The 57,231-nt window shown below is 71.8% G+C and carries 50 protein-coding genes and 1 other RNA gene (2 of these 51 only partly in view); 23 read left to right on the top strand and 28 right to left on the bottom strand.

The features are described 5' to 3' along the window. Positions 1-718: the 5' portion of an isocitrate lyase/PEP mutase family protein gene (locus BM339_RS10895; protein ID WP_021593025.1), read on the bottom strand. The gene continues 95 nt to the left of window position 1, outside the view; only the first 718 of its 813 coding nucleotides appear in the window; its start codon is at positions 716-718; the stop codon falls past the left edge of the window. 77 nt (positions 719-795) lie between these two features. Here BM339_RS10895 and BM339_RS10890 point away from each other — a divergent pair, with 77 nt between their 5' ends. Then, on the top strand, positions 796-1,698 hold the full coding sequence (locus tag BM339_RS10890; RefSeq protein ID WP_021593026.1) for a LysR family transcriptional regulator: 903 nt from the start codon (positions 796-798) through the stop codon (positions 1,696-1,698). A gap of 67 nt (positions 1,699-1,765) precedes the next feature. Here BM339_RS10890 and BM339_RS10885 read toward each other — a convergent pair whose 3' ends face one another. Continuing rightward, the gene (locus BM339_RS10885; RefSeq protein WP_075020762.1) at positions 1,766-2,371 is read right to left on the bottom strand and encodes a VOC family protein; all 606 of its coding nucleotides are present in this window, start codon (positions 2,369-2,371) and stop codon (positions 1,766-1,768) included. Positions 2,372-2,487: 116 nt separating this feature from the next. Between BM339_RS10885 and BM339_RS10880 the strand changes: the two genes are divergently transcribed. From BM339_RS10880 to BM339_RS10860, 5 genes are all read left to right on the top strand, one after another. Beyond that, positions 2,488-3,330: a helix-turn-helix domain-containing protein gene (locus BM339_RS10880; protein ID WP_075020761.1), complete on the top strand. Its 843-nt coding sequence runs from the start codon at positions 2,488-2,490 to the stop codon at positions 3,328-3,330. Positions 3,331-3,420: 90 nt separating this feature from the next. Continuing rightward, on the top strand, positions 3,421-4,017 hold the full coding sequence (locus BM339_RS10875; RefSeq protein WP_256255323.1) for a dihydrofolate reductase family protein: 597 nt from the start codon (positions 3,421-3,423) through the stop codon (positions 4,015-4,017). 99 nt (positions 4,018-4,116) lie between these two features. Continuing rightward, positions 4,117-4,998 carry a DUF4231 domain-containing protein gene (locus BM339_RS10870; protein ID WP_021593030.1) on the top strand — a complete coding sequence of 294 codons (882 nt, stop codon included), beginning with the start codon at positions 4,117-4,119 and terminating at the stop codon, positions 4,996-4,998. Between the two features lie 58 nt (positions 4,999-5,056). Next, positions 5,057-5,563 carry a hypothetical protein gene (locus BM339_RS10865; protein WP_075020759.1) on the top strand — a complete coding sequence of 169 codons (507 nt, stop codon included), beginning with the start codon at positions 5,057-5,059 and terminating at the stop codon, positions 5,561-5,563. A 138-nt stretch (positions 5,564-5,701) separates the two neighbouring features. Beyond that, the gene (locus BM339_RS10860) at positions 5,702-7,645 is read left to right on the top strand and encodes a methyltransferase domain-containing protein (RefSeq protein ID WP_143118354.1); all 1,944 of its coding nucleotides are present in this window, start codon (positions 5,702-5,704) and stop codon (positions 7,643-7,645) included. Here BM339_RS10860 and BM339_RS10855 read toward each other — a convergent pair. The 8 genes from BM339_RS10855 to ftsE form a co-directional block, all read right to left on the bottom strand. After that, a complete protein-coding gene (locus BM339_RS10855; protein ID WP_075020757.1) occupies positions 7,609-8,814 on the bottom strand; it encodes a M20 metallopeptidase family protein in 1,206 nt (401 codons plus the stop codon). The two genes, BM339_RS10860 and BM339_RS10855, sit on opposite strands and share 37 nt — an antisense overlap. 236 nt (positions 8,815-9,050) lie before the next feature. Further along, on the bottom strand, positions 9,051-11,210 hold the full coding sequence (locus BM339_RS10850; protein WP_143118353.1) for a WD40 repeat domain-containing serine/threonine protein kinase: 2,160 nt from the start codon (positions 11,208-11,210) through the stop codon (positions 9,051-9,053). A gap of 326 nt (positions 11,211-11,536) precedes the next feature. Further along, positions 11,537-11,909, bottom strand: a transfer-messenger RNA (tmRNA) gene (gene ssrA, locus BM339_RS10845). Between the two features lie 307 nt (positions 11,910-12,216). Further along, positions 12,217-14,100, bottom strand: a complete 1,884-nt coding sequence (locus tag BM339_RS10840; protein ID WP_024934345.1) for a penicillin-binding transpeptidase domain-containing protein — start codon at positions 14,098-14,100, stop codon at positions 12,217-12,219. A 54-nt stretch (positions 14,101-14,154) separates the two neighbouring features. Then, positions 14,155-14,646 carry an SsrA-binding protein SmpB gene (gene smpB / locus BM339_RS10835; protein ID WP_021593035.1) on the bottom strand — a complete coding sequence of 164 codons (492 nt, stop codon included), beginning with the start codon at positions 14,644-14,646 and terminating at the stop codon, positions 14,155-14,157. 31 nt (positions 14,647-14,677) lie between these two features. Beyond that, positions 14,678-15,892 (bottom strand): S41 family peptidase, encoded by a 1,215-nt coding sequence (locus BM339_RS10830; protein ID WP_024934344.1) that lies wholly within the window; start codon positions 15,890-15,892, stop codon positions 14,678-14,680. Between the two features lie 56 nt (positions 15,893-15,948). Then, the gene (gene ftsX / locus BM339_RS10825; protein ID WP_021597770.1) at positions 15,949-16,854 is read right to left on the bottom strand and encodes a permease-like cell division protein FtsX; all 906 of its coding nucleotides are present in this window, start codon (positions 16,852-16,854) and stop codon (positions 15,949-15,951) included. A gap of 135 nt (positions 16,855-16,989) precedes the next feature. Beyond that, the gene (ftsE, locus tag BM339_RS10820) at positions 16,990-17,679 is read right to left on the bottom strand and encodes a cell division ATP-binding protein FtsE (protein ID WP_021597771.1); all 690 of its coding nucleotides are present in this window, start codon (positions 17,677-17,679) and stop codon (positions 16,990-16,992) included. A 409-nt stretch (positions 17,680-18,088) separates the two neighbouring features. On the opposite strand from ftsE, the gene BM339_RS10815 reads away from it, so the two are divergent. Beyond that, complete coding sequence (locus tag BM339_RS10815) at positions 18,089-18,274, top strand: hypothetical protein (RefSeq protein WP_024934343.1); 186 nt, start codon at positions 18,089-18,091, stop codon at positions 18,272-18,274. A gap of 45 nt (positions 18,275-18,319) precedes the next feature. Here BM339_RS10815 and BM339_RS10810 read toward each other — a convergent pair whose 3' ends face one another. Beyond that, a complete protein-coding gene (locus BM339_RS10810; RefSeq protein ID WP_075020755.1) occupies positions 18,320-19,384 on the bottom strand; it encodes a DUF8094 domain-containing protein in 1,065 nt (354 codons plus the stop codon). A gap of 148 nt (positions 19,385-19,532) precedes the next feature. Between BM339_RS10810 and prfB the strand changes: the two genes are divergently transcribed. The 3 genes from prfB (at position 19,533) to BM339_RS10795 (ending at position 22,297) form a co-directional block, all read left to right on the top strand. Then, entirely contained in the window at positions 19,533-20,642 is a 1,110-nt protein-coding gene (gene prfB, locus BM339_RS10805) for a peptide chain release factor 2 (RefSeq protein ID WP_075020754.1), read from the top strand. Between the two features lie 126 nt (positions 20,643-20,768). Further along, positions 20,769-21,749, top strand: coding sequence for a DUF8094 domain-containing protein (locus BM339_RS10800; RefSeq protein ID WP_075020753.1), 981 nt, complete (start codon positions 20,769-20,771; stop codon positions 21,747-21,749). Positions 21,750-21,865: 116 nt separating this feature from the next. Beyond that, the gene (locus BM339_RS10795; protein ID WP_256255293.1) at positions 21,866-22,297 is read left to right on the top strand and encodes a hypothetical protein; all 432 of its coding nucleotides are present in this window, start codon (positions 21,866-21,868) and stop codon (positions 22,295-22,297) included. Positions 22,298-22,317: 20 nt separating this feature from the next. Here the strand turns inward: BM339_RS10795 and BM339_RS10790 are convergent, their stop codons facing one another. Both BM339_RS10790 and BM339_RS10785 read right to left on the bottom strand, forming a co-directional pair. Then, positions 22,318-27,159 (bottom strand): NAD-glutamate dehydrogenase, encoded by a 4,842-nt coding sequence (locus tag BM339_RS10790; protein WP_075020751.1) that lies wholly within the window; start codon positions 27,157-27,159, stop codon positions 22,318-22,320. 137 nt (positions 27,160-27,296) lie between these two features. Next, entirely contained in the window at positions 27,297-28,877 is a 1,581-nt protein-coding gene (locus BM339_RS10785; RefSeq protein WP_075020750.1) for a serine/threonine-protein kinase, read from the bottom strand. A gap of 328 nt (positions 28,878-29,205) precedes the next feature. Here BM339_RS10785 and BM339_RS10780 point away from each other — a divergent pair, with 328 nt between their 5' ends. After that, on the top strand, positions 29,206-29,862 hold the full coding sequence (locus BM339_RS10780) for a Uma2 family endonuclease (protein ID WP_075020749.1): 657 nt from the start codon (positions 29,206-29,208) through the stop codon (positions 29,860-29,862). Between the two features lie 7 nt (positions 29,863-29,869). Here the strand turns inward: BM339_RS10780 and BM339_RS10775 are convergent, their stop codons facing one another. The 3 genes from BM339_RS10775 to pruA form a co-directional block, all read right to left on the bottom strand. Further along, complete coding sequence (locus BM339_RS10775) at positions 29,870-31,825, bottom strand: acetoacetate--CoA ligase (protein ID WP_075020748.1); 1,956 nt, start codon at positions 31,823-31,825, stop codon at positions 29,870-29,872. Positions 31,826-32,111: 286 nt separating this feature from the next. Then, positions 32,112-32,822, bottom strand: coding sequence for an HAD family hydrolase (locus BM339_RS10770; protein WP_075020747.1), 711 nt, complete (start codon positions 32,820-32,822; stop codon positions 32,112-32,114). A gap of 129 nt (positions 32,823-32,951) precedes the next feature. Further along, the gene (gene pruA, locus BM339_RS10765) at positions 32,952-34,583 is read right to left on the bottom strand and encodes an L-glutamate gamma-semialdehyde dehydrogenase (protein WP_075020746.1); all 1,632 of its coding nucleotides are present in this window, start codon (positions 34,581-34,583) and stop codon (positions 32,952-32,954) included. Positions 34,584-34,806: 223 nt separating this feature from the next. Here pruA and BM339_RS10760 point away from each other — a divergent pair, with 223 nt between their 5' ends. From BM339_RS10760 to BM339_RS10740, 5 genes are read left to right on the top strand one after another with little or no spacing between them, the layout of a single operon-like run. Then, positions 34,807-35,364, top strand: coding sequence for an RNA polymerase sigma factor (locus BM339_RS10760; protein WP_021597006.1), 558 nt, complete (start codon positions 34,807-34,809; stop codon positions 35,362-35,364). Further along, positions 35,361-36,287 carry a zf-HC2 domain-containing protein gene (locus tag BM339_RS10755; RefSeq protein ID WP_075020745.1) on the top strand — a complete coding sequence of 309 codons (927 nt, stop codon included), beginning with the start codon at positions 35,361-35,363 and terminating at the stop codon, positions 36,285-36,287. Before BM339_RS10760 ends, BM339_RS10755 begins: the two co-directional genes overlap by 4 nt. Continuing rightward, positions 36,284-36,979, top strand: a complete 696-nt coding sequence (locus BM339_RS10750; RefSeq protein ID WP_143118352.1) for a hypothetical protein — start codon at positions 36,284-36,286, stop codon at positions 36,977-36,979. The genes BM339_RS10755 and BM339_RS10750 overlap by 4 nt, the downstream gene beginning before the upstream one ends. Continuing rightward, positions 36,976-37,803: an ABC transporter permease gene (locus BM339_RS10745; protein ID WP_075020744.1), complete on the top strand. Its 828-nt coding sequence runs from the start codon at positions 36,976-36,978 to the stop codon at positions 37,801-37,803. The genes BM339_RS10750 and BM339_RS10745 overlap by 4 nt, the downstream gene beginning before the upstream one ends. A 25-nt stretch (positions 37,804-37,828) precedes the next feature. Further along, positions 37,829-38,689 (top strand): ABC transporter ATP-binding protein, encoded by an 861-nt coding sequence (locus BM339_RS10740; protein ID WP_075020743.1) that lies wholly within the window; start codon positions 37,829-37,831, stop codon positions 38,687-38,689. 74 nt (positions 38,690-38,763) lie between these two features. On the opposite strand, the gene BM339_RS10735 is transcribed toward BM339_RS10740, so the two are convergent. From BM339_RS10735 to BM339_RS10720, 4 genes are all read right to left on the bottom strand, one after another. After that, complete coding sequence (locus BM339_RS10735) at positions 38,764-39,273, bottom strand: DUF6912 family protein (protein WP_024934338.1); 510 nt, start codon at positions 39,271-39,273, stop codon at positions 38,764-38,766. 25 nt (positions 39,274-39,298) lie between these two features. Further along, positions 39,299-39,946 carry an HAD family hydrolase gene (locus BM339_RS10730; RefSeq protein ID WP_033330254.1) on the bottom strand — a complete coding sequence of 216 codons (648 nt, stop codon included), beginning with the start codon at positions 39,944-39,946 and terminating at the stop codon, positions 39,299-39,301. A 215-nt stretch (positions 39,947-40,161) separates the two neighbouring features. Beyond that, positions 40,162-41,058: an N-acetylmuramic acid 6-phosphate etherase gene (locus BM339_RS10725; protein ID WP_075020742.1), complete on the bottom strand. Its 897-nt coding sequence runs from the start codon at positions 41,056-41,058 to the stop codon at positions 40,162-40,164. Further along, positions 41,055-42,041 (bottom strand): MurR/RpiR family transcriptional regulator, encoded by a 987-nt coding sequence (locus BM339_RS10720; protein WP_021596998.1) that lies wholly within the window; start codon positions 42,039-42,041, stop codon positions 41,055-41,057. The genes BM339_RS10725 and BM339_RS10720 overlap by 4 nt, the downstream gene beginning before the upstream one ends. 61 nt (positions 42,042-42,102) lie before the next feature. Between BM339_RS10720 and BM339_RS10715 the strand changes: the two genes are divergently transcribed. From BM339_RS10715 to BM339_RS10700, 4 genes are all read left to right on the top strand, one after another. Further along, complete coding sequence (locus BM339_RS10715) at positions 42,103-43,311, top strand: N-acetylglucosamine kinase (protein ID WP_256255292.1); 1,209 nt, start codon at positions 42,103-42,105, stop codon at positions 43,309-43,311. A gap of 377 nt (positions 43,312-43,688) precedes the next feature. Continuing rightward, a complete protein-coding gene (locus tag BM339_RS10710) occupies positions 43,689-45,857 on the top strand; it encodes a transglycosylase domain-containing protein (RefSeq protein WP_075020740.1) in 2,169 nt (722 codons plus the stop codon). Between the two features lie 140 nt (positions 45,858-45,997). Then, a complete protein-coding gene (locus tag BM339_RS10705; protein WP_244938438.1) occupies positions 45,998-47,608 on the top strand; it encodes a glycoside hydrolase family 3 protein in 1,611 nt (536 codons plus the stop codon). Positions 47,609-47,682: 74 nt separating this feature from the next. Continuing rightward, complete coding sequence (locus BM339_RS10700) at positions 47,683-48,174, top strand: hypothetical protein (protein WP_021597048.1); 492 nt, start codon at positions 47,683-47,685, stop codon at positions 48,172-48,174. Positions 48,175-48,205: 31 nt separating this feature from the next. On the opposite strand, the gene ptsP is transcribed toward BM339_RS10700, so the two are convergent. The 7 genes from ptsP to nagA are packed head-to-tail and all read right to left on the bottom strand — an operon-like array spanning position 48,206 to position 53,781. Beyond that, positions 48,206-49,888, bottom strand: coding sequence for a phosphoenolpyruvate--protein phosphotransferase (gene ptsP, locus BM339_RS10695; protein WP_075020738.1), 1,683 nt, complete (start codon positions 49,886-49,888; stop codon positions 48,206-48,208). 1 nt (position 49,889) lies between these two features. After that, complete coding sequence (locus BM339_RS10690) at positions 49,890-50,162, bottom strand: HPr family phosphocarrier protein (RefSeq protein ID WP_021597046.1); 273 nt, start codon at positions 50,160-50,162, stop codon at positions 49,890-49,892. A gap of 16 nt (positions 50,163-50,178) precedes the next feature. Further along, on the bottom strand, positions 50,179-50,859 hold the full coding sequence (locus BM339_RS10685; RefSeq protein WP_021597045.1) for an HAD family hydrolase: 681 nt from the start codon (positions 50,857-50,859) through the stop codon (positions 50,179-50,181). A 4-nt stretch (positions 50,860-50,863) separates the two neighbouring features. Then, the gene (locus tag BM339_RS10680) at positions 50,864-51,313 is read right to left on the bottom strand and encodes a PTS sugar transporter subunit IIA (protein ID WP_021597044.1); all 450 of its coding nucleotides are present in this window, start codon (positions 51,311-51,313) and stop codon (positions 50,864-50,866) included. A gap of 18 nt (positions 51,314-51,331) precedes the next feature. Beyond that, positions 51,332-51,565: a PTS sugar transporter subunit IIB gene (locus BM339_RS10675; RefSeq protein WP_021597043.1), complete on the bottom strand. Its 234-nt coding sequence runs from the start codon at positions 51,563-51,565 to the stop codon at positions 51,332-51,334. Positions 51,566-51,583: 18 nt separating this feature from the next. Then, complete coding sequence (locus BM339_RS10670) at positions 51,584-52,624, bottom strand: SIS domain-containing protein (protein ID WP_083597538.1); 1,041 nt, start codon at positions 52,622-52,624, stop codon at positions 51,584-51,586. Next, positions 52,621-53,781, bottom strand: a complete 1,161-nt coding sequence (gene nagA, locus BM339_RS10665) for an N-acetylglucosamine-6-phosphate deacetylase (protein WP_075020736.1) — start codon at positions 53,779-53,781, stop codon at positions 52,621-52,623. The genes BM339_RS10670 and nagA overlap by 4 nt, the downstream gene beginning before the upstream one ends. Positions 53,782-54,235: 454 nt before the next feature. Here nagA and BM339_RS10660 point away from each other — a divergent pair, with 454 nt between their 5' ends. The 3 genes from BM339_RS10660 (at position 54,236) to BM339_RS10650 (ending at position 57,118) form a co-directional block, all read left to right on the top strand. Then, on the top strand, positions 54,236-54,970 hold the full coding sequence (locus BM339_RS10660) for a GntR family transcriptional regulator (RefSeq protein WP_024934331.1): 735 nt from the start codon (positions 54,236-54,238) through the stop codon (positions 54,968-54,970). 21 nt (positions 54,971-54,991) lie between these two features. Then, positions 54,992-56,362, top strand: a complete 1,371-nt coding sequence (locus BM339_RS10655) for a PTS transporter subunit EIIC (RefSeq protein WP_024934330.1) — start codon at positions 54,992-54,994, stop codon at positions 56,360-56,362. A 282-nt stretch (positions 56,363-56,644) separates the two neighbouring features. Further along, entirely contained in the window at positions 56,645-57,118 is a 474-nt protein-coding gene (locus BM339_RS10650; RefSeq protein WP_075020735.1) for an Rv3235 family protein, read from the top strand. Between the two features lie 45 nt (positions 57,119-57,163). Here the strand turns inward: BM339_RS10650 and secA are convergent, their stop codons facing one another. Then, a protein-coding gene (secA, locus tag BM339_RS10645; RefSeq protein ID WP_075020734.1) for a preprotein translocase subunit SecA crosses the window boundary here: on the bottom strand, positions 57,164-57,231 show its 3' end. Its footprint extends 2,812 nt past the window's final position; only the last 68 of its 2,880 coding nucleotides appear in the window; its start codon lies beyond the right edge, outside the window — the gene reads right to left on this strand; it ends in the stop codon at positions 57,164-57,166.

The raw sequence follows: 57,231 nt of genomic DNA, 5'->3' as shown, positions 1-57,231 counted from the left end.
ACGAGCGCATGGCCAATCTGGAGAGCGCGCCGCCGATGCTCACCCGCCGCACGCCGATCTCGGCCAGTTGGTCCAGGGTGATCGAGGGGTCGGCGAAGCCCATCACGACGTTGACGGGCTTGCCGACGGACGCGACCACCGTGCGCATCTGGTCCAGGGTGCGCAGGCCGGGCGCGTACAGGACGTCGGCACCGGCCTCCTCGAAGGCCTGGAGGCGCCGGATGGTGTCGTCGAGATCGTCGATCCCGTAGAGCAGGTTCTCGGCTCGGGCCGTCAGCACGAGCGGGACGGGCAGGGTCCGGGCGGCCTCCACGGCCGCGCGCACCCGCTCGACGGCCAGGCCGAAGTCGTAGATCGGGCTGCGCCGGTTCCCCGTCGTGTCCTCGATGGACGCCCCGACGGCGCCGTGCGCGCAGGCCTCCGCGATCATCTTCGCCGCCTCGGCGGGGTCGTCGGCGAAGCCGTTCTCCAGGTCGGCGTTGACGGGCAGCGGGGTCGCCTCGTCGATGGTGCGGCAGTTGTCCAGGATCTCCTGGCGGCCCGCACGGCGCCGGCCGTGCAGGTTGGCGACACCGAGGCTGGTGGTGGCGAGTGCCTCGAAACCGAGGTGCGCCAGCAGCCGCGCCGTCCCGGCGTCCCACGGGTTCGGAAGCAGCAGCGGTTCGGGGCGCTGATGCAGGGCCTGGAAAGCGGTCGCTTTGGCGGCTTGATCGGTCATGTTCCCAGCCTCGCCCGCGAATCGGCCATCAGTCAAATGCATGTTCCCGATGCGATTCATCAGTAATACTGATGGGGATGACCATCGACGAGATCGAGACGTTCGTGTGCATCGCCGAGGTGGGCGGGTTCACCGAGGCGTCCACGCGGCTCGGACGGTCCCAGCCGGCGATCAGCCGGCGCATCCGCGAGCTGGAACGCTCGCTTGGCGCGCCGCTGTTCGACCGCACCGGCCGCCGCGTCGCCCTCACCGAGGCCGGGAAGGCGCTCCTCCCGCACGCCCAGGCGGCGCTGGCCGCCGTCCGCGACGGCGAGCAGGCCGTCCGGGACGTGGCGGGCGAGGCGCAGGCCCTGAGCGTCGCCATCGTCGGAACGCTCGCCGACTCGCACATCGTCGACGCGCTGCGCGCGTTCGAGGCGCGTTTCCCGGATGCCCCCGTCGACCTGCGGACGGCCACGAGCCGCGAGGTGAGCGTCCTGGTCCGCACCGGTGAGGCCGCGCTGGGGTTGCGCTACTTCCCCGATCCCGATCCCGCGCTGGAGTCCGTCCCGCTCGGCGCGGAGCGGCTCCTGGTCGTGGTGCCCGCCTCGCACGAGATCGCCGAGCGGCGGATACCGGATCTGGGGCCCCTCCGGGACGAGCGCTGGCTCGGCTTCCCACCCGAGCGCCTCCAGCCCGACTCGTTCGGGCACGTGCTGCGACGGCAGCTGGCGGCGGCCGGGCTCGCCGACCCCTCCATCACCCTGATCGACAGCCTCACCGCGCAGAAACGCCTGGTGGAGGCCGGGCTCGGGGTGGCGCTCATGCCGCTCAGCGGCATCCGCGAAGAACTGCGCATCGGCAGCCTGCGCACGGTCGAGGTGCAGGGCCTGACAGCGGAACTGCCCGTGGTCGCCGTCCGCCGGAAGGACGGCTACCAAAGCCGCCTGACGAGCGCGTTCCTCGCAGAGCTCAAAGCCCACACTCCTGACCTGCGCTGACCCGATCGGCCACCGCGACACCGAGCCCACGGGGCGCCCAAGCGTGAAGGCGTGTGCGGCGGGCTGACTAGCTGAGTGTCACCGGCCCGTTCGGCCCTTCCAGGCGTGCGGCCAACGACGGACGCGCGCCCTCTCGTACGTTCAGCTCGACCCCGAGGGCTGACACATCCTTCCGCGCGGCCTCGGGTTCGGGATGGACGGCGTCGAACGAGAGCAGGCGCACGACGGGGAGTTCACGCGCCGGATGAGGCGTTTCGCCCCAGTCGATGAGGAACGGCACCGGTCCCGTCCGGGGCGCCGTCAACCTCCACCGCAGCAGTTCCCCACCGGGACGTCGACGCGACATCTCCTGGGCGGGCCCGGGGTCGTACCCGGCCGCCCGAGCACGATCGATGGTCCCGTCCAGATCGTCGGTGGCCACGGCCCAGCCGACCAATCCGGGCCCGGTCAGATCGTCGATCCCGAACAGCCGAGGCCCCGCCGGATCGGGCTGCCCGGGGTCCGGTCCGATGACCTCAAGGAAGGCTGCACCGCCGAGGCCCAGCAGGTGGTTCCGGGTGCCCTTGCCGACGTGCGACCCGCCCGGCACCGGCCGCACCCCGGTCAGGCGTGCGACGTCCTCGACCGCCGCGGCCAGATCGGGGGCCGCGTACACCAGATGATCAAGATTCATTCCGGGACCGTAACCCGGGCGCGCCACCTCCCGGAAGGAGGAAGGCACCCCCGGCGGCCCCCGGACCCGACCGGGGACGGCCACACTGAGCCCATGGAAACGGCCACACTGAGCCCATGGAATACGTCGGCAGGGTGCCCGCCCCACCCCTCGATCGCTTCATCGACGACATCTACTGCCTGACCGGGGTGCCGCACCACCACCGCATGGACGTCCCGCCAATGCCCTCGGCACACCTGTTCATCAACCTGGGCGGCCCTACACGCCTATGGGATTCCGACCCTTCGGTACCGTCGGCGGCGCTCAGCGACGGATGGTTCATGGGCCTATGGACCCGACGTTTCCGCTACGAGTACCCCAACCCGGTTCGGCTGGTCGGGGTGCACTTCAAGCCTTGGGGGCTGTCACCGTTCGTCGGCATGCCGGCGTCCGAGCTGCGGAACCGCTGGGTGCCGGTGGACGACGTCTGGCGACGGTCCATCGACCGGATCCGGAACCAGGTGGGCGACGTGACCTCGCCCACCGAGGCACTGCGGGCAGTGGAGACGGAGTTGCTGTCGCGGCTCGCCGAGGCGCCCTCGCGCGGCCTCGGCCTGGTCCTGCACACCGGTCGGCGTCTGGAGGCCTCCCACGGCGCGATCCCGGTCCGTGCGCTGGCCGAGGACGCGGGGGTGAGCGGCAACCACCTGGCCGCGCGGTTCACGTCTCATGTCGGGGTCACCCCGAAGCGGGTGGCGCGGATCTACCGCTTCGCTCGGCTGATCCTTTCCGTGGACGCCCGGCGTCCGGTCGACTGGTCGGACCTCGCGCACGCGGCGGGCTATTACGACCGGGCCCATTTCACCAGGGAGTTCAAGGACTTCACCGGCCACACCCCGACGGAATTCCTGGCCCTGCGGCGCCGGTTCCCGGCCGAGGAGGGGTTCCCGCCGGACGCCGGCCCGATGCCCGCGGAGTGATTTCTTACATGCCCGGCCGCGGCCGGGAACGACAAGATCGGAGAACGGAGGCGCAGGAAGACTGGAGGACGACCCGTGGGCACAGTGATCATGCATAGCGTGACGTCGGTGGACGGCTTCATCGCCGACGAGAAGGACGACGTCGGGCCGCTCCACGACTGGTACTTCAACGGCGACACCCTTATCGTCGAGGCCGGCGGGTACGACCACTCCGGAGCCGGAAGCGGCTTCAGGGTCTCGCGGGCATCGGCCGAGTACGTCGGGGCGATGTGGCGGTCGATCGGCACGATCGTGATGGGCCGCCACCTGTTCGACCTGGTGAACGGCTGGGAAGGGCGGCCACCCACGGGCGACCACGTGGTCGTCGTGTCCCACCGTCCGAAGCCCGAAGGCTGGCACCCCGAAGCGTCCTACCACTTCGTCGATGACGTGACGGCCGCGATCGGCAAGGCCCGCGAGCTGGCCGGGGACCGTGCCGTCGCCGTGAACGCCGGCGACGTGGGCGGCCAGGCCCTCGCCGCCGGCCTCGTGGACGAGGTGGCGATGGACGTCGTGCCGGTGGTGTTCGGTGCGGGCAAGCGCTACTTCGGCGCCATCGCCGCCCAGCGCCTCCTGGAGGACCCCCATGTGGTCGTCCAGGGCGAAGGGGTCCTGCACCTGAAGTACGGGGTTCGCCGCCAGCTCTGACGGCCACGGCAGGCTAAAGGGCTATCCGAACAGCCACTTCGTTGGCCCACTGTCAGGTTTTCCCTAGACGGGTGCCCGTGGTTGGCCTCACATGAGGATGTGGAGCTGATTTCAGAGGTGGAGTTCCCGGCGTCATATCGGGCCGCCGATCGCTGTGCGCAATTGGGGCAGCAGAGGCTTCTCGTCGCCACCAGGCTCCGGCTGGCCGCACTCGTCGCCGCGGCGCTCTTCGGGGCTCTGAGCCTGGAGAGCGGACGCTTGGACCTCGCCGCCTTCGGAGCCGCCACGGCACTGATCGTGGCCCTGGTGACCGACGTCTATCTGCTGACCGTGCGGCCGGACCGGCATTGGTACGCGGCGCGTGCCATGGCTGAGTCGGTCAAGTCGTTGGCGTGGCGCTACCTGGTCGGGGGCCGTCCCTTCGACCAGGGGGACGAGGACGGGCGCCACGTCGACGAGCAGCTGCTTCGCCGGTTCGGCAGCATCGCGGACGCTCTCCGGGGCGTCGTCGTGGTGCCGCCTCCTGAAGGGGGGCTGGAGGTCACGAACGCGATGCGGCAGATGAGGGCGCTGCCATTGGACGAACGACGGCATGCCTACACGCTGGGCCGGATCAATGATCAGCGCTCGTGGTACTCCGCCCGGGCGCTTCTGAACGAGCGGCGAGCCGCCAGGTGGTCGGTCGTGCTCGCCGTGGTCGAGGCGATCGGGCTCGTCTGCGCCGTGCTGAAGGTGGTGCAGTTGGTCGACATCGACCTGGCCGGGGTGGCGGGCGCGCTGGCCGCCGCGGGTGTGGCCTGGCTGCAGACCCGGCAGCACCATCAGCTGGCCAGCGCCTACGCGGTCGCCGCCCAGGAGCTGGCCGACATCGCCTCGCGCGCGCACTGGCCCGAGACCGAGGCGGAGTGGGCGCATTTCGTCGACGAGGCGGAGGAGGCGATCTCGCGTGAGCACACTCTCTGGTGGGCATCGCACAGCTGATCCCGCCCCGGCCGGACGCGTGGCAGGATGGCGCCGGGGCAAGGATGGTGATCGTTTGGTGGCACGCATCGCCGTGACCGGCCATCGGGACCTGACCCCGCGGTCGGCTTTCACGGTGGAGGCGCGGATCCGGGAGCTGCTCGGTTCCCGTGCCCCGGAGTTCGTGGGGGTCTCCTGCCTCGCGGAGGGCGTCGACCAGATCTTCGCGAACGTCGTCCTCGAACTCGGCGGGACGCTGGAAGCGGTGGTCTGCGCCGCCGACCGTCGTCATGCGCTTCCCGTGTCCGCGCGGGCGCTGTACGACCGGATGCTCGCCGCGGCCACCGTGATACGCCGCCTCCCGTTCTCCAGCTCCACCTCGCACGCCCATCAGGCGGCGAACGCCGTCATGCTGGAGTCGGTGGACGAACTGATCGCGGTCTGGGACGGACGGCCGGCGGCGGGACGGGGCGGCACGGCGGAGGTCGTCGAGGAGGCCCGGCGCCGCGGCATCCCGGTCCACCGGGTCTGGCCGCCCGGCTCCGCGCGATCTTCGCGCAGGTCCGATGAGGCCCGTCTCAATTGACCGGACCGCATATGGCCGAGCAGCCTGCTGACAGCAAGAACAAAAGACCGTAGCATATCCATTGCACTCCGTGACATCTGCGTCATGTGAATCCGATCAATAAACCGAAAGACTGGATGGGCCTTGGATCGCATACGAGTGTTTCTCGCCTGGTCTCAGCAGGTTTCTGAGGAGAGCGCCCTGAACAAGGCTCTCGACATTGTGCGAAAGCAGCTCGCCGAGCGCGACTACGATGTGTACGACTGGAGCCAGCAGCAGCACATCCGCAATATCGGCGCGGAGATAGAGAACCAGCTCCTCCAGTGCGACCTGATGATCCTGGAGGGGTCGTCGGGCCGGCCCAACCTGGCATTCGAGGTCGGCTTCGCACGGCGTGCGGACATTCCTGTCATCGTTTTGAAGCAGGAGGACTCGGAGGCTCTTCCAGAGGACTTCGGAGCACCCAAATACCTGCAGTATCCGAACGACGCGAGCTGGGAAGCGAACTTCAAGCGCTTCGAGACGGATCTGCGCAAGCTGCTCGATGCGCTGCAGAGCGGCGCACTCAGCCCGGGACATCGAGAGCTTCGCCGCGCACGCTCCGAATTCCACCACGGCGTGCAGCAGGTACTGGACAACTATCAAGGCGATCACGCCCACCTGCACCTGATGGACGGCCTGGTCAAGGCGATGGCGAGTGGGATCCGCGAGGGCGGGCAGTCGATCATCGCCGCGCACTCCGACTACTACGTGCGGATGTTCAACGCCCTGCAGAAGCGTCCGAACCTCCAGGTCAAGGCGATCGCCGACCTCACCGACGACATCGAGCCGTTCTGGAAGTCCAGCAAGCCGGACCTGACCACTCCCGTGGGCGAGCGCGTCTTCCTCGTCGACTGGAAACTGTTCTTCGAACGCGAGTCGGAACTGTCGCGCTACATCGACACCTGGCGCAAGGAGCTCCTGCGGCACAAGGACTACAAGATCTTCGTCGCCACCAAGGACGACATCGACCCGCGTGCCCGGCACCCGTTCAGCACGGAGACGGTCGGCCTGAACCTGCTGCTCATCGAGGACGACGCCACCTTCGGCGGCTACCGCCGCAGCCGGGACTTCAAAGAGCAGCAGATGTTCGTCGTGGAGCACGATGAACACCGCTGCGAGAACGCGCGGGTGTTCTACAACGCGGTGGTGGAGGGCGCGGTCCAGTTCGATCCGGCCGACGACTTCGTGAGCCTGAAGCGCAAATGGCTGAGCAAGCACCGGATCGGCCAGTGGGACTTGGCCTGGAACCAGCAGACCGAGCGCCGGCCGCCGGCCTACTTCGACCGGTACGACCAGCACGTTCGATGCTGGATCCCGCCCTACAACGAGTTCATCTCCGAATGCGCCGCGGCAGTGGCCCGCGAGATCCTGCACATCCGCCAGGGCACCGGCAAGCCGGTGGACCTGCTGGAGGTCGGGCACGGCACGGGCAGCCTGACCGCACTGATCCTGCCCTGGATCAAGCACCTCAGCGAGCCGTCCGAAGCCCTCGGCGACCTCCCGCCGGTCGGCCGCTACTACGCGGTCGACCGCGCCGAGCAGATGCACAACATCGCCCGCGAATACCTCGGTGACGACGTCAACGCCCGCGTCCACCTTCTCAAGCAGATCGCCTGGCAGGGCGTGCGCGAGGATCTCCGTTACGACGTCATCTTCGGGTCCCTGGTGATGCACTTCATGCTCGACCGCGCCACCGGACCCGTCAGCGCCGACAGCTTCTTCAAGGAATGCATCCGCCGCCTGCAACCAGGCGGAAGCCTGGTCTTCTCCGATTCGTTCGGCATCGACGAGGGTTCGGGAATCGACTCCGGCGAAGCGGCCGGGCAATGGCGCGACGCCATGGTCGCGCACGGGCTGTCGGAAGACTACGCCAGCGGGTTCATCAGCGGAAACGCCGACATGATCGGCGCCTTCTCCTGCGAGGAACTCCGGGAGAGCGCCATCCGCACCGGACTGATCCCCGTGGGCGAGCGCTCGGTCGGCGCCATCCCGTTCTTCAAGGTCATGACCTTCCGGCGTCCCCCTCAGGAGGCCGGGCCGACCGACAGTCCCGCGACGTAACCCAGGGCCAGCGCCCTGGCCGCCGCGGCCACGGCACCGTCGGGCGGCAGGAAGTCGGACTGGTGCAACGGCGCGGGCTGGAACTCCGGCGCACCACGCAGGCCTACGAAAATCATCAATGCCGGGCAGACGGTCCTGTAGTGGGCGAAGTCGTCGCCGCCGCAGGAACGCCAGGGCGGCGCGAGCCGGAAACCGCCGATCGCGGCGAGCGACCGAGCTGCGAGCGCCGCCCTGTCGTCGTTCACCAGCGCCGGTTCGCTCTTGGGAAACGTCAACTCGGCGGTGCAGCCGTGCGCCTCGGCGACACCGGTCGCCATCCGCCTCACGGCGTCGCGCAGCCGGTCCTGGTCACGCTCGTCCAGGGCGCGGAAGGTGACCTTGGCCTCCGCCTCATCGGGAATGATGTTCTCCGTCGAGCCCGCCCGCACGCTCCCGACCGTCAGCGTCGCCGCCCGAGTCGGATCCACCTGGCGTCCGACCAGGCCGTTCAGCCCGACCACCAGGTGGGCCAGCGCCAGCACGGGATCGGTGGCCTGATGCGGGTAGGCGGCATGCCCGCCCGCCCCCTTGATCACGATGTGCACCGCGTCGGCGGCGGCGTTGACGGCCCCCGGCTCGATCCCGACACCGCCCCAGGGCAGCTCCGGATGGACGTGCACGGCGATGGCGGCCCTCACCCCGACCGCCAGTTCCGGATCGTTGACCAGCGCCAGCGCCCCGGACGGATGCCGCTCCTCACTGGGCTGGAACACCGCGGTGAGCCTGGCCGGCAGCCCGTCCCGCATCCGGTGAGCAGCACGCACCAGGGCGACCAACGCCGCGAGATGCACGTCATGACCGCAGGCATGCATGTTCTCACCCGTAGCGGCGTACGGCGCCCCGGTCCGTTCTCTGATCGCCAGAGCGTCGAGCTCGGCCCGAACCCAAACGGCGTCGTGGGACGCGTCCCCAATCGAAACCAGCCGTCCCGTCCCGGCGAAACTCCGCCCCTGGACAGGAAGGGAATCCTCGATGAGCGCGACCGTGGCATGCTCTTCCGACCCGAGTTCCGGAACGCGGTGAAGCCGATGACGCAGTTCGACCGCGGCTGGAATTTCGTCGGCCAGCAACCTCAGCAGTTCCTGCAGGGTGTCGATCGCGGGTGGGGCCAGAGAACCGTCAGCGGTCATGTCACGATGCCCTATCCGTTGACTACCGAGGCCCAGAATGACAGGCACACCAAACACTGCCAAGAGACACCGACATGCCGGCAAGCGATGTCGCCTCCAGGCAAGGTGACCGGCTCGGCCCACGCCGGAGCGTGAGTTGATCTTGAACGCGGAGCCCGACTATCGATTTCCGGGTGTGGATCGGGCCTGAAAACGTCCGCGATCAGGGATCGCTCTGTTGCCGATCGGCGAACCGGTCAGCCGGAGAGGTTCCAGATCCGGATCGTCTTGTCCTCGGAGCCGCTGGCGATCTTCTTGCCGTCCCGGCTGAACGCCACCGAATTGACCTGGCCGGAGTGTCCTATCAGGTTCGCGCGGATTCGCCTCGACATGACATCCCAGAGCCTGATGACGTTGCCGAGCCCCCAGCTGGCGATGGTCTTGCCATCGGGGCTGTAGATCACATTGGCCACCAGATCGCCCTCGGCCCGGTCGAAGGCGAGCGTACTACGGCCCGTCGCCACCTCGTAGAGCCGGAGGCTGTGTGTCCCGTCAGAGTCGGGCACGGCAAGCGTCTTGCCGTCGGGGCTGAACGCGACGTCATCGCCGGTGGCATCGGTGATCATATGGACCGTGCGCCCCGTGTTGGCGTCCGACAGCCGGACCTCCCTGCCCCGGCCCGGATTGGCGAGCAGCCGGCCATCGGGACTGAACGCCACATTGCGGAACCCGTTGCCGTCGGGCAGCCCGACCTTGACCCGCCGCGTCGCCGTATCCCAGATCGTGACCGTGCCGCGATTCGAGACACCGGCGAGTGTCTTACTGTCCGGACTGAACGCCAGTGACTTCATGATCGATTTGCTCTGGGTCATGGGGCCGACCCGGCGCCGGTCCGCCACCCGCCAGAGGTAGGTGGTGGCCTCCCCGACCCGGTTGCCACCGCTGGCGAGCCACTTCCCGTCGGGACTGAACGCGACCGTGTCGACCGACGACCCGCCGATCCCGGGTGGACTGACCAGCATGGCAAGGCGCTTTCCGCTACCGGCGTTCCAGAGCCAGGTCTTGGCGCCGCCGATGATGAGATCGTCGTCCGTGCTGGCGAGCAGCGCGCCGTCGGGGCTGAAAGCCACCGACGTGACCCGGTGCGCATGGCCGGTCAATTGGATCGCGTTGGTGATCTCGACGGGAGTGCCCGGCCGGCCGGTGTCGCCACCGTTCGAGTCCGCCGTACGCGCAGGGTTGGACCCGGCGGCCGGAGGCGAGCCTTGCTCTCCCTCCCGCCCGCCCGGCACGAGCCACGCCACGGCGGCGAGCAGAACCATGGCGACGGCGCCGGCCCCGATCAGCAGGACGGTACGCCGCCCGGATCCGCGCCTGCTGGGCGGCACGGAGGAACCCTTGGACGGGCCGGAGTGACCAGGCGGCAACGTCGCCCCGGAAGCACCGGTGTACGGCTGCGGCGGATGACCGGCATACGCTCCCGGGTATCGGCCCGGCGGGACCGGTGCGCTCAATGCGCCTGGGGTGCCGGGAGACGAGAGCAACTGGTCGGTCTGGGGGTCGGCCTCGCTCCCGCCCGCCGGTGCGTACGATCCCTGTCCACCCTCGGCCGCCGATGCCAGCAACCGTTCGGCCTGGTCCAGCGTCGGGCGCTGGTTCGGGTCCTTGCGCAGCAGCGCATACAGCAGCGAGGTGAGGCGGTCGGCCTGTTCCGGCGGACGCGGATCCCGGGTGAGCACGGCGGACAGAACCGCCATCACGCTCTCGCCCTCGAACGGAGGCCGGCCTTCCACAGCCGTGTAGAGCGTCGCGCCGACCGACCACAGGTCCGACGCGGCAGAGCCGCGTTCGTGCTCCGCTTGCTCGGGTGCCATGTACGTGGGCGTGCCCATGATCACACCCGACCGGGTCAGCTGGGCGTCACCGGCGAGGCTGGCGATGCCGAAGTCGGTGATCACCACGCGGTCGCCGTCGAGGAGCACGTTGCCCGGCTTGAGGTCGCGGTGGACGATGCCAGCGTCGTGCGCGACTCGCAGCGCGGCGAACATCGCCCCCGCGATGGCGGCGACACGCTCGACGGGCAGGGCGCCGTCGGCCCTGATGGCGTCGGCGAGCGAGCGACCGCTGACGAACTCCATGACGATGAGCGGAGCGCCGTCGTGCTCGATGACGTCATGCACCGTGACGATTCCGGGGTGGTTCAGCCGACCGGCCGCGCGGGCTTCCCGCATAGCCCGCTGGGTGAGCACTTGCCGCTGTTCATCGGTGATGTCGGACGGCAGGAGGAGCTCCTTGATCGCCACTTCGCGGCCGATCAACTCGTCCCGGCCGAGCCAGACCCGGCCCATCCCTCCGGCGCCGAGCACTCTGGCCAGGCGATAGCGCCCAGAGATCAACATTCCCTGTGAAGCCGCCACGGCTCGTGACTATAGGGATATACCGTCCCCTGAGCCGCTGGACGAGAATCTTGGTATAGCGAGAGACACATCCGCCCTCGTGGTCTGCGCTGAACCGCCCCGAGACTCCACCGAAGGCGGGCCGGGCACATCACCATGCGAGGTCGGTTTCCACACACCATCAAGTCCGCCATAGGGCGCAGTCGACTCGACCGCTCATCGGCAGAAGCCAACGCAAAGCCCTCGGCGTCGGACAGGGAAGGCTCCAGGCGGGTCAGCCGAAGTCCGATGGCGCGAACAGCAGAACGGCCCGACCTATGTTTCGGTCGGGCCGCATCTGTGATTACGGGTGGAGGTGGCGGGAATCGAACCCGCGTCCTTCGGTGATGGGTCAGGGCTTCTCCGGGTGCAGCCTGCTTGGCGTTTTCTCAGCCCCGGCGCTCACGCAGGCGTGTCGCCGACGGGCTCAGTCGCTGTTGGGTGTCCCTACCGGCCCCGCGACCGGGCCGGCAGGTGGAGTCTCCTTACGATGCCAGACCCCGGGTCGGAGACGCTCCCGGGCTGACAGAGTTCACTCCTCGCTCAGGCGGCGAGGGCGAACTCGGACTGCTTCTTGTTGGCAGTTATTGGTTTGCTGTCACAGGATTTACGAGGTCACGACAGCAACCCTCGACCCGCTTCCCCTGGCTCGAACGACCGAAGTCGAAGCCGGTCACCCCCATGTTCAGTTGTCAAAGCGAGCGTCCGGGGACGTCCGCACGATGACGGTACAAGCATAACGTGCGGGCGGGCAATCGGATTCCCCGGCGGCACACGTGAACCCCGGTGGGTGCGAACGGTGTCGCGCCCACCGGGGTCGACCGGCAGGGTCGGGCCGGTCCGGACGGCGGAGCCTCCCCCGAGACGAGGCTCCGGTCTCATCACGGCGACTGAGTCCGCAACCCCCCAAGCGGAGTCTCAGTCACCCGTAAAGACGCCCGGAGAGCACGGGATGGTTGCGTCCGGGTCGTAAAGAGCTCACAAAGCCCTATCCGCCGAGGAACCTCGCGGCGATGGCGGGGGTGTTGACGGCGCCCTCGACGGCGATGGCGAAGGCTCGGTCGCCGCTGGAGCCGACGAACCAGGAGACGGTCTTCTCGCGGCCGCCCTCGGTGTAGGTGGCGAGGGCGGCGACACCGCCGGAGACGCGGGCGCCGCGGGCGTTGCCGCGGGACGCGGTGCGGCCCAGGGTCCTCTTGAGGTTCGAGATGGACTCGGACGGGGGGCTCTGGGCCTGCGGCGCCTGGGCGGTCGTGGACGGCTCCTTGAAGACGTAGGGGGGCCGCCAGGTGCCGCTGTACGCGGCGGCGGCCACCATGGCCATCGCCAGGGGGCTGACCTGGACGGCGCCTTCGCCGACCATGGCCGCGGCCTTGTCGCCGTCGTTCGCGGGCACCGGAACGGAGCCGGTGAAGGCGGGGACGCCGAGATTCCAGTTCTTGCCGATCCCGAGCGTGGACGCCTCCCGGAGGAGGGCCTGGGCGTCCACCTTGCTGCTGAGCTGCGCGAGCGTCGTCTTGCAGGACGCGGCGAAGTGGTTGGCGAAGCTGCCGTCGGGGCGGGCCTGGTTGGTGAACGTCTTGCCGCCGACGGTGACGGAGGCGGGGCAGGTGGTCTCGGTGGACTGCTTCATACCGCCCTGGGAGAACAGCGACAGCGCGGACACGATGCCGAACGTGAGGCCGGGCGGGTAGTGGCCCTCGAAGGCGAGGTTGCGGCCGTCCGTCCCGTGGTTGGACACGGCCAGGACCTCGCCGGTGCTCGGGCGCACGGCCACCATGGACGCGGGGAGCCGCAGGTTCCGCAGGGCGTTGTCGGCCCGCCGCTGGTAGCCGGGGTCGAGCGTCGTCTGGACCTTCTGCGGCTCCTGGCCGGGCCAGGAGCGCAGCTCCTCGGTACTCTCGCCCGACTCGTCCTGGGCCACGACCCGGACGGTCGGCGTCCCGGCGAGGCGGCGCTGCTGGAGCAGCTGGATGCCGCTGACGCCGATCGTGTCGCCCGGCTGGTAGGGGGCGCCGACCTGCTGGAGCCGGTCGGCGGTGGCGGGGCCGAGGCTGCCGACCAGCTCGGGCGCGTACGCGGGCATGATCGGCGCTCGGACGCCCTGGAGCCGCAGGCCGGGGACGTTGGCGAGCCGCTGGATCAGCGCGTTGTGCGTGGGGACCTGCAGCGTCAGGAGCGGCAGGAACGTCTGCGGCGGGGCGGACCGGACGCGGCCGAGGAGGCGTTCGGCGTCCAGCCGCCGGCCACCGTCGATCTTGGTCTGCTTGGCGAGCAGGTCGAGGGTCTTCTGCGGGTCGGCGAGCTGCCCGGGGAACACGCCGATGTTGTAGGCGCCGGTCTCGCGCATCACCGACCGGCCCTGCGTGTCGGTGATCGGGGCGCGCTTCGGCGTCTCGGTCACCACGGCGAGCCGCTGGCCCGGCTTCAGCTTGGTGTTGATGATGGACGGGCTCCAGACGACCTTCCACTTGCCGCCGACGCGGCGCAGGTGCATCAGGCCCGGGTACTGCCACGGCTGCCCGTTCTCACCGAGGTCGATCTTCACGGTGAAGCGGGCGTCGGCCTCGTCGCCCTTCTTGACGATCTGGTCGACGCTGGAGCCCTGGACCTCGGTGCCGAGGGACAGCCGCAGGGACGCCGCGTCGAGCTGCTGCCGGACGCGGCTCAGCGCGTCCTCGATCTGCTGCCGGTCGCCGCCGACGGTCCGCCCGGCGGCGGCCTCGTAGTTGCCGACCTGCCAGGCGATCAGGAAGTCGCGCACGGCCGGCATCGCGGACGGCTCGGCCCAGCATCCCGTCGTCATGGTCCCGACCAGGGCGCCGCAGGCCGTCAGCGCGACCGCCCGGCGCCGGGTACTCGGACGCTGCATGACCGGGGCCCCGCCGCGGGCCCCACGCCGGCCTCGGATCGTCATCGACACCCTTCACCGTCTCCTGAACCGGGCCGCCGCCGCCTTCTGCATCTCCCGCTCGGCTTCCCGCTTGGCGATCGCCTGGCGCTTGTCGTAGGTCTTCTTACCACGGGCCAGCCCGATCTCGATCTTGGCCTTGCCGTCCTTGAAGTACAGGGACAGCGGGATCAGCGTCCAGCCGGGCTCCTCCGACTTGGCGATGATCTTCTGGATCTCGCGCCGGTGCAGCAGCAGCTTGCGGCGCCGGCGGGGCGCGTGGTTCGTCCAGGTGCCCTGCGTGTACTCGGGGATGTGGACGTTCTCCAGCCACACCTCGCCGTCCCGCACGTGCGCGTAGCCGTCGGCGAGGGAGGCGCGGCCGGCGCGCAGCGCCTTCACCTCGGTGCCCATGAGCACCATGCCCGCCTCCCACGTGTCGTCGACGTGGTAGTCGTAGCGGGCGCGCTTGTTCTGGGCGATGATCTTCCGCCCGGTGTCCTTCTTCCGCCCGGTGTCCCGTGCCACGTCATCCGTCCTTGTCCGGCGGTCGTCGTTCCTAGTCCGGCTGTGCCGCGCGCAGGCCGCGCAGCACCGCCCGGGCGCGCTGCTCGGCCTCCGCGGGAGGGCGGTCGGCCGAGACCGCCACGTCGGGTTCGATCCCGACCCCGTCGAGGCTACGGCCGCCCGGGGTGCGGTAGCGACCGACGGTCAGCTCGATCGCCGAGCCGTCGGCGAGCTTGAGGGTTTCCTGGACCGATCCCTTCCCGTATGTACGCGATCCTACGATCACCGCGCGGTCGCGGTCGCGCAGAGAGCCCGCGACGATCTCGGCCGCGCTGGCGGTGCCGGCGTCGACGAGGACGACGAGCGGCGTCCGCGCGTCGCCGGGCGCGGTGACCGCGCGCCGCTGGACGGGCGCGCCGCGCGGCTCGTACGTCACGACGGGGCCCGCGCGCAGGAACGCCGACGCCGTCTCGACGGCCTCGTCCAGGAGGCCGCCGGGGTTGCCGCGCAGGTCCAGCAGGACGCCGCCCTCGGAGCGCTCCGAGGGGGACCGCCCGGTGACGGCGGCGCGGACGTCCCGCCCGGTGCCGCGGGTGAAGGCGCCGACCCGGATCATCTGCGCGTGGTCGGGAAGATCGGTCACGGTGACGTCTCCTCCAGACACCGGTGTGCGGACAAGGTGGAACCGCTTGGTTCGATGCTCGCGCCGCACGGTCAGTTCGACGGGTCTGTCCGGACGTCCGCGTAACGCCCCGGCGACGCGGGAGATGTCCCAGCCCGCCACGGACGCGTTCCCGATGCCGGTGATGACGTCTCCGGCCCGCACGCCCGCACGCGCCGCGGGGCCGCCCGGCTGCACGCTGGCGACCAGCACGCGGGAGCCGCGGTCACCGGCGCCGAGCCACAGCCCGACGCCGCTGTAGCGGCCGGTCAGCCGTCCCTCGACGTCGTCGTACTCCCGGGCCGGGTAGTAGTGCGCCCACCGGTCACCGAGGCGGCGCAGCATCCCCTCGATCGCGGCGCGGTCGAGGTCGCCGCGCTCGACGGGCTTCGCGGCACGACCCCCGATCTTCGTCGCGGCCTCGTCCAGGACGGAGCCGCCGCCCGCGACGGCCGCGTGCCGCTCGGAGCCCGAGCCGCTCACCACCCCGGCCCCGTACGCGCAGCAGATCGCCGCCGCGACGGCGACCCCGCGCAGCAGGCTTCCGCGCCGCCTGATCAGCGGAGACACGGGCTCGGCGCGGACGCGGAGGGGGTCATGCGGCAAGTGTAGGGCCGCCGGCTGGGCCGGATCCGGCAGTTGCGCCGGATCCGGTCACCACGTCAGATTCTCAGATATCTGCGCAGCGTCAGGAACGACGAGACGGCACAGAGCAGCACGCCGAAGCAGATCGACACGATGATGACGAGGACGACCGTGCTCCAGCCGAGCTGGCTGACAAGCTGGACGTCCCCCGCGAGTCTGTCGACCAGGAGCTTCTTGCTGAACACCAGCAGCACGGACGCGAACAGCCCGCCGATCAGGCCGGCGATCGCGCCCTCCAGGATGAAGGGCATCTGGATATAGGTGTTGGACGCGCCGACCAGCCGCATGATCCCGGTCTCCCGGCGCCGGTTGAACGCCGACAGCCGGACCGTGTTGCCGACCAGCATCACCGCCGCGACCACCTGGATCAACGCGATCGTCAGCGCCGCGACCTGCAGGCCGTTGAGGATCCGGAAGAACCGTTTCAGGATCTCCTGCTCGTTGATCACCGAATCGACGCCCGGCTGGTTCAGCATCGCCTGCGCGACCGCCTTGTACTCCTCCGGGTTCTTCAGCTTCACCCGGAACGAGTCGGGGATGTCGCCCTCACGGGTGCTCTCCACGAAGCCCGGGGAGCCGGAGAAGCGGTCCTTGAACCGCTCGTAGGCCTGCTGCTTGGTCTCGTACTGGACGTTGGAGACCTGCGGCATCTTCTCCAGCTGCGCCTTGAGCGTCTGCCGCTGCTGGTCGCTGACGTCCTGCTTCTGGCAGACGGGGTTGGAGCTCGTCTTGGCGCACAGGAAGATCGACACCTCGATCTTGTCGTACCAGTAGCTCTTGGAGGCGCGGACCTGTTCCCGCAGGAGCAGCCCGGTGCCGAAGAGCGCCATGGCGATGGCGACGGTGATGACGAGGGAGATCGTCATCGTCATGTTCCGGCGGAGACCGATCCAGATCTCCTGGAGAACGAACTGTACGCGCATGCCTCGCTGTCCTTGATCGCCTGTTGTTCCACGGAAGCCCGGGGCGGCCGCGCGGTGCGGCGCGGGTGGCTCCCGCTTCCCGGATCGGGCCCTCCAGGTGTCGTACGACCGGGCGGGAACCGATGGTTCAGATGGTCAGTACGCCTGGCCGTACACGCCGCGCGACTGGTCGCGGACGACGCGGCCGTCCTCCAGCTCGACGACGCGCTTGCGGAACGCGTCGACGATCGCGGCGTCATGGGTGGCCATGACGACGGTGGTGCCGGTCCGGTTGATGCGGTCCAGCACCTTCATGATGCCGATCGAGGTGGCGGGGTCGATGTTCCCCGTCGGCTCGTCCGCCAGCAGGATCATCGGCCGGTTGACGAACGCCCGCGCGATCGCGACGCGCTGCTGCTCGCCGCCGGACAGCTCGTCCGGCATCCGGTGGGCCTTGCCCTCCAGGCCGACGAGGTCGATGACCTCCGGGACGACCTTGCCGATGAAGCGCCGCGGCTTGCCGATCACCTCGAGGGCGAACGCGACGTTCTCGAAGACGTTCTTGTTGGGCAGGAGGCGGAAGTCCTGGAAGACGCAGCCGATCCTGCGGCGCAGGTGCGGCACCTTCCAGTTGCTCAGCCTGCTCAGGTCCTTGCCCGCCACGTGCACGTGACCCTGGGAAGGACGCTCCTCCTTCAGGATGAGGCGCAGGAAGGTCGACTTACCGGAGCCGGAGGGCCCCACCAGGAACAGGAACTCGCCCTTCTCGATGGCGACGTTCACATGCTGCAGGGCGGGCCGGTTCTGGCTCGGATAGACCTTGGTGACGTTGTCGAAATGGATCACGGCTGCATCACGGCGGTTCGCTGTAGGGGTTGGGGAGCGGGCCGGCCCGCGGCCACGGAGGGGTCCGTGGTCTCATGCCTGCGCCGCCCGGCTTCACGGCCAGGTGGGACGCGGAGCCTTCGAGCAGTGTAGAGGGGAGAGGCGACCACCTCGTCCCACTCGGCGTGGTACGGGCGCCCGGGGCCGACACTGCGTCCGATCAGTGCGTGACGTCCGATCAGTGCCATGTGAACCGTCTCCCGACGTCCGGCCGTTTCATACCTTCAAGGTCCCGGACTTGCCTGAATGACCATACAGTCCGGCTACGCTGGATGAAGGCGAAAGATACCTAATAGGTGGACCGACGGCCAGACAGGCCGACGCTTCCCGCACGGCCCGCGCGCCGCTGACGGAGATTGGGGCCCACGACATGAGCTGCGAACATCTGATCTGCGCTCGATGCTCGAACCCGGTGGTGGAGGGGCGCTGCCCCACCTGCCGCGAGGCCCGGTCGGAGCTGCACCGCCACGGTTCGTCCGTGCCGCCCGCGCTCGTCCTGGCGGGGCTCGTCGCGCTGTTCTTCGTGGCGCTGGTCCTCCAGCGCGTCTACGGCTGACCGCACCCGACCGGCCGCACCCCCGGCGGTCACGGCCTCACGGCCTCACGGCTTCTTGATCGGCGGGGTGGCGGCCTTCGTGACCGCGCCGTCGTCGGCGATCATGTGCGCCTTCGGCCGGTCGTCGTCCTTGTCGTCCTTGTCGCCCTTCGGCGGGTCGTAGGCCGCGAAGTGCAGGGTCGAGGTGGTGTCGACCTCGTTCCCCTCGACCGTCCCGTCGAGCAGGTGCTCCGCCTCCTCGGGGATCTCCGGCTTGGGCGTCTCCGGGTCCTTGGCGACGAGCGAGGTGGTGCGGAACAGGGAGTAGACGACCAGCCCGCCGCCGTGCTCGGTCCGCAGCCCGAAGTAGGGGAACGGCGTCGCCGTGTAGACGGTCTGGAGCGTGAGGTCCTTCTTCTTCGCCTTCTTCTTGGCGCGCTTGGCGTCCTGGTAGAAGCCGGTGGTGACGGCGTTGGACTTCATCACCTTCGCCGCGACACTACCCGGCCCCTCCGCGGCGATGGTCGCCTGGATCCCGCCGACGTCGCGGGGACGGATCAGCAGGGACGGGTCGGTCGTGCTGAGCGCCGTCGCGTACCCGTCGGCATCGATCGAGACCTTCGGCTCCTTGGCCTTCTCCTGCAGGACGGTCGCCAGGGTGAGCTTCCAGTGGTCGGACGCGCCGCGCAGGATGAACGCCATCAGCACCCGGCGCTTGCTCTTGGCCTTGCCCAGGACGGAACGGTCGACCGACGCCACGAACCACTGCGGATAGGCGGCGTCCTTGAGTTTCGGCACGTACATCTTGGGCCTGCCGTAGACGAAACGCCGCACGGGGTCGCCGTCGTAGGCCGCCTTCCGGAACTCGGCCGCGGTGAGCTGCGACTGCCCGTCGGACGTCCAGGTCAGCGCGAGCCGTTCGTCGCCCGCCGTCCGGGCCACGTCCTCGTCGGTGACGTAGGTGCGGAACGCGTTCTCCGCGACCTGCGGGGTCAGCGGCACGGGGTCCGGCGGGGACGTCTCGGGCATGGTGACGGTGGGCCGCGCCTCCGTCCTGCCTTCGGCGCAGCCCGCGACGGTGAGCGGGATGAGCAGCGACCCGGCCGCGACCACCCGCAGGAACCTGTGCAAAGACCCGTCCCCCGGACCGAACTCAGGGCCGGCCGTCCTCGGCCGACCACCTCGGCCCGTGATTCTGCCATCCTCATGATATTGGTCCGGCGGCCGGGCGCCGCCCGGATCGCGATAAGCAGTGCCGGGACGGCGATAAGCTCGGACCGTGGCAGGCATCGAACCCGAAGAGCAGCTCAAGGAGCTCGGCTCGGCACTTTCCGGCATCGAGCAGGTGCTGGACCTCGACGGCATGCGCCGCGACATCGCCGAGCTGCGCGAGCAGTCGGCCGACCCTGACCTGTGGAGCGACCAGGAGCGCGCCCAGACGGTGACGCGCCGCCTGTCGTATCTGGAGAGCGAGCTCGGCAGGGTCGAGAGCCTGCGGCAGCGCCTCGAAGACACGGCCACGCTGTACGAGATGGCCCGGGAGATGGACGACGCCGACACGCGCACGGAGGCCGACGAGGAGCTGGCGTCGCTGCACAAGGCCGTCCAGCAGCTCGAGGTCCGCACGCTGATGTCGGGCGAGTACGACGCCCGGGAGGCGCTGGTCACCATCAACGCGCAGGCCGGCGGGGTGGACGCCGCCGACTGGGCCGAGCAGCTCCAGCGGATGTACCTGCGCTGGGCCGAGCGGCACGGCTACTCGACGGAGGTCTACGAGACGTCCTACGCCGAAGAGGCCGGGATCAAGTCGACCACGTTCACGGTGAAGGCCCCCTACGCCTACGGGACGCTGCGCGGCGAGCACGGGACGCACCGGCTGGTCCGGATCTCCCCGTTCGACAACCAGGGCCGCCGGCAGACGTCGTTCGCCGGCCTGGACGTCGTCCCGGTGGTGGAGCAGAGCGACCACGTCGACATCGACGAGAGCGACCTGCGCGTGGACGTGTACCGGTCGTCCGGCCCCGGCGGCCAGGGCGTCAACACGACCGACTCCGCGGTGCGGATCACCCACCTCCCGACCGGGATCGTCGTGTCCTGCCAGAACGAGCGCAGCCAGCTGCAGAACAAGGCCACCGCGCTGAACGTGCTGCAGGCCAAGCTGCTGGAGCGCAAGCGGCAGCAGGAGGCCGAGGAGCTCTCCAAGCTCCGCGGCGAGGGCACCACGAGCTGGGGCACGCAGATCCGCAACTACGTGCTGCACCCGTACCAGATCGTCAAGGACCTGCGGACCGGCGTCGAGGCCGGCAACCCCAGCGCGGTCCTCGACGGCGACATCGACGAGTTCATCGAGGCGGAGATCCGCTGGCTGCGCCAGCAGGAGAGCGCCTGACCCCGTCCCGCGCCGGGCGTCCCCGGCGGCTTTTCCGGTCTAATTTCGTGTTCATAGAGTGACTGCTCGGTCACTCTGCGAGGATTCCGTGTGGTCCGGATCACCGTCGCCATTCGGGGGGCCTCAATGGCCGTACGCACGCTCGTTCCGATCCTCATACCCGGCCTGCTCGCCGCCGCCGCGGCGGCCGGCTGCTCCGGGAACTCCACCTCCGCGGCCTCGGGGAAGCCGCAGGGGACGCCGGCGCTCACCAAGGCGCAGGCGCAGCAGGTGCTCACGTCCTTCGCCGCCGGGGTCAACCAGGCGGGGCGCAGGTTCAGCGGGAAGGCGCTGCGCTCGGTCGAGGCCGACCCGCAGCTGTCCATGGACGTCGCCGCGCTCAAGCTGCGGCGCAGCGTCCGCCAGCGCCCGCCGAAGCTGGCGTTCGCGAACCCGACGTTCTACATCCCGCGGCTGACCGGCTATCCGCGCTGGTTCGCCGCCGACGCCGTCAGCGGCCAGGGCAAGCGGTCGCTGCGGCACGCGCTGCTGTTCACGCAGGCCAGGCAGGGGGCGCCGTGGCTGCTGACCGCCGACCCGTACCCGTCGGACGCCGCGCTCAGCCGCGTCGCGCTCGATCCGGAGGGATACGCCAGCCCGGTCAGCCCCGACGGGAAGGGCCTCGCGGTCGCGCCGTCGAAGCTGCCCCAGGCGCACGCGGCGCTGCTCACGAACGGGCCGGGCGCGCCCGGAACGTCCGTCCTGGCGGACGGGGCGAAGACCAGCGAGACGTACAAGGCGCTCAAGCAGGGCGAGAAGGTCCTGGCGGGACGGGGTGTCACGCTCTCGTCCCGCTTCTCCCCCGCCCGCTACAACGTCTACGCGCTCCGCACCAAAGACCGCGGAGCGGTCGTCTGGTACATCCTGCAACAGAGCGAGGCGTACTCCGCGTCCCAGCGGGGCAGGCTGGCAGTGAGCGGTGACCTCGTCGGGCTGGCCCCGGCCAAGGCCGGTACGACGCGCATGGACACGACCGTCCTCGTGCAGTACCTCGCCACGGTCCCGCCGAAGGGCCGCGCCGCGGTCAGCGGCATGTACCGCAAGGCCGTGGCCGCCCAGGGCTCCTGAACCCCGCCGGGTGCCGGTGGGTCTCGCGCTTCTGACCGCTGCAGCGGGACCCACTGGCACTCGGCGGTATCCACGGGGCGGGGCCGGCCACCGGCACGGAGTTCGACACCGGCACGGTGCTCGACACCGGCACGGTGCTCGACACCGGCACGGTGCTCGACACCGGCACGGTGCTCGACACCGGTGCGAACAAGGCCGACATTTCGTCCGTGGGGTGGGGCTTACGCGGCGTGGCGCGGGTGGCGCTGGAGTGGACCGAGCGGCATAACGAGGCCATTACCTCGGGGGACGTGCGGATTTGGCATGACGCCGCTACGGGGGCGCTGGAGGCGCCCGTCAGTCACGCGTCCGGGAAACAGGAAATGCTCCTTACCAGCGGCGACGTGTCGCCCCTTCCGGCCGAGCTTCGCGACCATCTGGCCGAGAAAGGCGATAAGCCTTCCGGAACCCTGCGCACGACGTGGCAGTGGCTGGTGATCGGTTACGCTCCGCCGTCCGGTAAAGGGCGTGTCCTGGGCGAGTCGGTCTCCCTGGTCTCAGCGCGCTGAGACCAGGGAGACGCGAACGGTCAGGCGTCCTTGCTCGGAAGGGAGCTGGCCGTGACGAGGGTGCGGATCGCGCCCAGCGCCACCGACAGGGTGGCGAGGTCGAAGCTGTCGCTCTCCCAGATCTCGCTGAGCGTCTGCTGGGCGCGCTGGACGGCCGGCTTGTTCTTCTCCGCCCAGTGGATCATGCGCTGCTCCGGCTGCCCGCCCGGCTCGCTGGTGAGCAGGACGTCCCGGGTGAGGGCCGCGTGCGCCGCGTACAGGTCGTCGCGGAGCGCGGAGCGGGCCATCGAGCGCCACTTGTCGTCGCGCGGCAGGGCGATGATGCGTTCGCGGAGCCGGGACAGCTGGAGGCGGTCCGCGAGGTCGAAGTAGACCTCGGCGACCTCCTCCACAGGGCGTCCCGCGTCGTGCGCGATGCCGACGAGGTCGAAGACGGAGTACGCGGCGACGAACGTCGCGCACTGCTCGGCCAGCTCGTCCGGCACGCCCAGCTCGGCGAAGCCGTCCCGGCGCTGCTCGAACGCGGCCAGGTCCAGCCCGACCAGCAGCTTCGACAGGTGCCCGCTCAGCGTGGTCGCGCCGCCGCCGAAGAAGTCGATCGTCTCCCGGATGTCGAACGGGGGCCGCCGGTTGTGCAGCAGCCAGCGCGCGGCGCGCTCGGTCAGTTTGCGGGCCTCCAGCAGCATCGCGATCTGCGTGGACTGCGCGACCTGGTCCGACAGGGCCTCCACCGACCGCCAGAAGCGCGGCATCTCGAACACGTCCCGGGCGACCAGGTAGGCGCGGGCGATGTCGGGCGAGGAGGCGCCCGTCTCCTCGTTCATCCGGAACACGAACGTGGAGCCGCTCGCGTTGACCAGGTCGTTCACCACGGCGGTCGTGATGATCTCGCGGCGCAGCGGGTGCCGGTCCATGTAGGAGCGGAACCGCTCGCGCAGCGGGGTCGGGAAGTACTCGACCAGCCACGACTCCAGGTAGGGGTCGTCGGGGAGATCGGACGCGACGATCTGCGAGTCCAGCGTGAGCTTGTCGTAGGCGAGCAGGACGGAGAACTCGGGGCTGGTCAGCCCCAGCCCGGACTGCCGCCGCTCCGCCAGCGCCTTGTCGTCCGGCAGGAACTCCAGGCGCCGCTTCAGCCGGCCGTCGCGCTCCAGCTTGCGCAGGTAGCGGGCGTGGACGTGCAGCATCGCGGGGGCCTGCGCGCGGGACGCGGCGAGCACCACGTTCTGCCCGTGGTTGTCGCGCAGGACGAGCCGCCCGACCTCCTCGGTCATCTCGTAGAGCAGGCCGTCGCGCTGCTTGCCGGTCAGCTCGCCGTCCCGCACCGCCTGGTCGAGCAGGATCTTGATGTTGACCTCGTGGTCGGAGGTGTCGACACCGGCGGAGTTGTCGATGAAGTCGGTGTTGATCAGGCCGCCGCCGCGGGCGAACTCGATCCGGCCGAGCTGCGTCACGCCGAGGTTGCCGCCCTCGCCGACCACCTTGCAGCGCAGCTCGCCGCCGTCGACGCGGACCGGGTCGTTGGCCTTGTCGCCGACGTCGGCGTTGTTCTCGACGGACGACTTGACGTAGGTGCCGATGCCGCCGTTCCACAGCAGGTCGACCGGCGCCTTCAGCACGGCCCGGATCAGCTCGTGCGGGGTGAGCGCCTTCGCCCCGTCCTCGATCCCGAGCGCCGCCGCCATCTGCGGGGTGACCTTGATCGACTTGAGGGTGCGGGGGAACACGCCGCCGCCCTTGGAGATCAGCGCGGTGTCGTAGTCGGCCCAGCTGCTGCGCGGCAGCTCGAACAGGCGGCGGCGCTCGGCGAACGACGCGGCCGAGTCGGGGGCGGGGTCGACGAAGATGTGCCGGTGGTCGAACGCGGCGACGAGCCGGGTGTGCTCCGACAGCAGCATCCCGTTGCCGAACACGTCGCCGGACATGTCGCCGATGCCGACCGCGGTGAAGTCCTCGTTCTGGACGTCCTTGCCGAGGGCGCGGAAGTGGTACTTCACCGACTCCCAGGCGCCGCGGGCGGTGATGCCCATGCCCTTGTGGTCGTAGCCGACCGAACCGCCGGACGCGAACGCGTCGCCGAGCCAGAACCCGTACCCGGCGGCGACGCCGTTGGCGATGTCGGAGAACGTCGCGGTGCCCTTGTCGGCGGCGACGACCAGGTAGGTGTCGTCGCCGTCGTGGCGGACGACGTTCGGCGGCGGGACGACCTTGCCGTCCACGAGGTTGTCGGTCAGGTCGAGCAGCCCGGAGATGAAGTCCTTGTAGCAGGCGATGCCGGCCCGCTGCCACGCCTCCCGGTCGGCGGCCGGGTCGGGCAGCTGCTTGCCGACGAAGCCGCCCTTCGCGCCCGCCGGGACGATGACGGTGTTCTTCACCGCCTGCGCCTTCGCCAGGCCGAGGATCTCGGTGCGGAAGTCCTCGCGGCGGTCGGACCAGCGGAGCCCGCCGCGCGCGACCGTCCCGAACCGCAGGTGCACGCCCTCGACCCTCGGCGAGTACACGAAGATCTCGTAGGTCGGCTTCGGCAGCGGCAGGTCGGGGATGCGCTCGGGGTCGAACTTCATCGCCAGGTACGGCTTGCCCTGGTAGTGGTTCGTGCGCAGGGTCGCCTGGACGAGCGCCAGGTACGCGCGCAGGATGCGGTCCTCGTCGAGGCTCGCGACCTCGTCCAGCTTGCCGTGGATCTCCTCGGTGATGCCGGCGCTGCGCTCCTCCTCGCCGCCCGCCAGGGACGGGTCGAGGCGGCTCTCCCAGAGCCGGATGATCAGCCGGGTGATGGCGGCGTTGCGCAGCAGCACCTGCTCGATGTACCGCTTGGAGAACGTGGTGCCGATCTGCCGCAGGTAGAGGGCGTAGGCGCGCATGATCATCGACTGCCACCAGGTCAGCCCGACGTGCAGGACCAGCGCGTTGAACCCGTCGTTCTCGATGTCGCCGCGCCACAGCGCGGTGAACGCGTCCTGGAACAGCTCCTTGATGGCCTCCTCGGCGACGTTCTCCGGCGGCACGTACCGCAGCCCGAGGTCGTAGATCCAGAACCGGCGGCCGTCGGACGTGCGGATCTCGTACGGCCGCTCGTCGACGACCTCGACGCCCATGTTCTGCAGCAGCGGCAGGATCCGGGAGAGCGAGATCGGCTCGCCCAGCCGGTACATCTTCAGCCGCCGCTCGCCGGGCGCCGCGCTGTACGGCTCGTACAGGTTGATCGAGGTGTCGGCGTCCTCGGTGAGCTCGTCGAGGCGGCGCAGGTCGGCGACCGCGGTGCGGGCCGGGAAGTCGGCCTTGTAGCCCTCGGGGAACGCCTCCCCGTACGTGCGGGCGAGCGTCCCGGAACGTTCCTCGCCGCACTGCTCGACGATCGCGTCGCCGAGGTCGTCCTCCCAGGAGCGGATGGCGGTGGCGAGGCGGCTCTCCAGCTCGGCGACGTCCACGTCCGGCAGCGGGCGGCCGCGCTCGCCGCGGACGACGACGTGCAGCCGGGCCAGGATCGACTCGGTGACGTTCGCGCTGTAGTCGACGCTGACGCCGTCGAACGCCTCCTTCAGCAGGTCCTGGATGCGCAGCCGGATCTTGGTGGTGTAGCGGTCGCGCGGCAGGTAGACCATGCAGGACATGAAGCGCCCGTACATGTCCTTGCGCAGGAAGAGCTTCAGCTGGCGGCGCTCCCGCAGCCGCAGCACGCCGAGCGAGATCTGCAGCAGGTCGTCCACCGAGATCTGGAACAGCTCGTCGCGGGGGTAGCTCTCCAGAATCTCGATGAGGTCCTGGCCGTCGTAGCTGTCGCTGGTGAACCCGGCGCGCTCCAGCACCTCGTCCAGCTTGGCCTTCAGGACGGGGACGTGCGCGATCGACTCGCTGTAGGCGACGTGCGTGAACAGGCCGAGGAACCGGCGCTCCCCGATCACCCGCCCGTCCGCGTCGAACTTCTTGACCCCGATGTAGTCCAGGTACAGGGGGCGGTGGACGGTCGACCGCGAGTTCGCCTTGGTCAGCACCAGGAGCTGCTTCTCCGTCGCCCTCTCCCGGACCTCCGGGGGCAGCGCGGCGAAGCTGTCGGACTCGCGCTTGTCGTTGCGCAGGATGCCGAAGCCGGTGCCGGGCTCGGGCCGCAGCGCCGTCCCGTCGCCGGTGAGCGTGTAGTCGCGGTAGCCGAGGAAGGTGAAGTGGCCGTCGGCGAGCCAGTCGAGCAGCTCGACGCCGTCGGCGAGCTCCTTCTCCGGCAGCGGCGGCGGGGTCTCCTGGATCTCGGTGGCGATCTCGTGGGCGCGGGCGCGCATCCTCGGCTCGTCCTCGACGGCGACCCGCACGTCGTGCAGGACGCGCAGCAGGTCGCGTTCGAGCTCGTCCAGGACGGCCCGGTCGCTGGTGCGGTCGACCTCGATGTGCATCCACGACTCGTCGACGTCGTCGTCGGAGTCGAGCTTGCCGCGGAAGGCCTTCAGGTGCCCCGCGACGTCGCGGTCCACGCCGAGCAGCGGGTGGACGATCAGATGGGTGGCGAGCTGGTGCCGGGTCAGCTCCATGGTCACCGAGTCGACCAGGAACGGCATGTCGTCCGTCACGACCTGGACGACCGTGTGCCCCGGGTCCCAGCCGTACTCCTCCAGCGTCGGCGTGAAGACGCGCACCTTCGCGCGCCCCTGCGGCCGCTCCTCGCCGAGGGCCCGGTGCGCCATCGCGGGACCGCAGACGTCCGCGGGGTCGCGCGCCTGGAGGTCCTCCTGGGCGACGTTCCGGTAGTACAGCCGGAGGTAGGCGAAGGCCTCCTCCACGTCCCCGCCGCGCGCTCCCGGGCGCTGCGCGCACGTTTCAGCCGCCCGCCGGAGCAGGTCGTCCTTCGCTTGATCGAGCATGCCGCTCATCGACAACTCCCCTAGTGACCCTTCGCCACCTCGTTGTGGCGCCGCTCACTGGACGAGCGTAGCCAGGAATCGTGCCAAAGCCGACCTGCTCAGCGGCAACGCCAACGTGGCCTATCCCACCCTGGCGCCCGGGGGCATCAGCCGGCGGCCTGGCCCTCGGAGCCGGTGCCCCCGCCGGGCGGCGGGCCGGACGGGTCCGGCGGGTCGGACGGGTCGGTCGGCGGCGTGGTCGGCGTGGCCGTCTTCGTGGGGGTCGGCCGGGTCGGCGTCGAGGTGGTCGGCGTCGGGCTGCCGCTCGGCGTGGGGCTGCCGGTCGGCATCCCGCTGTCGGTCGGCGTCGGGTCGTACGACGTCGGCGGCGCCTGCTCCACCGGCCGGCGGCTCGTGGCCGGCGCCGTGCTCGGGGCGACCTCGGTCGACGCGGGCGGCGCGCTCGGGTCGCTGACCTTCTGGCCCGCCTTGCCGTTGTCGCCCGAGCCGAGCGCGAGGACGGACGAGACGACCACGATCGCGACGAACAGCGCCGCCGCGCCGGCGAGCACCGCGGAGCGCCCGGAGCCGGCGAGAGACCGCCGCAGGCCGCCCTTCCCGGCCCCGGACCCGAGGTCGGGGGGCAGCGTGTCGCCGGCGGCCCATTCGGCGGGCGTGGGCAGCGGCGCCGGCTCGCCCTGGTCCCCGATCTCGTCCGCGCGGGGGGCGCCGGGCCCGGCCGCCTGAGTCTCCAGCGGGACGGCGTCGAACCCCGTCCCGGGGTCGAAGTCCGGGGAGTCCTCGAAGATGGGGTCGTCGCCGAACACCGGGTCGGGCTCGAACACCTCGGCGTCGTCGGCGATCTCCGCGGCGCGGACGGAGCCGGCGGCGAGCATCGCGGTCTCGTCGGTGCCGGTCGGGCGGGCCGCGGGACGGGCCGCCTCCTCGTGCCCGAGCAGCCGCATCAGCACCTGCTGGGCGCGGGGCCGCCGCCCCGGCTCCTTCTCCAGGCAGTCGAGCACCAGCTCGCGCAGCGCGCCGTCCAGGTCGCCGAGGCCGGGCTCCTCATGCAGGATCCGGTTGATCACGGCGGGGATGGTGTCCTGCCCGAACGGCGGCTCGCCGGTGGCGGCGAACACCAGCGTGGCCGCCCAGCAGAACACGTCCGCGGGCGTCCCCACCTCGTCTCCGCTGATCTGCTCGGGCGCCATGTAGGACGGCGTGCCGATCACCCGGCTGGTGAGCGTGGTGCCGCCGCTGAGCGCGCGGGCGACGCCGAAGTCGATGACGCGCGGTCCGTCCGGGCCGATCAGCACGTTGTGCGGCTTGAAGTCACGGTGGACGATCTTGGCCTGGTGGATCGCGGCGAGCGCGGTCGCGGTGCCGACCGCGAGCCGGTCCAGCGCCGCGCCGGCGAGCGGGCCGTCCTCCAGCACCTGCTGGTTCAGTGACGGGCCCGGCACGTACTCGCTGACGATGTAGGGCCGGTCACCGGTCGCGTCGGCGTCGATCACCTGCGCCGTGCAGAACGGCGCGACCTGTTTGGCGACCTCCAGCTCGCGCAGGAACCGGGCGAGCGCCTTGTCGTCGGACGTCAGCTCGGCGTGCAGCAGTTTGATCGCGACCTGCCGGCCGTCCTCGGCGGCGCCGAGGAACACCGTCCCCTGCCCGCCTTCGCCCACCCGTCCGATCAGGGCATACAACCCCAGCCGGTCCGGGTCTCCGGACCGTAGCGCCCCAACCTCCATGCGTGGAACCGTCCCTCTCTTGATCGACGGGCCGCGGAGTCCCGGGCCCGGATCACCCCTCCGACTGTGTGACGCCCGAGACCGGAGGGAAGTTCACCCGATCCTGCGACCTTCCGGCGCGATCTGACCCACCGCTTCCATTCGGACACATTTGGCCGGGGGCACAACCCTAGTGCCGTCACATCCCAGAGCGTACGGACACGCGAGGTGTCACCCAAGCGAGATCGACGGGCTCGCCGGACCCGCTGAGCCTCGGCGTTCTCGGTACGCTGGAGTGGCCTCAACCCGCACGATGTCACCATCCGTCGTCAAGAGGGAGCTCAGTGTCATGGCGGTCGCAGCCGTTGCGCATTACACGTTGTCGGACACTCCGTACGCCCTATGGGTCCGGGGCGATCTCGCCGGCGAACTCCACCTCCCGAACGACGGCTCCCGGGTCGAGGTCATCGGAGGAGAGATCGTCGTGTCACCCAGTCCAACGCTGGACCACAATTACATCCTGGATGACATCCACGACGCTCTCCACGACGCTCGAACGGCGGATCCGGAATTTCGCTGGACTGCCGCGCGCACCAGCGACGTGAACCTGGTCCCCTCGAAGGAGGGGTGCGTTCCCGACCTCAACATCCTCGACAGGGAGACCCGTCTGGAGACTCGGCAGCGCAAGGCCAAACGGCTGCTCGCCGAGGAAGTGGAGGCGGTCGTGGAGGTCACTTCGCCGTCCAACGCGGACAACGATCGGCCACCGCGACTCCTGCACGGGGCCCGCACCAAGTGGAGCGGGTACGCAAGCTCTGGCGTGCCCTTCTACCTGCTCATCGATCGTGATCCGCGGATGCCGGGGGTCACTCACTACGGTGAACCGGACATCGAGTCGGGGACCTACCAGGTAATGCAAACCTGGAAGTTCGGTGATGTCATCCGGCTACCGGAACCGCTGGGCTTCGAGATCGACACGGAACTCTGGGAGCCGTGGGACGACTGACCCCACGTCACGGGGTGAAGTGGGTGAGGACCTCGGGGTTGGCCATGGAGTCGCGGTTGGCGGCCTGGTCGACCGGGGTGCCCTGGAGGATCTTGCGGACCGGCACCTCCAGCTTCTTGCCGGACAGGGTGCGGGGGATGCCGGGGACGGCGGTGATCTCGTCGGGGACGTGCCGCGGCGACAGCGACGACCGGATCTCCCGCCGGAGGTTCGCCAGCAGGTCGTCGCTGAGGGACGCACCCTCCGCGAGCTGGACGTAGAGGAGCAGCCGGCCCTCCTCGCCGAGGCGGCCGGTGTCGATGACGAGGCTGTCGGTGATCTCGTCGAACGCCTCGACGACGCGGTAGAAGTCGGACGTGCCCATGCGGACGCCGCCGCGGTTCAGCGTCGAGTCGGAGCGGCCGTAGATGACGCAGCCGCCGTCCGGGAGGATCTTGATCCAGTCGCCGTGCCGCCACACGCCCTGGTACATGCCGAAGTAGGAGTCGCGGTAGCGGTCGCCGTTCTCGTCGTTCCAGAAGAAGACGGGCATGGACGGCATGGGCTCGGTGAGCACGAGTTCGCCGACCTCGTCCACGACGGGGCGGCCGTCCTCGCCGAACGCCTCGACCTTGGCGCCCAGGCCGCGGCACTGGATGACCCCGGCGCGCAGCGGCAGCAGCGTGCAGGGGCCGACGAAACCGGTGCAGATGTCGGTCCCGCCGGAGAAGGAGCCGAGGAGCAGGTCCTTCCCGACCGCCTCGTACACCCACGCGAACCCTTCGGGCGGGAGCGGCGAGCCGGTGGAGCCGATGCCCCGCAGGGCGGACAGGTCGAGCTCCTCGCCCGGACGCCGCCCCTGCTTCACCGTGGCCGTGATGTAGGGCGCGCCCACGCCCATGTAGGTCATGCCGCTGTCGGCGGCGAGCTGCCAGAGGTCGAGAGGCGCCCCGTCGTACATCACGATGGTGGAGCCCACCAGCAGGCCGCCGATGAGGTAGTTCCACATCATCCAGCCGGTGGTGGTGAACCAGAAGAAGACGTCCTCGGGTCCGAGGTCCTGGTGGAACGACAGCGCCTTGAGGTGTTCGAGGACGACGCCGCCGTGACCGTGGACGATCGGCTTAGGCAGCCCGGTCGTGCCGGACGAGTACACGACCCACAGCGGATGGTCGAACGGGACGGCCTCGAACTCCGGCGTGTCGTGGCCGGGACGTGGGAGGTCGCCGTAGCGCATCCCGACGCGCAGGCCGTCCGGGGTGGCGGCCGGGTCGAGGTACGGGATGAGCACGGTCGCGGCCAGGGTCGGCAGCGCGGCCTCGATCTCGCCCACGATCTCGCGGCGGTCGAACCGCCGTCCGTTGTAGGCGTAGCCGTCCACGGCGATGAGGACCTTGGGCTCGATCTGCGCGAACCGGTCGATCACCGAGGACGACCCGAAGTCGGGTGAGCAGGACGACCAGATCGCCCCGAGCGACGCCGTGGCCAGGAAGCAGATCAGCGCCTCGGGGATGTTCGGGACGTAGGCGGCGACCCGGTCGCCCTTGCCCACGCCCAGCTCCGCCAGGCCCGCGCGGACCTCCGCCACGTGCAGCGCCAGCTCGCGGTACGTCAGGACCCGGTGGCCGCCCGCCTCCGACCGGAAGACGACCGCGGTCTTGTCCGGGGTCTCCCGCGCCCTGCGCAGCGCGTTCGCCGCGTAGTTGAGGGTCGCGCCGGGGAACCACTTAAGGCCGTCCACCGGCATGGGCCCGCCCGTCCGGACGGGGCCGTCACCGCGCTCGCCGACCACCTCGAAGTACGACCAGATCGCGTCCCAGAAGGCGTCGACCTCGGTGACCGACCATTTCCAGAGGTCGTCGTAGGACTCGGTGAGCACGCCCCTGTCCCACAGCCAGTGAATGAAGTGGGTCACCCGCGCGTTGGCGACGACCTCCTCCGACGGCTCCCACAACACCGAACCCTCGGACACCGCACTGGCCATCTCTCTCCCTCCATGCCGCACCCCGGCGCGCGGCCATCCCAATATCGGCCCCGCCCGGCACAGCGCGCAACTTCCCCACCCGCGCCGCCGCCGGCCGCCAGAGCCCCGCCCCATCCCAGGTCAGCCGCCTGCCGCACACAACCCCGACCCCCCACACAGATCCGCCCCGGCTCATCCTCGGCCCCCACACATGCCCGGTTGTCCACAGAACCACGTTCTACCGCCTCGTGCCCGCGAGCCCGTCGACACTGCTGCCACAGGCCCGAGGAGGGGTGAGATGGGGCGTTCAGATGCGGGTGAGGTCGGCTACGGCGCTGACCACGGCGTTGGTGTCGGAGAGGGTGGCGAGGACGCGTTCGGCGCCCGCCGCGCGGAGCTCGGCCTCGGTGGCGCTGCCGGTGGCCACGGCGATGATCGGGGAGCCGGCGATGTGCGCCGCCTGGACGTCGCGGGGCGAGTCGGCGATGAACACGGTGGCGGACTCGGGGTAGCGGGCGCGGTGGCGCTCGCCCGCGCGGGTCCGGGCGAGTTCCAGGAGGGCGGCCTTGCTGTAGACGCCGTTCTCGTACCCTCCGGCGTCCAGGTCGAGGTGGCCGGCGAGGCCCAGCTCGGTCACCTTCAGGACGGCGTTCGGCTGGAGGGAGCCGGTCAGCACCGACTGGACGACGCCGGGGACGTGGGCGAGCGCCTCGACGGCCTCGCGGGCGCCGGCCAGCACGCGGCCGTGCGCGCGGACGTCCGCGCGGCGGGTCGCGAACGCCTCGGTGAGGGCGGTGAAGAAGGCGGGGAGGTGGTCATCGGTGGTGACGACGTCGTTGAAGGCGAGGGTCTCGAAGATGATCTCGGACTCGGTGCGGCCGGGGGTGGGGGCGAGCCGGACGAGGGGCCGTCCGATGGTCCGCTGGAACGCCTCGGCGTAGGCATCCCGGGTGACCCTCCCGACGTCGATCAGGGTGTGGTCGATGTTCCACAGCACCAGCCGGTTCAGCGTCGACATCCCGTTCCCATGCGCGTCGGAGGAGCGTGCGCGGGCACCGTTCGAGACGCCCGCGGCGGTTGGCGAGCTTATCGTCCGGCCTCCAGGCCTCCCGCCGCAACCGACCCACACCTGGCCGGGTGGTGAGGGTCAGGGGGCCATGTGGGGGTAGCGGTGGTCGGTCGGGGGAACGAAGGCCTCCTTGATGGAGCGGACGCTCGTCCAGCGGGTGAGGTTGAACACCGAGCCGGCCTTGTCGTTGGTGCCGGAGGCGCGGGCGCCGCCGAAGGGCTGCTGGCCGACGATCGAGCCGGTCGGCTTGTCGTTGATGTAGAAGTTGCCGGCGGCGAACCGGAGGGCCTCGGTGGCGGCGGCGATCGCGGCGCGGTCCTCGGCGATGATCGCGCCGGTCAGGGCGTACCCGGACACGCTCTCCATCTGGCGCAGGACGGCGTCGTAGTCGCGGTCGTCGTAGACGTGCACGCCGATGATCGGACCGAAGTACTCGGTGGTGAAGATTTCGTCCGTGGGGTCGGACGACTCCAGCACGGTCGGGCGGACGAAGTAGCCGCGCGAGTCGTCCAGCTCGCCGCCGGTGAGGATCTCGATGGAATCGGTCCGGCGGGCCCGCTCGATCGCCGCGCGGTGCTTGGCGAAGGCGCGGTCGTCGATCACGGCGCCCATGAACGCGGACAGGTCCTCGGCGACGTTGCCCACGGTGAGCGACTCGGCCTCGGCGCAGAACTCGTCGCGCATCCCGTCCCAGATCGAGCGCGGGATGTAGGCGCGGGACGCGGCGGAGCACTTCTGCCCCTGGTACTCGAAGGCGCCGCGGACGAGCGCCGTCTTCAGCACGGCCGGGTCCGCCGACGGGTGCGTGACGACGAAGTCCTTGCCGCCGGTCTCGCCGACGATCCGCGGGTAGCCCCGGTAGCCGGCGATGTTCTCCCCGATCGTCCGCCAGAGCCGCTGGAACGTGGCGACGGAGCCGGTGAAGTGCAGGCCGGCGAGGTCGGGGTGGCGCAGCGCCGCCGCCGAGACGGCCTGCCCGTTCCCGGTGACCATGTTGATCACACCGGGCGGGAGCCCGGCGGCCTCCAGGAGCCGCATGGTGTGGTGCGCGGCGAGCTGCTGGGTCGGGGACGGCTTCCAGACGACGACGTTGCCCATCAGCGCGGGCGCCGTCGGCAGGTTCCCGGCGATCGCGGTGAAGTTGAACGGGGTGATGGCGAGGACGAACCCCTCCAGCGGCCGGTACTCCAGCCGGTTCCACACGCCCGGCGACGACAGCGGCTGCTGCTCGTGGATCTGCTGCGCGTACCGGACGTTGAACCGCCAGAAGTCGATCAGCTCGCAGGCCGCGTCGATCTCGGCCTGCTGCACCGACTTGGACTGGCCGAGGATCGTGGCGGCGTTCAGCGTGGACCGCCACGGGCCGGCGAGCAGGTCGGCGGCGCGCAGCAGGATCGCGGCCCGGTCCTCGAACGCCATCGCGCGCCAGGCGGGCGCCGCCTCCCGCGCCGCCGCGATCGCCTCGGCCACGTCCGCCTCGGTGGCCTCGCCCATCCGGCCGAGGACGTGCCCGTGGTTGTGCGGCTCGACGACGTCGACGGGCGTGCCCGCGCCCATGCGCCGCTCGCCCGCGATCGTCATGGTCAGCTCGGTCTCCGCGCCGCCCAGCTCCTTGATCTTCGCTTCCAGCGCGGCGCGCTCCCCGCTGCCCGGCGCGTACCCCTTGACCGGCTCGTTCACGGGTACCGGCACGTTCGTCACGGCGTCCATCTGACGGCTCCCTGCGATCCGACGGCGTTGTCGACGTGCCGGGGGATCTACCCGCCCCACGCACACGAAATGCACCGGACCGGCCGAGGACACGGCACTCACCCAGAACGCGACTCTCCCGCCGTGCCGCCGGCTGCATGCCCCATGAAGAGCCGGGGCGGATGTGCGGTGAACCGTTGGCGCCGGTGCTTGCTACCTACTCTCAGATGGAAGGGGTGAGCGGATGGCGCGTTCCGAGCCGGGCGATGAGGCGCTGGTGCGCGCGGTCGCCGCCGGCGACGCGGGCGCGCTGACCCGGCTCTACGAGCGGCACTCCGAGGCGCTGTTCGGTTACCTGTACCGGTTGGCCGGCGACCGGATGACCGCCGAGGAGATCCTCCAGGACACGATGCTGGCGGTATGGCGGTCGGCCGTCGCCTTCGAGGGCCGCTCCAAGGTGACGACGTGGTTGTTCGGGGTGGCCCGTCGCCAGGCGCACAATCGGCTGCGCGGCCGGTCCGGGCCGCAGGCCATCGGCGTTCCCTTGCATGATCGGCCCGACCAGGCCGCCGGTCCGGACGAGCTGGCGATCGCGGCGGCGGGCGGCACACCGGTGGCCGCGGCCATCGGCCGGCTGCCCGATCACCACCGGGACGTGATCGCTCTGGTGTTCGTGGCCGGCCTGCCGCTCGCCGACGTCGCCGAGGTGCTCGCCATCCCGGTCGGCACAGTGAAGAGCCGGCTGCATCATGCCCGGGCCGCGGTCGCCGCCGCGCTGACCGCCCAGGAGGTGTCCGAATGAACGAGATGCTGCCCGCGTACGCGGCCGGCTCGCTGTGCGGCGCGGACCGCGACCGCGTCCGCGCACACCTGACGGGCTGCGCACGCTGCCGCGCGGATCTCGCGGCCTGGCGGGCGATCGCGGGTGCCGCCGCGCCCGGCGATGCGGCGCCGGACGCCGCGACCATGGTGCACGCGGTGCTGACCCGCAGCGCGATCGAGGGTCCCGCCGGCCCGCCGGGCGAGGGTCCCCGGACCCGCCGCCTGCTGTACGCCGCCGCGCTGGTCGCGGCCGAGGCCCGGCTGATCCGGCTGGCCGTGCCCGTCGCCTCGGCGCTGGTGATGGCGCTGGGCGTGGTCATCGCCCTGGTTCAGGCGGCGGCCGTCGCGCGGCCCGCGACCGGTGCCGAGGTGGTGCTCGCGCTGGTCGCGCCGATCGTGGCCGCGGCGGGTGTCGCCGGCACGTACCGGTCACGACGCGACCCGGCCACCGAACTGGTCGCCGCCACCCCGGCGGCCGGGCGGCTGCTGCTGGTGGTGCGTCTCGTGCTGGTGTTCGGATACGACCTGGTGCTCGCGGTGGCGGCCTCCGCCGCGCTGGCCGCCGTCGGGGTGGACGGGACGGCGGGTCTGCACACGCTGATCGCCGCCTGGCTCGGGCCGATGGCGCTGCTGTCCTCGGTCAGCCTGCTGGTCTCCGTCAGGTTCGGGCCGGACGTGGGGCTCGGCGCGGCCATCGGGCTGTGGGCGATGCGAGTGCTGGCGGTCAGCGTGTGGTCCCGCGACGACTGGGCTGCCAGGTTCATCGTCGACGCCTGGTCCACGAACGTGGCGGTCCTGGCCGTGAGCGCCGTGTTCGGAATCGTCGCGGTGGTGATCGCCGGGCACCTTGGTCCGTACGACGGTGAACCTCGACGCGGCCGGGGCGCTACCCATCCGACATGAGACCACTGATGCTCTGGCGGTACGAGGCGCGCCGTGCGGGATGGACGGCCGTGCTCGGCCCGCCGATCGCCGTCGCGGTGGGCGTCGCGGCCGCGTTCGCCAACCCGGAACCGGGCGACACGACCACGGCCCGTATCCTGCTCGGCGCCCTGGAGATGGCGGTGCCGCTCGCCGCCGGTGTCGGGTGCGCCTCGCTGGTCGGACGGGACCCGGCCGTGGAACTGCACCTCGCCGCGCCCACCCCGTACCGCGTCACGCTGCTGCGACGCATGGCCGTGACGCTGGGCTGGGCCGCGGTGGTCGCCGTGCTGATGGCCGCCGTGCTGATCGCGACCGGCTGGTGGGCGCGCTGGCCGGCCAACCACGGGCCGCTCGCCGGCCAGCTCACCTGGGCGGCGCCGACCGTCGGGCTGGGGGCCGCGGGCTTCGCGTCCGGCGCGGTACTGCGCAGCCCGGCGGCGGCCGGCGCGCTGATCACCACGGTCTGGGCGTTGCAGCAGTTCTTCGCGGACATGGCGCAGCGGCACCTGCCGGGGCGGCTGCTCTACCTGTTCGCCACGACCCGCGGCGCCGCGCCCGGCGACTGGACCGGGAACCGGCTGGCGCTGCTCGGCACGGGCGCCGCGCTCATCGCGCTGGCCCTGGTCGTGCTGGCCCGTTCGGAACGGCTCATCGGCGAGGAGGACGAATGACCGGCCAGACCGCGTCCACGCTCGGCGTGAGCCTGAGGTACGAGTTCCGCATGCAGGTCCGCAAACGGTCGGTGTGGATCGTGCCCGCGCTGACCGTCGTGCTGTTCGTGCTGATCGGCGGCAGCCTGCTGCGCGACCTGTTCGACCCCGGTGAGCGGCCGGACGAGGCCAGGACCGCCATCGCCGGGCTGACGGTCCAGTTGCACACGCTCCTGTCGATCGGGTACGGCTGCCTTCTAGCCGACCGGCTCGTCCGCGACGACCGGCTGCGGGTGGCGCCGCTCCTGGACGCCACGCCCGCCCCGCCGGGCGCCCGGCTCGTCGGCAAATACCTCGGTGCGGGCGCCGCGACGGCCGTCCCGATCCTGGTGGTGTACTTCGGCTTCGCATCGGCGTACGCGGTGTATTCCGGAGCCCCGCAGGCACTCGGCTGGGCACTGGCCTCCACCGCCGTGGTGATCGTGCCGGGCCTGCTGTTCGTGGCCGCGTTCGCGCTGACGGTGCCCCTGATCATGCCGGCGCCACTGTTCCGGGTGATCTTCGTCGGCTACTGGCTCTGGGGCAACGCGGTCGCGCCGGACATGATGCCGACGCTCGCGCGGACCCTCGTCCACCCGCTCGGCGGCTACCCGCTCGACGTGCTGCTCGACTTCCACGGCATCGACGGCGAGGACACCTGGGCCGGCCCGGTGCCCGGCGCCACGCTGAACCTCCTGCGACCGGATCCGACGCCGGCGACCGCCTGGATCTCCATCGCGATCCTGCTGGCGCTCGCCGCCGCCGCGCTCGCCGGAGGCCACGCGGTACGCGCCCGCCGAACCTGACGCCCCCAACGACAGAGGGAACTCCATGCGGATCGAAATCTCCGGCCTGACGAAGACCTACCGTGGCGGGGTGGCCGCCCTCGACGGCCTGGACCTGGTCGTGCCCACCGGCATGTTCGGGCTGCTGGGCGCGAACGGCGCCGGCAAGACCACGCTGATGCGCATCCTCTCCGGCCTGGTGCTGCCGACGTCCGGCCAGGTCACCGTGGGCGGGCACGACATGAACACGCGTGCGGGCCGCACCGCCGTGCAGCGCGGCCTCGGCTACCTGCCGCAGGACCTCGGCGTCTACCCCGACCTGACGGCGCGCCAGTTCCTGGACTACATCGCACTGCTCAAGGGCATGGACGACCGCACGGCCCGCCGCCGGCGCGTCGCGGAACTCCTCGAGATGGTCACCCTGAGCGGGGACGCCGACCGCCGGCTGCGCGGCTACTCCGGCGGGATGCGGCAACGCGTCGGCATCGCCCAGGCGCTGCTCGCCGACCCGCAACTGCTGATCGTGGACGAGCCGACCGCGGGACTCGACCCGCAGGAACGGATCCGCTTCCGCACCCTGCTGTCCCAGTTCGCCGGCCGGCGCACCGTCCTGCTGAGCACGCACATCGTCGACGACATCGCACAGACCTGCCGCGAGGTGGCGGTGCTCGCCGGCGGCCGCCTCATCTTCCGCGGCACGGCCGAGGAACTGACCTACCGCGCGCGGGGCCAGGTGTGGTCGGTCGTCACCGACGGGCCGGCCCCGGCCGAGGGCACGGTCGTGTCCGCGGTGCCACACGAGGCCGGCATGCGTTACCGCATCGTGGCGCCCACAGCACCGGATCCGCAGGCGAAGCCGATGGAACCCGCCCTAGAAGACGGATACCTCGCAGTGACCACCCGTTAGGGCGGCTCGCCGCGCTTGCGGCGACTGGCCCGACGAAGCCCGCGGAGAAGGGTTCCTCTCCTGCGCAAGGGTGGTCAGTCGAGGAGGTGTTGGAGTTCCTGGGTGGCGTACCAGAGGAGGTCGTGGCCTTCGGCGCCGTCGACGGTGAAGCGGGCGTCGTCGTCGCCGGCGTCGGCGGCGGGGAGGGCCGCCGCGGCGGCGGTGACGTCGGGAACGGCGTCCGGGTCGTCGACGTGGCCGGAGGCGATCAGCCTCCACGGGACGGGCGCGGTGATCCGGACGAGGGCGCGGTCGCCGTTCGCCAGGTCGGCGTCCCCGCGGGGGCGGGCGACCTGGTCGTCGGGGATCTCGGCGGCGAGCACCACCCGGCGGCGCGGGGCGGACGGGTCGGCGGCGAGCAGGCGCAGCGAGGCGCGGGCGGCGGCGGACATCGCCGCGTACTCCAGCTCCTCCAGGTCGCCGCCCGCGTACCACTCGCGGAGCGCGGGCGTGACGGCGTGCGCGGCGAGCGGCGCGGGGCCGATCTCCCGCGCGGCGTGGACGCCGGCGAGCAGCGTGAGCGTGGACGGCAGGTAGACGCGCATGACGGTCAGCAAGTCTGCCAGACCGTCAGGGCAGGAGGCCCAGCTCGCGCAGTTCGGTGATGGTGGTGTCGGGGCCGGTGTGGAGGATCCCGCGGATGCCGAGGGCCTCGGCGGCGTGGACGTTGTGCTCGATGTCGTCGATGAAGACGCAGGCGGCGGCGTCCAGGCCGAGCAGGTCCAGGGCGTGCCGGAAGATCCGCTCGTCGGGCTTGCGCATCCCGACCTCGCAGGAGATGACGACCGCGTCGAAGAGGTCGGCGAACAGGTCGCGGGGGTACTCGTTGCCCCACGAGTTCGACAGCAGCGCGGTCCGGGCGCCCGCGGCGCGCACGGCGCGCAGCGCGTCGTACATCGGGACGACGGGGGCGAAGGCGCCGAACATCCGGGAGATGAGCCCGGCCGCCTCGACGGGACCGCCGTCGACGGTGAGCAGCTCCGCGGCGAGGAGGCGCTCGAACTCCTCGGTGGCGAGCGAGCCGTCCTCCAGGCCGTGGATCGGGTTCGTCCCGGAGCCGTTGTAGGCCTGCTTCACCCAGGCGCGCATCACGTTCTTGTAGTGCTCGGCGTCGATGCGGTCGGCGGCGAGCCAGGCTTCGATGGCGTCGCCGAGCGGGGAGGTCAGCACGCCGCCCCAGTCGGTGATGACGGCTTTGACGGCAGGTTCGGAGGGCACGGGCCGATGGTAAGTGATCCCGGCGAGATGTCCGAAGGGCACGGCCGCCACAAGGACCGACCGCCGGGCGGAGGGCGGGCGCCGCCGGGGAGCGTCCATGGTCATGCGATCGGTGCGGGGACGATCGCATGACCACGGAACCCCGTCGGGCCGGCGTCTCCCTCGCCGGTCCGTGCTCTCCGGTGCCCCCGGGCGTCCGGGTCACCGGTCCCCGGTCAGACTGATCTGAGGCGCTGGAGCGCCTCCCGGACGCCGCCGTCGGTCTCCTCCAGGACCACCGTCGCGCGTGCCGCGGGCACCTCGCCGAGCAGCGAGACCAGCGCGACGCGGGTGTTCCCCCCCGCCTCCTCCAGCGCGTTCTCGCAGGTGCGGGCGTCCATCCCCGTCGCCTCGGTGAGGATGCGCACCAGCCGGGCGCGCAGCTTGGAGTTCAGCGCGTTCACGCTGACCATCAGGTTGGAGTAGGTGCGCCCCATCCTGATCATCAGCGTGGTGGAGAAGGAGTTGAGCACCAGCTTGGTCGCGGTGCCCGCCTTCATCCGGGTGGACCCGCTGATCACCTCGGGCCCGGTGGCGAGGCCGATGTGCACCTCGACCTCGTCCCCGTACGGGGTGTGCGGGTTGCAGCTGATCAGCGCCGTGCGGGCCCCCACCGCGGTGGCGGCGCGCAGGGCGCCCACGACGTAGGGGGTGCGGCCGCTCGCGGCGATGCCGATGGCGACGTCGCCCGGCTGGACGTCGCGGGCGTCCCGGCGGCCGAGCTCGACGTCGTCCTCCACGTCGGAGATGGCCTGGGACAGCGCGCCGGGCCCGCCGGCGTGGTGGGCCACCACCCGGCCCCAGATGCCGAACGTCGGGGGCAGCTCGGCGGCGTCCAGCACCGCGAGCCGGCCGGACGTGCCGGCGCCGAAGTAGTGCACCCGGCCGCCCGCCCGCAGCGAGTCGACGGCGAGGTCCACCAGCCGCGCCACCTCGGGCAGGACGGCGGCGACGACCATCGGGACGGTCGCGTCCTCCGTGTTGATCAGGCGTAGCACCTCCATGGTCGGCAGCGTGTCGACGTCGAGGGTCCGGGGGTTCCGTCCCTCGGTGGGGAGCTCGCAATCGATCACCGACGCCTCCGGTCGGGTCGCACGGTCCGTCCGCGGACCGCCTCGAACGTGGCTTCCAGGGCCTTGCGGGTCGGCCCGTAGGTGCGCTGCGCCACTCCGACGAAGACGCAGTCGACCACTGTGAGCTGCGCCAGCCGGCTGGCGGTGGCGCCGGAGCGGAAGGTCGTCTCCCGCGCGGCCGTCGTCAGGATCAGGTCCGCCACCTCCGCTATCGGGGACTTCGGGAAGTTGGTGAGCGCCACGGTCTTCGCGCCCCGGGTCTTGGCGACCTCCAGCGCGTCGATGGTCTCCACCGTGGCGCCGGTGTGCGAGATGCCGATCGCCACGTCGCCGTTGCCGAGGACGGCGGCGCTGGTCAGCATGATGTGCGCGTCCGCCCACGCCGAGCAGACGCGTCCGATCCGGTGCAGCTTCTGCTGGAAGTCGGCCGCGACGAACGCGCTGGCGCCGACGCCGTAGACGTCCACCCGCTCCGCGGCGACGACGGCGTCCACGACCTGTTCGAGCATCTTGATGTCGAGCTGGGCGGCGGTCTCCTCGACGGCGCGGGCGTCGGCGAAGGTCACCTTCTCGACGATCTGCTCCAGCGAGTCGTCGGGGCTGATGTCGCTGCCGATGACCCGGCCGCCGGCGGCGCTCTGGGCGCGGCCGGCCTCGGTGGCGAGGGTCAGCCGCAGTTCTGGGTAACCATGGAATCCGATCGCGCGGCAGAACCTGATGACGGTCGTCTCGGACGTGCCGCAGGTCTGCGCGAGCTCGGTGATGGTGGAGTTGGCGACCCCTTCGGGGTCGTCGATGACGCGTTGAGCGACTCGTCGCTCGGCGGGGGGCAGCGAGGGAAGCAGCGATCGGACGCGCACCACCGTGCTCAGCGGCGTGGCGTCCCTGTCCTTGGTCTGGCCCGGCACGTCGTCCCGTGACGCGTCGGGCTCCCCCGTGATCCCCCGCTCGGGGCCCCGACCGGGGCCGATGGGTTTCCTCATGGAGGAAATTTTCTTACGCGCGAGATGTCACGTCAACGGTAGAAAAGGCTACGGTCGCCATGTGTTGACCCATTTGGCCGGTCCTTACGTGGTCGGTATCGACGCGGGTGGCACGAAGACCCGCTGCGTCGTGCTGACGCTCGGGGGTGCCCTGGCCGGTTCCGGCACCGGCCCCGGGGCCAACCCCAACTCAGGAGGCGACACCGCTGGGGCGCTGACCACCGCCCTGCGGGAAGCGCTCGGGGACCTGGACCGTACCCACATCCTCACCGGCGTGTTCGGCATCGCCGGCGCCGGCTCGGCCGGCCGGCCCGCCGCCGTCGCGGCGGCGCGGCAGGCCTGGCAGGCCGTCGGGCTGCGCGGCTCGCCCGCCGTTGTGACCGATATCGCGGTGGCGTTCGCCGCCGGAACCAGCGAGCCCAAGGGCATCGTGGTGTTCTCCGGCACGGGCGCCGGCGCGGCGGTCATCAACGACGGCGCGATCGTGCAGCGCGCCGACGGCTACGGCTGGCTGGTCGGGGACGAGGGTTCGGCGGTGTGGCTCGGGAAGGAGGCCGTGCGGGCGGCGCTCGCCGCCTACGACGGCCGCGGCTCCCCGACACTGCTCACCGATTCGGTCCCCCGGGCGCTGCTCGGCGCCACCGTGGTCGCGGAGATCGACTCGGAACGGCGAAGATCCTTCCCCCGGAGGGCGCTGGCCATGGCCGGCGCCCATTCGCCGTCACCGGGCGCCTCCGTGCTGCCGCAACCCGCCTCGCTCGCCTCCGGAGGGGCTCCCCCGGGCAGGGGCACGGGCACCGCCGTGCTGGTCCCCGAGTCCGCCTATCCGCCGTCCGTCCCCTATCCCGCGCCGGGAGGCGGGCCCACCGGCCCGCACGGGCCACCGGGCCATCCCGAGTCCGCCCCGCCCAACCCGCGCATCGCCCAAGCGATCATCAAGGAGGTGTACGGCCGCCCACCGGCGGCCCTGGGCCGGCTCGGCCCGGTGGTCGCCGCCGCCGCGGCCGCCGGCGATCCCGTGGCCAGGCGCATCACCGACGAGGCCGCGCAGTGGCTGCTGCGCGACGTCGACGCGGTGCGCCCGGCCTTGTCCGACCCCTGCGCACCGGTCGTGATGCACGGCTCGGTGCTGCGTGAAGGCCCCGTCGCCGAGGCCGTCCGCACCGGCCTGCGCGCCCGCTTCGCCGAGGCGCCGCGCAGCGCCGGCGACGGAGCCGTCGGCGCGGCCGGGATGGCGCTGCGCCGCCTCGGCCACCCCCTGCCCGGCTGAGCCGCTCCGCCCGCGGCGGACGACTCCTCCGGCTCCGGCCCGGCCGTCCCGATCCGGCCCGGCCGTCAGGTTCATCGCGATGGACCCCACCAGATCCGCAATTCCTTGCGATCCCGGGGTCCATCGTGATTAAGCTGTGACCACGGTGGCGACAGCGCCGCGGGAGCGGTCCCGAGAGGGCCGCGTCCGGCGGGACCACCGGCCACAGGCGTGGCTCGTACCGAATCGACTGCGTTACTCCGCAGCGTCGTCCGCGCGGGATGCTCCCGACCCGAGCGCCCCTCCCAGCACGCGCATGCCCTCAGCCGCATGCCCGCCCGCGCTCCCGCATGCCCGGACGACGGCCGACTCCGTACTCCCACGTCGAACGAGGTCGCATGCACTCCCTGCCCAGGCCCCGCCGTGTCCGGCCGGCCCTAGCCCGCCTGTCCCGCGCCGTCCTGCCCCGCTCGCGCCGATGGCGCCGGGCCATCGTGATGATCATCACACCCGTCGTGCTGGCGGCCGCCCTCACCGTGGTCGCCTACGTCCGGACCCCGCTGCCGACCCGGCCGCAGGACGGCGTCACCGACGAGGGCTCCACCGTCTACTACGCCGACGGCCGGACGCCGCTGTTCCGTCTCGGCGCCAACCGGGAGAGCGTCCGGCACGACCAGATCCCCGACCGGCTGCGCTGGGCGGTGCTCGCCGCCGAGGACCGCGGCTTCTACGACGGCCACGGCGTCTCCCCCGCCGGGACGATCCGGGCGATGTGGAACAACGCCTCGGGCGGCGACACCCAGGGCGGCTCGACCGTCACCCAGCAGCTCGCCCGCAACTACTTCAAGGGCCTGAGCCGCGACCGGACGGTGCGGCGCAAGATCAAGGAGATCTTCATCGCGGTGAAGCTGGACCGGCACCGCGCCAAGGACGAGATCCTCGACCTGTACCTCAACACGATCTACTTCGGCCGGCAGACGTCCGGGGTGCAGGCGGCGTCCCGCGCCTACTTCGACAAGGACGTCTGGCAGCTGGACGTGGCGGAGTGCGCCCTGCTCGCCGCGATGATCCAGCGGCCGGTGTACTTCAAGACCCAGGGCCACGACGCGCCGGCCCGCGCGCTGCGGGCCCGCTGGCGGTACGTCCTCGACGGGATGGTGTCGATGGGCAGGCTGACCCGCGCCGAGGCCGCCCGGCAGCGCTTCCCCCGGACGCAGGACGAGTGGACGGGCGTCAGCCTGTCGGGCCAGGACCTCCTGGTCCGCCAGCGCGTCGAGGAGGAGCTGGCGAGCGTCGGCATCCCGATCGACAGCGTGGTGAACGGCCGGCTGAAGATCTACACGGGGCTGGACCGGCGGTGGATGCGGCACGCCGAGGACGCCATGCGCGGGGCGCGCGAGCCGCAGTGGCCCCGGACCGTGCGCGGCGGCCTGGTCGCCGTGGACGCCAAGAGCGGCGCGGTCAAGGCGTTCTACGGCGGCGACCCGGAGCGCACCCAGGTCGACTCGGTGTTCGGCCCTGTGGCGCAGGCGGGCTCGACGTTCAAGCCGTACGTGCTGGCCGCCGCGCTGCGCAAGGGCCTCAGCGTCCGGACGAAGGTGAGCGGGAAGTCGCCGCAGAAGTTCGCGCCGGACGGTGCGAACACGCCGGCGACCGCACCCGGCTACAGGGTCGAGAACGACGAGGAGATCGGCTCGCGCGGCACGATGGACCTGGTCGAGGCGACCGCCCTGTCGGTCAACACCGGGTACGTGAAGGCGGCGCTGAAGACGGGGATCGCGAACGTCGCGGAGACGGCGCGGCTGTTCGGCGTCCCCGCGTCCGCGCTCGCGCCGTTCAAGGGGCAGGCGGGGATCGCGCTCGGCATCCCCGACGTCGCGGCGGTCACGCAGGCCGCCGGGTACGCGGCGTTCGCGAACGGCGGCACGGCGGTCGTCCCGCACCTGGTGACCAAGGTGGTCGACGCCGGCGGCCGCCGGGTGCCGCTGCCCTGGGACCGGCCGGGCCGCCGCGTGCTGAACCAGGAGCAGGCCGCGCAGGCGACGTTCGCGCTGCGGGAGACGGTCAAGACCGGGACGGGCCGGCGCGCGGCCCTGTCCGATCGTGAGGCGGCGGGCAAGACCGGCACGACCGAGCACAACCGCGCCGCCTGGTTCGTCGGGTTCGTCCCGCAGGTCTCGGCCGCGGTGGTGGTCGGCAACGCGAAGCCCGGCACGCTGCGGAACCTGCCCGGCTTCCGGGGGACGGTCGCCGGCGAGAACCTGCCCGCCACGATCTGGCACGCGTTCATGGACAAGGTCGCCCGCGACCTGCCGGTCCTGCCGTTCCCCGAACCCGCGTTCTCCGGCGTCGCCGCGAACTGGGCCGACCCCGCCCCGGACGAGCGGAAGCCCGGCCCGCCGGACCAGGGCACCGGCCCGGCCGGGCCGGGTCTCGCCGAGAGGGAGGCGGCGAAGCGGAAGCAGGAGCAGGCCGCCAGGCCGCCGGAGGGCACCGCCACGCCGCGGACGACGCGCAAGCCGAACGCGGACGGCCGGGACCTCGGGACGCCGGCCGCCCGGGACTGAGCCTCGGGAGATCGAGTCGACAGCGGGCCGGGGAACGGCTACCGTCGCGGCGTCCGATGCGACCGAGTTACCGAGACCACGTCGGGGGGCCTGGTCAGGTGCGTGCTTCACGTTCACTCGCGCTCGCGGCGGTGGCGTCCGTGCTGGTCACGGGGGTCGCCGGCTGCGGAGGCGGCGGTGGGAGCGGCAAGAGCGGGCGGACGCCGTCCGCCCGTTCCGCCGCGCCCGGCTCGCCGGGCGGCGGCACGCCTGCGCCGGACGCGTGGATCCCCGGCCGGGTCGCGAAGATGAGCGTGGCGGAGAAGGTCGGGCAGCTGTTCGTCCCGACGTTCTCCAGCCGCGCCGACGCGCTCGCCAAGATCAAGAAGTACCGGGTGGGCGGGCTGATCTACTTCCCGGGCAACTTCGGCACCCCGGCGAAGACGGCGGCGCAGTCGAACGCGCTGCAGAAGGCGTCGAAGATCCCGCTGCTCCTCGGTGTGGACGAGGAGCAGGGCATCGTCTCGCGGACGCCGTTCATCACCGCCTTCCCCGGCAACATGGCGCTCGGCGCGACCCGGAACCCGGCGGACGCCCGCGCCGCCGCCCAGGTCACCGGCGCGGAGCTGCGCGCGGTCGGCATCAACCTCGACTACGCCCCCGACGCCGACGTCAACGTGAACCCGCGCAACCCGGTGATCGGGGTGCGCTCGTTCGGCGCCGACCCGGCGCTGGCGTCCACGATGGTGCGGGGCGCCATCGGCGGCTACCAGGCCGCCGGGGTCGCCGCCACCGCCAAGCACTTCCCCGGGCACGGCGACACCGCCACCGACAGCCACACCGGCCTGCCGGTGATCGGCCACTCGCCGGCGGCGTGGGAGCGGCTGGACGCGCCCCCGTTCAAGGCGGCGATCGAGGCGGGCGTGGACGTCATCATGACCGCGCACATCGTGATGCCGAAGCTCGACCGGTCCGGCGACCCGTCCACGCTGTCGAAGACCGTGCTGACCGGGCTGCTGCGCGAGAAGCTCGGCTACCAGGGCGTGATCACGACCGACTCGCTGGAGATGGCGGGCGTGCGCGAGAAGTACGGCGACGCGGCCGTACCGGTCCGGGCGATCAACGCGGGCGCCGACCAGCTGCTGATGCCGCCGGACCTCCCGCGCGCCTACAAGGCCGTGGTGAAGGCCGTCCGGTCCGGGAAGATCACGCGCAAGCGGCTGGACGAGTCGGTGACGCGGATCCTCAGACTCAAGCAGCGCCGCGGCCTGTTCCAGGGGACGGCCGTCGACCCGGCCAAGGCCGCCGCCTCCGTCGGCACGGCCGCGCACAAGGCCGCCGCCCGGCAGGTCGCCGAGCACGCGGTCACCCTCGTCCGCAACAAGGGCGACGTGCTGCCACTCAAGGGCAAGAAGGTCGCGGTGTCGGGGCCGGACGGCGACCGCCTCCGGGCCGCGCTGCGCCGCCAGGGCGTCGCGACGGCGGCGGCGGGCTCGGCGGACGTCACCGTGCTGACCACCGAGAACGCCGGGGCGGCGACCGCCGCCCGCATCCGCGCGCTCGGGCCGAAGCCGGTGGTCGTCGCCGCGCTCGGCCGCCCCTACGACCTCGACGCGGCCGGGGCCGCGCAGGCGGCACTCGCCACCTACTCCTCCAGCCGGGTGTCGGTCGAGGCGCTGGCCCGGGTGCTGAGCGGCGCGGTGAAGCCGACCGGCAGGCTCCCGGCCCCCGCGGCCGGGAAGCCGGCCGGGTTCGGCATCAGCTACCGGTAGGGTCCCGCCGATGGACGCGGCCGCCCGTCTGCTGGGAGGATCGGGCCGCCTTCGCGCCCACAGGAGGTGTCCCCGTGCGCGTCCGCCCGTTACTCCTGGCCCTGATGCTGCTCTCCTCGCCGGCGGCGTGCGGCGGGAAGGACGAGGTCACGATGCCGCCGCTCACGCCCGAACCCGGTGACTCGCGGCTCGCCGACACGCCCACCACGGCGTCGTCGTCGCGGACCCTCGCGGCACGGCTCGCGCTGTACAGGTACCTGCGCGGGATCGCCGCCGGGAACGTCAAGGCGTGCGCGTTCCTGACGGCGAGCTACGAGCGGCGCGTGTTCGGCGGGCCGGGCAGGTGCCGTTCAGGGCTCGCCGAGGCGCGTGCGAGATTGCGCCCGCAGGACATCGCGGCGCTGCGGGGCGTCACGGTCCCCGTCTGCGAGGCGGCGCCGGACGGCGGCTGCACCGTCCGGTTCGCGGACCTCCGGTGGAAGGGCGAGCCCGCGAGCCAGGGCGGCCTCCTCGCCGCGAGCTTCACCCTCCGCAAGACAGGGACCTACTGGCGGATCGCCGCCTGACCCGCCTGACCCGCCGCCGTGATCCGACCCGTCACAGCCCGAGGTCCGCGAGACCGGGCAGGCGGGCGCGGGCGGCGTCCTTGGCCTCCCCGGCGCTGCGGGCGGCCCGCGCCGCGGCGGCGGCCTCGCGGCACTCGTCCAGCGTGTGCCGGGCGAGCGCGGCGCGCACCAGCGGGAGGGACGGGGCGCTCATCGACAGCGACGTCACGCCGAGGCCCACCAGCACGCACGCGAGCACCGGGTCGCCGGCCGCCTCCCCGCACACCCCGCACGACACGCCCGCGCCGGCCGCGGGGGCGACCAGGTCGAGGACGGCGGGCTGCCACGGGTCCTGGAGGTGCGCGAGGCCGCCGATCTGCCGGTCCGCCGCGCACGCGTACTGGGTGAGGTCGTTGGTGCCGATGCTGAAGAACTCCACCTCGGGCGCGAGGTCGCGGGCGCGCAGCGCGGCGGCGGGCACCTCGATCATGACGCCCGGATGCTCGATGCCCGCCTCCCGGCAGGCGGCGGCGAAGAAGGCGGCCTCGGCCGCGTCCGTCACCATCGGCGCCATGACCTGGAGCTTCACGGTCAGCCCGGCCGCGGCGCGGGCGAGGGCGGACAGCTGCGCTGACAGCACGTCCGGGTGCAGGCGCATCATCCGCAGCCCGCGCTCGCCGAGCGCCGGGTTCGGCTCGTCGCCGGGCGCCGGCAGGAACGCCAGCGGCTTGTCCGCGCCCGCGTCGAGCGTCCGGACGACCACGCGGCCCTCCGGGAACGCCTCCAGCACCTTGCGGTACGCCTTCTCCTGTTCCGCGTCGGACGGCGGCGTCGCGCGGTCGAGGAACAGGAACTCGGTCCGGTACAGCCCGACGCCCTCCGCCCCGTTCGCGAGCGCCGCCTCGACGTCCTTCGGGCCGCCGATGTTCGCCAGCAGCGGGACTGCGTGCCCGTCCCGGGTGGCGCCCGGCCCGGTCGACTCCCGCAGGGCCGACGCGCGGGCGTCGGCGGCGGCCCGCGCCGCGGACACCTCGCTGCCGGACGGGTCGAGCAGCACGGTCCCGGCGGCGCCGTCCACGAGGACGCGGGTCCCGTCGGCGATCGTCGTCGCGCCCTTCAGCGCGACGACCGCGGGCACCCCCATCGTCCGGGCGATGATGGCGGTGTGGCTGGTCGGGCCGCCCTCCTCCGTCACGAACGCGACGACCTGCGCCGGGTCGAGGACGGCCGTGTCCGCGGGCGCGAGGTCCCGCGCGACGAGCACGAACGGCTCGTCGGACTCCGGGACGCCCGGCACCGGCAGGCCGAGCAGCCGGGCGATCGCGCGGTCGCGGATGTCGTCGAGGTCGGTGACGCGGGCGGCCATGTACTCGCCGGCCCCGGCGAGCATCTCCCGGTAGACGCCGAACGCGTCGAACACGGCGCGCGCCGCCGCCGCCCCCTCGCCGATCGCGCCGCGGACGCCGTCGGCGAGGCCCGGATCGCGGGCCATCAGCGCCTGCGCGTTCAGCACGTCCCGGCCGTCGGCGTTGCCGGCCGCGGCGGCGCGCTCACCGCGCTCCTCCAGGTCGGCGGCGACGGCCTCCAGCGCGGCCAGCGCGGTGTCGGTCTCGGCGGCGGCGTCGCCGCCGTGCCGCGCGCCCGCGGGCGGCTCCGGAACGGCCCCGGCGATGCTCCGTACCGGTCCGGACCCGACCCCCGGGCTGACGCCCGCGCCCTGCATCACCCCGCCCATCTCAGGCCTCCTCTGGCTCCGGCGTGGACAGCAGCTTCTGCAGCCCGTCGAGCAACTCCTCGGCGCCCTCGCCCTCGGCGGACAGCACGATCTCCTCGCCGTGCCGCGCGTCCAGCCCCAGCACGGCGAGGATGCTCTTGGCGTTCACCGGGGTGCCGCCGCGCTTGGCCACGGTCACGTCCATCGGGGCCTTCGCCGCGGTCTGGACGAACAGCGCGGCCGGCCGCGCGTGCAGCCCCACCCTGGACTCGATCTTGACGTTGCGCTCGGTCACCGCACACTCCTTCTCGCTATAGCCCGGCGACGGGCCGGCGCACCCGCAGCGCGGGGCCCGGCACGACGTCCACTTCCTTGAAATCGGCGACCACGTGGTCGGCGTCGGCCAGCGCGCCCGCCGGCTGCGTGGTGATGACGCCCACGCAGGTCATGCCCGCGGCCTTCACGGCCGCCACGCCCGCGGGGGCGTCCTCGAACCCGATCGTCTCCTGCGGCGGGACGTCCAGGTCGCGCGCGGCGGCCAGGTACCCCTCCGGATGCGGCTTGCCGGTGACGACGTCCCCGGCGGTCACCACGATGTCGAGCAGGTCGCGGATGCCCAGCTCGGCGAGCAGCCCCTCGGCGTAGGGGCGCTGCCCGGACGTCACCACCGCCAGCGGCACGCCCGCGTCCGCCAGGGACCGGACGAGGTCCACGGCGCCGGGGACGGGCGCGGCGGCCGGCATCCCCGGCACCGACTCGTAGGACAGCGCCTGCGCGAACAGCTCCTCGACCGTCCGGCCGGGGAACAGGTGCGCGAGGTCCTCCAGGACCTCCTGCCCGCGGCGCCCCGCGAACGAGGCGATCAGCGCCTCGTCGTGCGGGACGCCGTGCGCCTCGAACAGCCGCGACCACATCACCCGGTTGCGCGGCTCGGTGTCGATCAGGGTTCCGTCCAGGTCGAACACGGCCGCGCCGAGGCCGATCACCGCCATGCGCTCAGCTCCATGTGAACAGCTCGTCCCCCTTGGTCACCTCGCCCGACTCGACCACGTCCGACAGGGCGTCGGCGCCCGCGTCCAGCGCGACCACGGCGCAGATCGGCGAGCGCCCGCCCGCCTCGATCACGGCCGGGTCCCACCCGACGACCGGCTGGCCTGCGGTGACCTCGTCGCCCTCGGCGGCGAGGAGCTCGAACCCCTGCCCCTTCAGCTTGACGGTGTCGATGCCGAGATGCACGAGGACGCCGTGGCCCTCCTCGTCCACCACGACGTACGCGTGCGGGTGCAGCTTGACGATCTTCCCGGTGACCGGGGCGAGGGCGGGGCCGCGCCCGCGCTCGGGGTCGACCGCCGTGCCCGGCCCGACCATGGCCTGGGCGAACACCGGGTCGGGGACGCCGGCGAGGCCGACGACCCGCCCGGCGACGGGTGAGAGTACTCGGGTCATTGGGGGTCCCCTCGGGGGTCAGTCGAGGATGTCCTCGATGTCGCTGGCGATGGTGTCCGCCTCCGGGCCGACGACGACCTGGACGACGGTTCCGCTGCGCATGACGCCGAACGCGCCCGCCTTCTTCAGCGCCGCGTCGTCGACCTTGCCGGCGTCGGAGACCTCGGTGCGCAGCCGGGTCGCGCACGGCTCGATCTCGACGATGTTGTCGGCGCCGCCCAGCGCCGCGATGATGGCCTCGGCCTTGTCCATGCTGGCTTCTCTCTTCTCTCAGTCGGTCTGGGTGACCTTGTTCAGCCCGCGCGGGACGTCGGGGTCGACGCCGAGCCGGCGGGCCAGGTTCTCGACCATGATCTGCCCGGGGACGATGAGCCCCAGCGGCGCCACCCACTCGGGCAGGCCGGGGCCCGGCAGCGCGGCCGAGCACACCCGCGCCAGCTCGGAGCCGCCGCCGACGCCGAAGGCGCGGGCGCCCGCGCCCTCGACCCGCGCGGCCAGCGCCACGGTACCCGGCAGCGTCGGGCCGGAGTCCGCCGCGACCAGCAGCGCGGGGGTCTGGCCGTCCACGACGGCGATCGGGCCGTGCAGCAGGTCGGCGTACGACAGGCCCATGGCGTGCAGGTAGCACGCCTCCTTGAGCTTCAGCGCCAGCTCCAGCGCGGTGCCGAACGCGATGCCGCGGCCGGACACCACCGCGCCCGGGACCTTCGCCAGCTCCTCGACGATCTCCGGCAGTGCGGGAGACGCCTCGGTCTGCGCGATCATGCGGGCGACCTCGTCGGGGACGCGGCGCAGCTCGTCCACCGCGACGTCCGCGCCGAGGCCGAGGCCGAGCACCGACAGCGCGGCGAGCTGGGTGGTGTAGGTCTTGGTGGCCGGGACGGCGATCTCCTCGCCCGCGCTGGTGACCAGCGCGACCTCGGCGGCCTCGGCGAGCGGGGACCCGGCGCCGTTGGTGACCGCGACGGTCCGGGCGCCGCAGTCCTTCGCCCAGTCGAGGGTCTCGACGATCTCCTCGGTCTTGCCGGACTGGCTGATCGCCACGGCCAGCACGCCGTCCAGGTCGAGCCGGCGCCGGTAGGTCGTCGCGATGGACGGCGCGGCGAGCGTGGCCAGCCGCCCGGCGTGCGCCTCCACGAGGTAGCGCCCGTACACCGCGGCGTTGTCGGAGGAGCCGCGCGCGATGAACAGCACCTGCCGGGTCTCCCGCGCCAGCGCCGCGATGTCGGCGGTGCGCGGGAGGAGCGCGTCGATCGTCCGGCGCAGCGCGTCCGGCTGCTCGCCGATCTCGGCGCGCATCTGACTGGTCATGATCCCCCTCCGAAGACGTTCTGCCCGTTGACCCATGTGGTACGCGCCCGGTGGCCGGGGCCCAGCCAGACCAGGTCGGCGGCGGCGCCGGGGGCGATCCGGCCGAGATCGGGACGTCCGACCAGGTCGGCCGGGACCCGGGTCGCGGCGTCCACCGGGGCGGCCTCGCCGAGGCCGAGGCCGATCGCGTTGCCGACCGCCTCGTCCAGCCGGAGGCCGGACCCGGCGATGGTGCCGTCGGCGCGCAGCGGCGGGCCCTGCTCGGGCATGGTGATGGGCTCGCCGCCGAGGTCGTAGGTGCCGGGCGGCATCCCGGCGGCCGCCGCGGCGTCGGTGACGAGCACGACCCGTCCCGCCGCGGCCCGGAACACCAGCTCGGCGACCGGGGCCGAGACGTGGTGCAGGTCGAGGATGAGGCCGGGGCTGAGCCGGTCGTCGATGAGCGCCTGCACGGCGACGCCCGGGTCGCGGTGGTGGACGCCGCTCTGCGCGTTGAAGATGTGGGTGACCTTGCGGGCTCCGGCGTCGGCCGCGGCGGAGACCTGCGCGGCGGTGGCGTCGCTGTGCCCGACGCTCACCAGGACGCCCGCCTCGGTCAGGGTGCGGATCGCGTCGAGCGCGCCGTTCCGCTCCGGGGCGAGCGTGACCAGCCTGACCAGCCCGGTCTCCAGCAGGGTCTTGATCGCCTCGGGCTCGGGGTCGGTCAGGTGGGCCGCGTTGTGCGCGCCCTTGCGCTTCTGCGACAGGAACGGGCCTTCGAGGTGGACGCCGAGGACGCGCGTCCCAGGGGGCAGACCGGCGATCAGGTCGCGGGCGCGCCGCAGGGACTCGGCCTGCTTCGCTACGGGCGCGGTGATGAAGGTGGGGAGGAACGCGGTCACGCCGGTCTCGGGGAGGCGGGAGACGACGGTGTGCCAGCCGGACTCGTCGGCGTCGGCCATGTCGTGGCCGAAGAAGCCGTTCACCTGGAGGTCGACCAGTCCGGGCGCGAGGAGGCCGTCGGGCAGCTCGGTGTCCGGGGTGCGGGGCGGGGGTCCCTCGCCGGCCTCGGCGATGACGCCGTCCTCGACGCGGACGTATCCCGGGGAGACGACACGGGTAGGACTGCCCGCGGGGGTAATGATCATGCGGTGGGCCGTGATCAGCAGTGATGCCATGGGGGCGCACTCTCCGTGACGCGATGATCGCGGGGTCGTTCCTCCGGATTCCCAACTGGTCTAGTCCGGACTAGACCAGTATCGTACGCACCATACTCCACGAATCGGATGGAGCTGAAGATGTCGACCGAAACTCCTCAGGGCCCGGGACCGGTCGACCTCGGCCGGCGGCCCCCGCACCCGGCGGGACCGGGGCGGCGACCCGGCGGAACCGGACGCTCCTTCCGGAAAACCGGGCTGACCTGCACCTTTCCCGATCATGGCGTCGTCCGCATGTGATCAGGTCGTTACGAATTCGTGCATTGACATGCCTTTCGATGCTGTGGTCTAGTCCGGCCTAGACCAGTACGAACCGAATCTAAAACCGTCAAACTCACACAACCAGCCCATCGAACCGCTGAACACCCGCGAACCCCCATCGATCCGGCTCCGGCCGTCGAGGACCCTCGTGACGATGATCGACCCGCACAGTCCGGTACCCAAGTACTTCCAGCTCCGCGCCATCCTGCTCGACCTCATCGAGAGCGCGGAGCTGCCGGTCGACGCCCCGATCCCCTCGGAGCGCGAGCTGTGCGGCCGGTACGGGCTGTCCCGCATGACCGTCCGGCAGGGCGTCGACCAGCTCGTCTCCGAGGGACGGCTCTACCGCGTCCCCGGCAAGGGCACGTTCGTCGCCCGGCCCAAGATCGAGATGCCGCTGCGGCTCGTCTCCTTCACCGAGGACATGCTGGCCCGCGGGCTGCGGCCCGGCGCGATCGACCTGGACCGCCGGACGGTCCCCGCCGACGCGCGCCTCGCCCGGATCTTCGACGTCGAACCGGGCACCGCCATCCACGTCATCGAGCGCCTGCGCACCGCCGACGGGGAGCCCATGGCCCTCGAACGCGCGCACATCCTGGCCTCCCTCGCCCCCGACCTGCTCGACCGCAGGCTCGCCGACCGCTCCCTGTACGGCGTCCTCGAAGCGGTCTACGGGCTCGTCTTCGACGCGGGCGACCAGACCATCGACGCCAGCCTGGCCGACGCCGCCGACGCCAGGCACCTGCAGATCACCCGGGGCAGTGCCGTGCTGCTCCTGCAACGCCGCTCGTACACCGGAGGCGTGTGCGCCGAGCTGGGCGTGTCGACCTACAGGGCGGACCGCTACCAGATCCACACGGCCCTCGGAAACCCCCCGCCGCACTCCTAACCCCTGAGGAGGAACCTCGCGATGACTGCGACAACAGTGGACTCCGCGCCGCGCCGAGGGTCGAGCGCCCTCGCGGTGCTGCAGCGGATCGGCCGCAGCCTCATGCTGCCGATCGCCGTGCTGCCCGCCGCCGCGCTACTGCTCCGCTTCGGCCAGGCCGACATGCTGGGCGCCGACGGCCTCGGCTGGGACCGGGTCGCCGAGATCGTCGGCGAGGCCGGCAACGCGCTGTTCGCCGCCCTCCCGCTGCTCTTCGCGGTCGGCGTCGCGATCGGCTTCGCCAAGAAGTCCGACGGCTCCACCGCGCTCGCGGCCGTGGTCGGCTACCTGGTCTTCGACCGGGTCTCCAAGATCATGTTCTCGCACACCGACGAGCTGCAGGGCAACGTCCTGATCACCAAGGTCACGGACGGCGCGCAGGCGCAGGTCATCGACTGGGGCGCCAAGAACCCGACGGACGTGCTCGGCGGCATCCTCATGGGCGTCATCGCGGCGCTGCTCTACCAGCGGTACTACCGGATCAAGCTGCCGACCTGGCTGGCGTTCTTCGGCGGGCGCCGGTTCGTCCCGATCATCACCGCCGTCGCGGGCCTCGCCCTCGGCATCGTGATCGGCTTCGTCTGGCCGGTGTTCGGCAGCTGGCTCACCGACTTCGGCAACTGGATCACCGGCGCCGGCGCGGCGGGCGCGGGCGTCTACGGCGTCATCAACCGGCTGCTGCTCCCGTTCGGCCTGCACCACATCCCGAACTCGCTCATCTGGTTCGTCTTCGGCGACTACCAGGGACCGGACGGCGTCGTGCACGGCGAGATCAACCGCTACCTGGCCGGCGACCCCGACGCGGGCGGCTTCCTCGCCGGGTTCTTCCCCGTGCTGATGTTCGGCCTGCCCGGCGCGGCGCTCGCGATCTGGCACTCCGCGCCGAAGCACCGCCGTCCCGCGGTCGGCGGCATCATGATCTCCGCCGCGCTCACCGCGTTCATCACCGGCGTCACCGAGCCGATCGAGTTCGCGTTCATGTTCGTCGCGCCCGTCCTGTACGTGGTGCACGTCATCCTCACGGGCATCTCGATGGCCATCCTGGAGGCCGCCGGCGCCCAGCTCGGGTTCGGCTTCTCCGCCGGCCTGATCGACCTCCTGCTGAACGCCCGCAAGGACAACACCGAGGGACTCCTGCTCATCCTCGGCATGGGCGTCCTGTACTTCTTCCTCTACTACTTCATCTTCAGATTCCTGATCACGAAGTTCAACTTCGCGACGCCGGGCCGGGAACCGGAGGGCGAGGAGTCGGTGGCCGCCGACCCGGCCGCCAGCCCGGAACTCGCGGCCAGCGAGCCGGGCGGCGGGAAGAAGGGCACGGCCGGAACGCAGGACGCACCGGCCGGGGGCTGACCATCCCCCGGGGCGCCGCGGACCCCTCCTCCCCCTGCCGCGGCGCCCCATCTCGGGCCGGTCGGCGCACCGGTCCGGCTCCCACGAGTCCCGGGCTCCCCGCACCCGGCCCGGGACTCGCACCGAAGGGCGGCGGGACGCGGCATCCGCGTCCCGCCGCCTTCGTGCTCTCCGGCCTTCGTGCTCTCCGGCGCCGCCGTGTCCGCGGACGGCCTCATGCGGCCACGACGTATTTCCGGCCGATCTCCGGGCTCCTGTTCGAAACGAGATCAGGAGGCTTGCATGGGACGTCCGGTCGATCCCGCGGCGGTTCGTTTCGTCCACTACCGTCCGGCGGTGCCCGCCACGCGCGGGGCGCTGGCGCTGCGGCCCGCCCCGGACCCGGTGCGCAGGCCGGGGCTGCGGCTCGTCCGGCCAGGGGACGGGGTCGACGCCGAGGTCCGAGCCGTCGCCGACGCGGCCGTGCGGCTCATCGTGGAGGTGCTGGCAGGGACGCGTCCCGCGCATCAGCTGTCGCTCGTGGCCGTCCCCGCCGTGTGCCGGGAGATGGCCGCGCGGCGCGGGCCGACCGGCGGGCGCGGGAGGCGGATCGTCCCGCCGAAGGTGCTGTCGACGCGGTCGCAGCGGCCGTCCCCCGGTGTGGCGGAGACGGCCGCCGTGGCCGTCGTGGCCGGGCGCGTCCACGCGCTGGCCCTGCGCCTTGAGCACACGCGCGGCCGGTGGCGCTGCACGGCGCTGGAGACGACCGCCCACTGACATGCGAAAGGCCCCCCGCAGGTGCGGGGGGCCTTTCGCGTCGCCCTACTTGTTCTTGTTGCGCGGATCGCCGTGGCAGCGCTTGAACTTCTTGCCCGAGCCGCACGGGCACG

The sequence above is a fragment of the Actinomadura madurae genome (assembly GCF_900115095.1).
Lineage (GTDB): Bacteria > Actinomycetota > Actinomycetes > Streptosporangiales > Streptosporangiaceae > Spirillospora > Spirillospora madurae.
Note: the sequence above shows the minus strand (reverse complement) of the source record. Positions and strands in the feature narration are given on the sequence as shown.

Coding starts and splice junctions, on each gene's coding strand:
- BM339_RS10890 (WP_021593026.1), top strand. CDS start 796: ATGACCATCGACGAGATCGAGACGTTCGTGTGCATCGCCGAGGTGGGC.
- BM339_RS10885 (WP_075020762.1), bottom strand. CDS start 2,371: ATGAATCTTGATCATCTGGTGTACGCGGCCCCCGATCTGGCCGCGGCG.
- BM339_RS10880 (WP_075020761.1), top strand. CDS start 2,488: ATGGAATACGTCGGCAGGGTGCCCGCCCCACCCCTCGATCGCTTCATC.
- BM339_RS10875 (WP_256255323.1), top strand. CDS start 3,421: ATGCATAGCGTGACGTCGGTGGACGGCTTCATCGCCGACGAGAAGGAC.
- BM339_RS10855 (WP_075020757.1), bottom strand. CDS start 8,814: ATGACCGCTGACGGTTCTCTGGCCCCACCCGCGATCGACACCCTGCAG.
- BM339_RS10840 (WP_024934345.1), bottom strand. CDS start 14,100: ATGCAGCGTCCGAGTACCCGGCGCCGGGCGGTCGCGCTGACGGCCTGC.
- ftsX (WP_021597770.1), bottom strand. CDS start 16,854: ATGCGCGTACAGTTCGTTCTCCAGGAGATCTGGATCGGTCTCCGCCGG.
- BM339_RS10815 (WP_024934343.1), top strand. CDS start 18,089: ATGAGCTGCGAACATCTGATCTGCGCTCGATGCTCGAACCCGGTGGTG.
- BM339_RS10800 (WP_075020753.1), top strand. CDS start 20,769: ATGGCCGTACGCACGCTCGTTCCGATCCTCATACCCGGCCTGCTCGCC.
- BM339_RS10790 (WP_075020751.1), bottom strand. CDS start 27,159: ATGAGCGGCATGCTCGATCAAGCGAAGGACGACCTGCTCCGGCGGGCG.
- BM339_RS10785 (WP_075020750.1), bottom strand. CDS start 28,877: ATGGAGGTTGGGGCGCTACGGTCCGGAGACCCGGACCGGCTGGGGTTG.
- BM339_RS10780 (WP_075020749.1), top strand. CDS start 29,206: ATGGCGGTCGCAGCCGTTGCGCATTACACGTTGTCGGACACTCCGTAC.
- BM339_RS10775 (WP_075020748.1), bottom strand. CDS start 31,825: ATGGCCAGTGCGGTGTCCGAGGGTTCGGTGTTGTGGGAGCCGTCGGAG.
- BM339_RS10770 (WP_075020747.1), bottom strand. CDS start 32,822: ATGTCGACGCTGAACCGGCTGGTGCTGTGGAACATCGACCACACCCTG.
- pruA (WP_075020746.1), bottom strand. CDS start 34,583: ATGGACGCCGTGACGAACGTGCCGGTACCCGTGAACGAGCCGGTCAAG.
- BM339_RS10760 (WP_021597006.1), top strand. CDS start 34,807: ATGGCGCGTTCCGAGCCGGGCGATGAGGCGCTGGTGCGCGCGGTCGCC.
- BM339_RS10755 (WP_075020745.1), top strand. CDS start 35,361: ATGAACGAGATGCTGCCCGCGTACGCGGCCGGCTCGCTGTGCGGCGCG.
- BM339_RS10750 (WP_143118352.1), top strand. CDS start 36,284: ATGAGACCACTGATGCTCTGGCGGTACGAGGCGCGCCGTGCGGGATGG.
- BM339_RS10745 (WP_075020744.1), top strand. CDS start 36,976: ATGACCGGCCAGACCGCGTCCACGCTCGGCGTGAGCCTGAGGTACGAG.
- BM339_RS10740 (WP_075020743.1), top strand. CDS start 37,829: ATGCGGATCGAAATCTCCGGCCTGACGAAGACCTACCGTGGCGGGGTG.
- BM339_RS10735 (WP_024934338.1), bottom strand. CDS start 39,273: ATGCGCGTCTACCTGCCGTCCACGCTCACGCTGCTCGCCGGCGTCCAC.
- BM339_RS10720 (WP_021596998.1), bottom strand. CDS start 42,041: ATGAGGAAACCCATCGGCCCCGGTCGGGGCCCCGAGCGGGGGATCACG.
- BM339_RS10710 (WP_075020740.1), top strand. CDS start 43,689: ATGCACTCCCTGCCCAGGCCCCGCCGTGTCCGGCCGGCCCTAGCCCGC.
- ptsP (WP_075020738.1), bottom strand. CDS start 49,888: ATGGGCGGGGTGATGCAGGGCGCGGGCGTCAGCCCGGGGGTCGGGTCC.
- BM339_RS10685 (WP_021597045.1), bottom strand. CDS start 50,859: ATGGCGGTGATCGGCCTCGGCGCGGCCGTGTTCGACCTGGACGGAACC.
- BM339_RS10680 (WP_021597044.1), bottom strand. CDS start 51,313: ATGACCCGAGTACTCTCACCCGTCGCCGGGCGGGTCGTCGGCCTCGCC.
- BM339_RS10675 (WP_021597043.1), bottom strand. CDS start 51,565: ATGGACAAGGCCGAGGCCATCATCGCGGCGCTGGGCGGCGCCGACAAC.
- BM339_RS10670 (WP_083597538.1), bottom strand. CDS start 52,624: ATGACCAGTCAGATGCGCGCCGAGATCGGCGAGCAGCCGGACGCGCTG.
- nagA (WP_075020736.1), bottom strand. CDS start 53,781: ATGGCATCACTGCTGATCACGGCCCACCGCATGATCATTACCCCCGCG.
- BM339_RS10660 (WP_024934331.1), top strand. CDS start 54,236: ATGATCGACCCGCACAGTCCGGTACCCAAGTACTTCCAGCTCCGCGCC.
- BM339_RS10655 (WP_024934330.1), top strand. CDS start 54,992: ATGACTGCGACAACAGTGGACTCCGCGCCGCGCCGAGGGTCGAGCGCC.
- BM339_RS10650 (WP_075020735.1), top strand. CDS start 56,645: ATGGGACGTCCGGTCGATCCCGCGGCGGTTCGTTTCGTCCACTACCGT.